This window comes from Cyanobium sp. Aljojuca 7D2 (genome assembly GCF_024346415.1).
Taxonomy (GTDB): Bacteria; Cyanobacteriota; Cyanobacteriia; order PCC-6307; family Cyanobiaceae; genus Cyanobium_A.
Window position 1 is genome coordinate 1 of sequence record NZ_JAGQCX010000016.1, and the last position, 41,804, is coordinate 41,804.

Consider the following 41,804-nt stretch of genomic DNA (forward strand, 5'->3'; position numbering starts at 1 on the left):
GGCCTGCAGGAAGGCGATCAGATCAGCACTGGCAACAGAATGGGCCAACGGACGGGAGCAGTCCCGACAAAACCGGCACCAGCATGGCCGCGCCAGCTGCCTTGTGCCTGACTTTCAGTCGGCCCTGACCCAAGCCCAACACCGCAACAGCAGAGCAGAGCCGGAATGCTGAATGGCTCAACGCATGACGGAACCTGGGGCTGTGCGCTCGAGCAGCAGCTCCAACTTGCGGTCCTGACGCTCTAACGCGGTGAGGAAGCCTGCAATGGTCATACCAAGGGCAGTCAGCCAGGCCAGTGATGTCCAAGCGATGATCCGCCACGCCCCCTTGTGCTGATCTTTGGCAGGTTTTGCAGCAGGGCTACGAATAGGGCTGGACTGATCAGCGCCAAGATCTAGAACCAGTCGCAACAGGGCTTCTGGGGTGGCCGCAACCAGTGCGCTGGAAATGTCCGATGCAGGGACCTTCTGGGATAGCAACTCACGGCAGCGCTGGAGCCCACCACCAGCCCAGAACAGCCCCCAGGCCTGCTTGTTGAGCTGCAGAGCTACCCAGCGGTGGGGCCTGGCGTCATTACGCATCAACTGAGCTGCCTTGGCCAGACTCCAGTTGCGGCCAGCAGCCACGGATGGCTGGGACTCCAGCAACAACCGACCTTGGGGATCACGGGTGTAGCCGGTTACGACCTGCAGGGAGAAAACATCAATGATCTGAACTTTGCTGCCCGGCTTGCGCTGCTGCACGTCCGGTGACCAGAAGACCATTGCCCCGCGCTCCTCAGCCAGGCAGCTCTCCATCCGGGTGTTGATGGGCATCGCCTGGTGGCCCCTCGGCTGTTGGTTGCTCAAGTCTGCTCCCATTGCTCTTGCACAAGAGCAGCATCAGACCGATCGTTGGAACTCCCAGCCACCGGCAAATGTCCCCCGACGAATCCAGCGATGATCCCTATGTGCGGGTGACCCTTGAGCTGCGCCAATCCACCCTGGTTTGGCTGGATGAGTTGCGCAAGGAGTGGGGGCTGCGCAGCCGTCGTGACCTGGTGAGCCGCCTGCTCGATGAATTGGCAATGCCCACCAGCGATGCGTAAGACCCTGTTGATCGCCGCCGGGGTGCTGGTGAGTGCCGGCGCAGTGCTGGCCCAGCAGCCGGTGCAGCCCCTCCCGAAAGTGGGAGGTTGTCCCCTCGGCTACTACAGCTCCGGCAGCTACTGCGTGCCCAGCAAGAGCAGCAACACCCGCGGTGCCATCGAGAAGACCGGCAGCTCCTGCCCCCTGGGCTTCTATGCCTCGGGCAACTACTGCCTCAGCAGCCCCAGCAACGACCGCGAAGCGATCCAGAAGACCGGCAAGTCCTGCCCGTTGGGCTGGTATTCATCAGGCAACTACTGCGTCAAGAGCCGCTGATCCCCATGCTGCTGGCCAATTGCATCGGGAGTCTCTTTAGAAATAACACTCGCTTAGGCTCGAAACTCTTTTAGCGGGACTAGGACTCGACCTCGAGCTCCAGCTGTTGACCGGGCCGTCTAGTCACCGTGATCTGCTCCACCCGCACCAGCCTGGGCTGTTCATCAGCCGCTGCTTCGTAGCTGCCCTTCACACGTATGGCGGCATTGAGCAGGCCGATGATGTCGCCGTCGTAGAGGGGCTCGTAGATGCAGCGCATGCCGCTGCTGGCCCCCCGACCCCGGATCTCAAAGCGGCGGGCATCGAGATCCACCTCCCGCACCACGCCCTCGAACTCTCCGTTGCTTTTGAGGCGCCGGCTGCTGGGTGTATTGAGGCTGCGGCCAATGATCTGGCGGCTCTGCTTGGTGAGGGGCTGAGCCGGGCCCAGATTTTCATCGGGCTGCGGGCCGCTGAGGAACAGCTCACTGATCGCCTTGTTCTGGGCTGAGGGTGCCAGGCGCCTGGCCGCCACCATCACCGTGTCGCGCACGGCGGGATCGGGGAACTGCTCGTAGATCTCATCGCTGATCTGGCCGTCCTGAATCAGGCATGGAATCGCCGGCAGGCTCTGCACCGCCGTCTGCACCGCCCGGTAGAGGTCATCGCTCACCCCGGGCAGCACCGCCTGGCCGTCGGCACCCACATCTCCAGGCCGTGGCACCCGCATGCCCACCACCAGGCTGCCGTAGGTCACTCCCGCCAGCTGGGGGTCGAGATCGGCCGGCCAGCGCACCTTCTTCTCCTCCATCCCAGCGATCACCTTGGCAACCTTCTGGATCTCCCCCCTGAGCGACTTGAACACCGTGGTCACCAGCGAGATCGGTGGCTCTCGATGGGCGACACCGGGGCCCCGGTAGCGGGCGATCAGATCAGCGTTGTCGGCCAGCAGGGCATAGGAGAAGTCCTCGCGGTAGAGCTTGGCCAGCATTTCCATGTAGGCACTGGTGATCTCCTCAGGCTCCTGACCCATGCGCCTGGCCAGTTCCCGCGCGGCCTGTAGCTCCTGGTGAATGATCCGGGCCTTGGCCTCTATCGCGTCGATCCAGCTACCCATCAGATCAACCTCAACACGCCCTTGCGGTGGCCGTGGTGCAGCCCCTTCTCGAAGGCTGTCTGGGGGCGCAGGGTCTGCAGCAGATCAACGAAGTCCTGCTTGAGACCCTTTAGGCCAGGGAGCATCTCGATCTGGTAGCAACCCAAGAGTTCGGCTTTCCGCTGAAACAGAATCTGTCCTTCCCACTGCTCTTCATCGGAGAGGCTGCTGAGCTCGAGCACCAGGTTGATGTTGTTGGGGCTGGCCTTCTTGCTGACATAACTGCCATCGAGGAGAACCGGAGGAAGCACCGTGAACCGCGGCGTCAGTTCAATAGCGATGAACTCCTGCAGCAGTGCGGTCAGCCGGCGCCGCTCGTCATTCCAGGCCAAGTCAACCTCTACTTCCTTGATGGTGCATTCGTGAATGCCACCAGGCAGCAGGCCAAACCGATCGAAGGAAGGGATCGGCATTCGTTACCGAGCCACAGACGCCTCGGTGCACAGGCCACAAACGGCTTGGGCGACGGAGGATGCAGCTTCGGTAGCCGTGCTGATGGCGTAGCCAGGCATGGGCTGCCGCAATTGCCAGGTTTATACCCAACCATTCACGCTCCGGGTAGCTGATGACAGGCTCCGATGGAAACCCGGCCGGCTAGCTGGGTTTCCGCGTCTTCGTCGTCCATGGCAGATCAAGCCACGTCCGGTGCCCTGCCCGCCATGGGGCCATCGACTTGGCTAGGGCGCGGCAGCGGAGTCGCGGCACGACCTCTTCCGGGCCGCCCGCCACGCGCTACAAAGCAGCCAGTTCGCCGGCTGTCACAATGCCTTGCTGAAGATAGGTGAGATCCCTTGTGCTGGAAGGGTTCTTAAATTCGGGTCTGACTGCAGGTTGTGGCGGTTCTCGAGATGCCCAGCCACGACACTCTCGGAGCCAGATCACAAGGGGGCGATCCTACGGCTTACCACCAAATGTGGCAAGTCGTGAAGGCGCTCGACGCTATCGGTGGTGTCCGCCTCCAAAACCCGGTGTTAGACCTTGAGGACCGCGGGGCTGGTCTTTCGGAATGAGAGAGGCCAGGGGAGTTAGTGCCCTCTACTTCTACCCATGCGGGCCCTTGTTCATGACTCTGCAGTCAGCCCATGGCCAGTAATTCCGAGCCTTCTACGCCGCCCGACCATTTCAGTTCCTCCCGCCCTTCGCTCTACCAACAGCGATCGAGTGAAGACGCGGCGCACCGCTCTGCATCCCTAAGGGTGCGGCTGTGGTGCAGCACCAGCCCCCTCGATTGAAGAGGAGAACCAGCGATGGCGGCGCAACCAACCCGAGCTTTTCTCCACGAGGTGGTGACCAGCGCGACCAGTCCCGACGGGACGTTGTACGTCGTGGGGTATGTCTTTGATGCGGACCACGACCGGCATCTGGTCTTTGCGACCGGCGCGAGCTTTGGGGATCCCAGGGTTCTGCCGTTGATGAAGGGCCAGGAGATCAACCTGACTTGTGGGAGTCCATGCCTGGAGGTGTTGCCCCTGAATCAGCAGAGTGAGGAACTCCAGCATCAAGTGGCTGAGCAACTCTCCCAGCTTTCGATCGAGTCCCTGATCTGTGCAGCTGGCTGAACGTTGCAGTGATCAGGTGATGTGATGAGGCCCCACTCCAGCTGGAGCCTCCTGACGCGGCCATCCATCCACTGCCGGTGACTACAGCTGCTCTTCTTGTCGCACCTCTCGGTGCGACACCAGGAACGTCTCAATCCAGTCGTGGTGGCACTTCTGGTTGATCCGATCGGCGATCGTCACCGCCTCCTCTGGCACCTGGAACCGCTTGCGGAAGGCCCGGGTGAGGCTCTCCAGCTGGGGCCGGGGCAGCGCCCGCAGGGTGCTGTGGAGGTGCTGGATCGTCTCGGCATCGAGGGCCATCTGGCCCGGATGGGTCGGGGCAGGGGGATGTGAGCTCGAGGCCGTGGTCTGTGTGCGGTCTTGGCCCGGGGATGCAGTGGTGGGGGAGGGAGTGCCAGCAGCCGCCCGGCTCACGGGAGGCTGTTGCCCTCCTGGCCGGTGCGCTCCATCTCCCTGACCCGCTGCGCCGCTGACCTGCCGCTGCGCTTTGTCGTAGAGCGCCAGGCCAAACGGGTTCCCGAAGGTCATCAGCGCTCGCTTCATGGCGTCGGTTTCCGACTCCTTGAGGGCGGATTCGTGGGCCTGGCCCAGGTCGATGTCGATGCCATGGCCGGCGCCGGTGCCTTCTCGAACCAGAAGAGTCAGGTCACCGGCAGTGACAGTGACGCGCACCCGGGCGGTATTGGTGACGCAACGGGTGGCCAAGGTCTGACGCTGCCCGCCAGTCAAGGCTGACGCTTGCTGCAGCAGAGCTTCGGTCTGCGTTCACGCCATGTCCTTTGCGCATTGGACGTGGCAGCGTGTAAGGGGCCATCATCGGTAACGCTGGTGCTACAGGATTCATCCGATCACCTGTTGACGCTGGCCCCGTACCTGCTGGGTCGGGTGCGTCGTGGTGTGGTCGGCAGCAGTCGCTATGCCCAGCGCCTGCGCGAGCAGATTCGCCAGGCTGCTGCTGACTCCGCCGGGCGCGCCGTGTTGATCAGCGGCGAGCCGGGGCTGGAGAAGGACAACCTCGCGGCCCTGATTCATTTCGGCTCTGCCGCGCGCCGGCAGTGGCTGGTGCGCCTCGATGGGGCCACGCTGCGGGCGGATGGCGCCAACCTGTTTGGCCAGTCAGGCAGTGATGGCGACGGGTCTTTGCTGGAGTGCCTCGGAGATGGTGCGCTGCTGATCGACAAGCTCGACCAGGTGCAGCCGTCTCTGCAGCTGAGCTTGCTGGAGCTGGCTCGCACAGGGCAGTGGAGCTGTGCGGGGGAGGGCAGCAGACCGCGCCATTTCGGCGGCAGGGTGTTTTTCACCGCCGAGGCTGCCCTGCCTGCTTTTGATCAGGTCTGCGATCTGATTCGGGTGCCGCCTTTGCGGGTGCGGCGCCAGGACCTGGGCGAATGGTTGCGCTATGGGCTGCGCCAGCAGGCCCGTAGCGCCGGTTGGGAGGTGCTGCCGCAGGTCAGTGATGCGGTGGTGAGGCGACTCCAGAACTACGACTTTCCCAACAACTTGCGCGAGCTGGATGGCTTGATCGCTCGGGCCATGGAACAGGTGCGGCTGCAGGGCAGTGACAAAAAGAGCCCCCAGGGGGTGCTGCTGCCTGAGGACGTGTTCTGGACAGCCAATCGTCCGCAACGGTTGAGATTTGATCTCTGGCGTTGGCGCCCATCCCTGCGTCAGCTGTTGCGTCAGCCCTCGCTTTGGGCTGTCCTCAAATTTGGGGTGGTGAGCTGGTTGTTTGTGGCCGTGAACCTATGGCTGTGGCTGGGGCCTCAGTCTCGGGACCACAACGGCGCTCTCAACCTGTTCTGGGCTTGGTGGTGGCCCCTGATTCTGTTGTCGTACCCCCTGGTGGGTCGACTCTGGTGTGCGGTGTGTCCCTTCATGGTTTGGGGAGAGATCATCCAGGGGCTGGCCCGGCGGCTGGGTTGGCAGCCCAGGCCCTGGCCGCGGGGTGAATTGGACCAGTGGGGCGCGCCCGTGCTGGCTGCCGGCTTCGCTGGGATCCTTCTCTGGGAGGAGCTGGCAAATCTGGAGAACACCGCCTGGCTCAGCAGTTGCCTGCTGCTGGGCATCACCGCCGGTGCGGTGCTGGGCTCCTTGCTCTTCGAGAAGCGTTTCTGGTGCCGTTTTCTCTGCCCAGTCGGTGGCATGAATGGCCTTTTCGCCAAGCTCGCCATGACTGAATTGCGGGCCCAATCGGGCACCTGCAGTGGCAGTTGCAGCAGCTACGGCTGCTTCAAAGGAGGGCCTGCGGTGGGAGAGGGACTGGCTACCGCCGGCTGTCCACTTGGCACCCATCCAGCCCACCTCACCGACAACCGCAACTGCGTCCTCTGCTTCACCTGCGCCGCTGCCTGCCCCCATCGTTCGGTGCAGCTGCGCCTAAGGCCACCGGCTGCCGATCTCCAGCGGGAGATGGATCTGCCCGCTGGAGAAGCGGGCCTGATCCTGGTGCTGGCGGGCGGCGTCACCCTGCATCATTGGCAGCGGCTGTTGGGCTGGTTGCCGCTGGCGACCGAGAGTTTGCAGGCCGGTCCATTGCTGGCGCGCCTTGCTATCGGCCTGCTGGCGCTGGCGTTGCCGTCCCTTGGCTGGCTGGCATTGCGCCGCCTGCTGGGTCTCTCCACCAGCACCCTTTACCTGCTGCTGCCATTGCTCTGGGCTTTGCTGGTGGCCCGGCACCTGCCGCTGGGGCTCCAGGAGGCGGGACTGTTGTTGCCGGTGAGCTTCGGCTGGCCGGATTTGCCCCACTGGAGGGCCGACACTCACGTGATCGCTTTTTGCCAGAGCGCGGCCGTGCTGGTTGGAGTGGCGGGCACGGCCATGCTGATCCCCCGTTTTCAGCCAGCCGGCTGGAGCCGTTGGGGCGGATTGGCTCTGGTCCTGGCGCTGGCGGCGGCTGGACGCTGGTTGGTGACGGCTTAAACCAGGCGGGATCCAGAAGCGCGCTGTTGCTGTTGCGGGTCAAAGACCGCGGCGATGCTGCGGATCAGCCAGCGGCCCGAGGTGGTGACTGTGAGCAAGCCAAGCCGACCGCTGGTTTCCAGTCTCACTAACCCATCTTTGGCCAGCTCCTGCAATTCTTGCCACTCTCTACTGAAGCGATCAAGGTCGATGGTTGCCGCGAATTCGCACATCACCTGACGGATCAATTCGCGCCGCTCCAGGGTCTCCGCATCCTTCACCACTAGACCGCGCTCCACGGGCAGGCGACCCTCTTCGAGGGCCCGGGTGTAGGCCTTGAGGTCCCGTTCGTTCTGGGTGAATAGGTGCGGGAATTGGCTGATGGCGGTGGGCCCCACCCCCAGTAGCTCCAGCTCCCCACCGGTTGTGTACCCCTGAAAGTTGCGATGCAGCAGCCCAGCTCGGGCGGCCTCTGCCAGGCTGTCGCCGCTCAGGGCGTAGTGATCCATGCCAACAGCCTCGTAGCCAGAACTGCAGAGCAGCTGCTTGGCGTCTTCGAGCATCATCAAGCGGTCGCGCTGGTTGGGTAGATCGCTGGCGGCAATTTTGCGTTGCAATGGCAACTGCTCCGGCAGGTAGGCAAAGGAGAACAGGGAGATGCGATCAGGGCGCAACTGCAGCACCAGTGCCAGGGTCTGGCGGAAGCGCTCCGGTGTCTGGAGTGGCAGGCCGCAGATCAGATCCACATTCACGCTGTTGAAATCCGCTTCCCGTAGCCAGCCCATCACCCGGAGCAACTGCTCCGCTGGCACGATTCGATTCACAGCCTTCTGCACCTCTGGATTGGCGTCCTGAATGCCAAAGCTGATGCGATTAAATCCCAGGCCCCGCAGATGCAGCACCTCCTCGCGATTGAGGAATTCTGGATTGACTTCAATGGATGCATCGAGGTTGGACTCGAGCTCGAAGTGCTGCTCCAGTAATCCCCAGAGCCGGGCGGATTCTTGCTGATTGAGGTAGTTGGGGGTACCACCGCCCCAGTGCAGTTGGGCGACCCGACGTCGTTGTGGCATGACGGCCCTGAGGAGCTCAAGCTCGATCCCCAATGAGGCCAGGTATGGCTCCACCACCTTGGAGCCGAGTTGGGTGGTCACCCGGTTGCAGCCGCAATACCAGCAGGCATGGCGGCAGAAGGGCACATGCACATAGAGCGAAAGTGGGGCGCTGGTTGGTTGGGCAAGTTGCCGGCTGAGCTCCCCTGCTCCAATTCCGATCTCAAACGCTGCTGCGGTGGGATAGCTGGTATATCGGGGAACGGGCTTGTTGTACTTGTGCAGCAGCTCGATCGGGCTGAGCGCAGGGGCGATGGCGGGCATGGGCGTGAGGGGTTGGGTGGGTGTTGGGATGAGTTGCTGCCTTAAATCTCGGCGAGCTCGGCTAGCAGTTTCTGGGTGAGCTTGAAGGCCGCTACGGCTTCATCCAGCAACTCTTCTTCCTCTGCTTCAGATAGATCCATCTGCTCAAAACCGTCATGCAGGGCTTTTTTTAGGGCAGGGATCTCTTGCTCAAATGACCAAAACTTCAGTGCTGATAAGCCATGGCGGCTAAGGATGGCGTTGGCCTGGCCCCCCAGTTGCTGTCCGCCGGAGAGATCCCCGCCGTAGCGCACATAAACGTGCGCCATCAGCCGGTGGGGTGCCTGGCGAGCCAGCAACTTGATCTGCTCCAGCCAGCTGGCTGCTGCAGCTGATGCCGGTGTTGCTGGCAATGCGGCGAGCTGCTTCAGGTCGTGCTCTAAGGCGTGCCTGCGGGCCAGATCTGACCAGGGCATGTTCGTTGCGCCAAGGGCGGTGGCCAAATCGGGGGCCTCCTGCTCAAGCAGGGTGTAGGCCGGCAGCAGCGCCCTCAGCAGACCTGCCAGCTGCAGCGGCGTGGCTCTGCCTTCCAGCAGTGCCCTGGAAAACTCCATCCCCTCCGCTTGATGGTGGGCCTTGCCGATGTGGGCGTGCAGCTTGCGCACCCGCGGACCAAGAACTTGGCCCTGCTGGGAGGAGGTGGAGAGGGAAGGAGAGGAGAGCATCGGACCTGCCCAGGACGGGCGGAGTAAACTGAATCAATGATATGCCACTACCGTTGTTACACTGTTCCGTGATTTCCAAAACGTTGCAATGCTCCCCATGGCCATACCCTTTGAGCCCCAGCCGGGCCCGCCGCTGACGGATCTCCTCCAGCTGCAGTTGCTAGTGGCTCCGTTCCCAGCGCTCAGCGGGGATGGCCAGCTGCGCGAACTGATGCTCGAGCGACGCCGTCATCAGGGGATCGGCGAGGCGGGCCTCTGGTACTGCCCGCCGAATCTCAGCTCAATGCTGGGTGTGGTTGGCCGGCGGAGCGGGATCGATCAACCAGTCCCAGCGGAGGGGATTGTCATCCTGGATCCCAGCGTCGCTGTCTGGCTGCAGCTGCGGTTGGGTGGCGATTTACGGCCCATGCTGCTCAGCAGTGCCTGGCTGATGAGCGAAGCGATTGATCTCCCCTCCCCCGCGCCCCTCGCTGACCTGGCCTGGATCATCTAGTTGCAGCAGCAGCCAGGCCTCTGGTAACGATGCGTCTGGCTGCTGTTTGATCAAAGCCGCTGGCTTTCAGGGCTTGAAGAAATAGCTCGCTGAAATTTGCGAGCACCTCGTGCGGGTCCATGCCGATCGCCTTCAGGTCCTTAGCCAGGGTCTGCAGGATGGCCAGAGTGATCGGCAGGGCTTTGCGGCTGACCGTGCCGGCGGATGCCTGCGCTGCACCAAAATGGCCTTGCAACCAGCGCTCCGCGTAGCCCAGATGCTCTCCTTCATCGCTGATCACAGCGGCTGTGATTGGCTGGGCGTAGGCGTCGGCCACCGGCAGGTAGGCGTGGTAAGCCGAAAGGGCAAAACACTCCACAATCAAGCCCTGAATCACCAGGCAGCCCGGTAGGTCGCCCTGCTGGTTGCACCTCAGGAACAGCTCGTGCAGTGGGGCGAATAGGAGACGGGCTAGGCCTAGATCGGGCTTGATTCCAAGGTTGCGACCGCAGCCCATGAAGTCGCTGGCGTGGCGCCCTTCCATGGCGGCAAGTCGCTCCAGTTCCTGCTGATCATTTGGAATGGCGCGGGCAAGCAGTCGGAAGTGACGACCGGCAAGATTTTCACCCACCACCACCATGCCGTTGATGCGGCTGTAAGCATCGCGGTAGGCGGGGTTGGTGATGTCGGGCAGGGCTGCAAAGGGCATGGAAGTCATGAGGAGGAGGCGTGAAGAGGAGCGGCCAGGCGAATTCGACGGGCCAGGCCAAGTCGGCCCAGCATCTGGATGTGCCACCAGGTGAGATCGAGCTCCCACCAGCGAAAGCCCATGCGGGCACTACTGGGGTAGGCGTGATGGTTGTTATGCCAGCCCTCACCGAAGGTGAGCAGGGCCACCCACCAGTTATTGCGGGAGCTATCACCGCTCCTGTGGCTCACGTAGCCCCACCGATGGGTGGCTGAATTGACCAGCCAAGTTGCGTGATAGACAAGCACCAGGCGGAGGGGAATGCCCCAGAGCACAAGGGCCCAACCACCGGCTCCGGTCGCCTGACCCAGCCCATAGAGAGCGGCCGCCAGGGGCAACTGCAGCAGCAGAAAGTTGCGGTTTAACCAGCGGTGGTAGGGAATCTGTTGCAGGTCGGGGGTGAGTTGGCGCACGAACTGCTTGGCTGGCACGGTGTGCAGCATCCAGGCGAAGTGGCTCCACCAGAAGCCGAGATGACTGTTGTGGTGGTCAGCTGGATCGTCGGAGTGCAGGTGGTGATGGCGATGCAAGCCCACCCAGTCGATCGGACCGTGCTGGCAGCTGAGGGCACCGCAGGTAGCGATAACCAGCTCAAGCCACCTGGGCACCTGAAAAGCTCTGTGGGCCAACAGACGGTGGTAACCCAGGGTCACCCCCACACAGGCGGTAAGCCAGTACAGCCCCAATAGGACCAGCAGTGCTGTTGGGCTCCAGAAGCGTGGCAACAGAGCAACCAACGCCAGCGCATGGATCGCCACCATGAACAACACCGTTCCGGTGCTGAACGGCAAGCGTCCAGGCACCACCTTCACCCCCTGCCTAAGGGCGGGCAGGGAAGTCGCTGCCCTCACGCGATTGCCCCAGAGGATGGCACCATCGGCTGGCTGAGCTGGCGCAAGAGCAAGCCTGCAAAGCGGGCCTTCAGGCCGAGAGACTTCAGCAACCGTGCCGGGCTAGCGGGCTCCTCCGCGCTGGATTTGATAGCCCGGAACACCTCCACCAGCTGATCGCGCAGCTCGAAATAGGCACGGCCATCCAGATCGAACACCACCGGAAAAGCACGCCGGGCTGTGCGGTTGGTGTTGCGCATCACCTCTTCATCGAAGCCACTGGGATCCATGCCCAGCAGCTTGTAAAAGTTGCCCCGCTCACACACCGTCAGGCTGTGGGTTAGAAACACACTCCACAGAAAGATGCGACTCAGTAGCCGGCCGCGCAGTCCCTGCCGCAACCCCGGCCAGCAGCGCAGAAGCATATTGAAGATGTCGCCGTGGCGGTTCTCGTCCTGACACCAGGGCTCAAAGAAATCAAACAGGGGGGCGAAGTCGTTCTCGGGGTGGGCCTTGAGGTGCCGGTCGATCAAGATGTAGCGCCAGTAGCCGATCTTTTCGGAGAGATACACCGAATAGAGCACCCAACTCAGCGGAAACCAGGTGATCGGCCGCTTGACGCTCAAAGCCGGCAAATCGATCTCAATACCCTCGGCCACCAGGGCCCGGTTGAGAAAGCCGGCATGGCGAGCCTCATCACGGGCCATCAAATTGAAGAGGCGGCTCAACTCTGGGCGGCCTGCCTTTTGAAGCTGGCGCGAGAGCTCTTTGAACAGCAGAAAGCCGGAGAATTCCGACACGCAGCTGCGCACTAAATAGCTCTCGTAGGCTACTTTCTCATCTGGATTCAGGGCCTGCAGCCGATCGAGGGGGGCCTTGCGATCGAAGTGATCGCGGTTGTAATCGGCCTCCATCTCGTTGAGCATCGCTTCGAAGGCAGCGCGCTGGCCCACGAGATCGGTCTTGGCGGCCTTCTCGATTTCGGTGGTGTAAAAGCGCGGGGTGAGCAGGTTTTCGCGCAGGTGGGGAGCAGAGGTGGTCATCAGAGGGAGGGGGTGAGGGCGGCAGCGCGGGCGTAGGCCAGGGCATCGGGCCCGTGGCGATGGCCGTGAAACCACTGCTGGAGTTCCATCAGCCAGGGCAGCCGCGCGGCTCGCAGGGTTTCGGCAACCTCCCAGCCGGCAGCAGCGGCAGCGACGGCCTCGCAGTGGGCAGCCCGGTGGCCAGGGCAAAGGCAGCCGCGCTGAGCGAGCCAGCGCTCCTCTAGCCGTAAGTGCAGGCGCAGCCCCCTCACCAGCAGGAGGCAGTCGCGGCGATCAGCGAGCAGCTCCAGAGCACTGCGCTCCTTGTCGGCTAGGCAGTGGCGATCGACCAGATCGTCAAGCAGTGCTTCGAGACGGTCGTGCTGGCGCTCCAACAGTCCCTCCCGCTGGGGCCACTGCAGCGGCCACATAGCCGGTGCGGCGGCGGGGGGCAAGGGATGGGGAGGCGCGAGGGACTCAGGCGACATGGACGCAGCAACAACAGGACAACAGCTTAACGTCATAACGGCATCATGTTACGCAATTTGCGCAGTAGCTAGATTTCGTGGTGATTCGCTAGCACAAGGATGAGTTAAAATTTGATTGGTCTTTTTGGCCACCTCCCTCCCCGAGGCCCCAATGGAAGCCCTGGCCGATTACTTCAAGGTGTTCTCCGAGCCCAACCGGCTAGCGGTGCTGGAGGCTCTGCGGGGCGGCCCCCTCAACGTGACGGCGGTGGTGGAGGCCACGGGTCTGAGTCAGGCCCTGGTGTCGAAGCACCTCAAACTGCTCACCATCGCCGGAGTGGTGCAGCGCCGGCCTGAGGGCTCTCTGGTGTTTTACGAGGTGATCGACAAAGCAGTGTTCAAGCTTCTGGGCCAAGCCGAGAAGCTGCTGCTGGCCACCCGACGCCACCAGCTCGACGCCCTCGCCGCCTTCCTCTGATGGCCGGTGGCGATGGGTCTCCGCAAACGCTGGAGGAGCTGAACAGCGCCCTGGCCGCTGGCCAGCGCCAATTTCCCGGCTTGCGGTTGCGGGATCTCGACGGGGTGGATCTGGACCTATCCAACTGCGACCTGCGCGGCAGCTGTTTCAAGGAGGCCCGTTTCGGCCGGGCGCGCTTCCACGGGGCCCTGCTGGAGGGCTGCCGCTTCCAGCAGGCCCTGCTCTGGGGCGCCGACCTTTCGGAAGCCCAGGCCCAGCGCTCCTTGTGGCATGAGGCCGACCTCTCCGGCTCACGGCTGCAGGGCATTGATTTCAATGAAGCCATCCTGCACCGCTGCTGCCTGCGCGGCGTGGTGGCCGCCGGCAGCCGCTGGCACCACGCCCGTTTGGTGGAGGCCGACTTCCGCAGCGGGCTCGATCAGCTCACCGATCTGGGCGGCGCCGATTTTCAGGGGGCCGATCTCAGCTTTGCTCTGCTGCAGGGGGCCCAGCTGCGGGGTGCCGATCTGCGTGGTGCCTGCCTCTATGGCGCCGATCTGCGCCAGGCGGATCTGCAGCAGGCCGACTTGAGGGGGTGTGATCTGCGGGACAGCAACATGGAGGGCACCCGTCTGGAGGGTGCCCAGCTGGAAAGGGCGCTGTCCAGACGCGATTCGTGCTCCTAACGGCATGGGCAGCTGCCCGGTGTCACCTACATAGGCGCTCCCAACCGAAATAGTTGCAGCTACGCAGTTGTGGATCTGCCTGGGATCCACGACCTGAGCGGAAGCAGCGAAGACGAGGCGGTAGCGACGCGATTTCTACGACTCACCCCACCCGACCTGCTCCTGGTGCTGCTGGGCCAAGCGCACCTATCGGTGCTGATTTGCCAAGCGCACCTATCGGTGCGACACCAAAAAAGTCTCGATCCAGTCATGGTGCCGCCGCTGGCAGATCCGATCGGCGATCGATGCGGCCTCCTCCGGCACCTGGAACCGCTTGCGGAATGCCTTGGTAAACCCCTCCAGAGCAGGGCGGGGCAATCCCCGAACGGTGGCGAGGATCTGCTGGACAGTGGCTGGATCGAGGGGCTCCAGTCCCACCTCGGCCGTGGGCTCGGCAGCGGCGCTGTTGCGCTGAGGCGCCGGTGCGTGGCGGGCTGACGTGGGAGCGGTTGCGCTGGTGACCTCCCGCTGCTGTTTGTCGTAGAGCGCCAGGCCAAACGGATTGCCAAAGGTCATCAGGGCCCGCTTCATGGCGTCGGTTTCGGCCTCCTTGAGGGCGGACTCGTGGGCCTGGCCCAGGTCGGCGTCGATGCCGTGGCCGGCACCGCTGCCTTCTCGGATGACATCCCCGACACGGATACGAACGCGAGCGGTGTAAGTGACACCCCAGCCGGCACGGCTGCTGCTGCCCAGGGTGCGCTCCCGCTCAGAGACGCACTGCACGGCAATGGTTTCGCGTTGCCAGCCGTCAAAGCCAAAGATGCGGTTGGCTTCTGCGATCGCTTGCCACCCCTCCAGGTAGGCCAGGGAGCGGCCGGCCTGGCTGCGGGTTTGGACCTTGGCGCGATCGAGTGGTGCGGAAAGGGCAGCGATCTGCTCGGTGGAGAAGACAGCGGTGCTCATGGGAATACTGAGATGTGAGTGGTGATTTGGGTGGAAGGGGTATGGGCCCGCTCTTGCAACAGACCCATATCGAGGGGGGGCTCTGCCCCCCTCAGTGGATTCGCCAGGAGCGGCGAGAGAGCAGCTGGGCGCCGGTGATCTGGCGGCCGGCCTTGAGGGCTTCCTTGATGGCGTTCTTGTCCGGCTTGCTGGTGGTGGAGAAAGTGAGCCACTCGGGATCGAGGGCCTCTTCGTCGTCGATCACCACCGCCTGGGATTTGCGGCTGCTGAGCTCGTGATTGGGGAAGGAGAAGCGGGTGGCCGACGGCTGCAGCTGGGTGAGGACAAAGATCAGGGACTCCTCCAGGGCATCGGCTCGGCCGGCATCAGAGCGGGCCAGATCGCTGAGGCGCTTGGCCTGCTGCTGGCGGTAGGCCGCCTGGCCGCGCAGGTGCTCGATCACCCAGCAGGTGGCATCGGCTTTGGCAGCCAGCGCTGCCTTATTGCCTTCCTCTGCCAGGAGGGCCGCTTCCAGCTCAGCGAGAGCGGACTGGCGCTGCTCCAGGTCATCGGTTTCCAGCTGCTCGGCCAGCTGGCCGATGGCGCTGGTGAGCTCCTGGGCCTCGATGCCCAGCTGCCAGAGGGAGCCGGAACGCAGGAGGGAGCAGGCAGGGCCAGCCGCTGATGGCACCGAATCGGCGACAGGAGCAGGGGTGGGGGTGGGGGTGAGAACGGGCATGGCGATGAGGGCGGATGGGATGAAAGGAGTAAACAAACGCGGACTGCCATGTGCACCTCGCGGTGCGACAGGCTTCAACGGGAAGCGACGGTGGAGAGAGCCGCAGGCAGCAGCCCTGCAGCGGGCCTGACCTCCACCACGGCGATCGGCACCGGAGAGCGCGAGGCCATGCGCCTGGCTTGCTGCACCAGCGAGGCGGTGCCGGCACCACCCGGGAAGGCCACCACCAGCACGGAGACTTGGTGGCCAGGAGATGTGTGGGCCTCGGCCCGGGCAATGGCCTGCTCCATGAGCTCGCGATTGCGGATCGGCCCAGCGGCCCGGCCGTGGCGCTGCCACTGGGCCGGCATCACCAGAGAGGACCAACCCAGCTGATGGGCCGCACGGCCGATGGCGGCATCGGCGCCACGGGCGCCGCCATGGAGAACCAGATGAACGGGCCGGCCGCCACAGCGGGCGAGCAGCTCAGCGGCGACCCGCTGATGGGGCCAGGCCAGATTGCGGCCGCCACCGGCTGCGATCACCAGAAACCGAGCCGGAGTGATCTCCGGCCTAGATGGAATAAGAAAAGCCATGGATTCAGTTGCCGTAAGTGACAACTGATCGGGGCATCACAACCGCTCAGCGATACGCAGCGGTGATGGCGAGACCAGGGGATGAGGTTGCCGCAGGCGATGGACTTAGGGCCTTTGGCGCAGCCCTTATTCTACCAGTACAAACGCACTTTTGAGCGGGCAGAAGCTTTGCAGTGCAACGGATCTACAGAAAGCAAGGCCATGCGCAGGTGGATCTGAAAGCTGATAAGCAGGCCCGCCAGATTCAGCACTGAATGCCCATCTGACCGCGCAGCCGCGCGAGGAAACTGGGGGCCTTCCCCTTCCCCATCGATGCGGGCGAGGGCCCGGCCACCGCAGCCGCGGGAGAGCCGCCCTGCCCGCTAACCCATCACCGGCCCTGGAGCGGAGGGCGGCGGCGGCTGGCCGATGCACGCCACGGCACAGCCGTGGCACGCTGAAGGACTGCCGCTGACGACCGGAGCCCTGGGGTGTCTGTAGACACTGGCGGCACAGCCTGCAACAGCAGTGGCGCCCAAGGACGGAAGGATCAGAGCGGCTCTGTGCCCTCACTGAGGATCGCCAGGTAGGCGTCGTAGGCGAACAGGCGATTGCGCCGGCCTCCGGTGATCTCTCGGGCGATGCCCAGCTCCACCAGGGTCTCGAGTGCCTTGCTGGCGGTGGGGAAGCTCAGTCCACTCAGCTGGCCTAGTTGGTTGATGCTGGTCAGAGGCCGACGGCGCAGGGCCGCATACCCCTGGCAAACGCTGGGCCCGGAGCGGCCGAGCCCAACCAGTCTTGCTTCATCGCCGCGAAACAACTCCAGCAGCCGCTGGGCCGTGGCTACGGCAGCTGAGGCTGTGCTCTCCACCCCTTCCAGGAAGAAATCGATCCAGGCCTCCCAGTCCCCGCTTTGGCGCACCCCGTCCAGCAGCTCGTAGTAGCGACTGCGGTGCTGCTTGAAGAACAGGCTGAGGTAGAGCAGCGGCTGGCTGAGCACCCTGGCGTCGATCAGCATCAGCACGATCAGCAGCCGGCCGAGACGACCGTTGCCATCCAGAAAGGGGTGGATGGTCTCGAATTGCAGGTGGGCCAGAGCGGCGCGCACCAGCACCGGCAAGGCGTGCTCACCCTCAAGGCCGCCGTGGATGAAGGTCTCCAGGGTGGCCATGCATTCGTCCACCAGTCCTGGAGGTGGGGGCACAAAGCTGGCGTTGCCTGGTCGGGTGCCGCCGATCCAGTTCTGGCTGCGGCGGAACTCACCCGGAAGTCGATCCGCACCGCGGCCCCGGGCCAGCAGCTGCCTGTGGATCTCGCGCAGCAGGCGGCAGGAGAGTGGAAAGCCTTCCTTGAGCCGGGTCAGGCCATGCTCCAGTCCCGCGACGTAGCTGGAGACCTCCACCACGTCATCGAAGGGAACGCCGGGAGCTTCCTCCAGTTCAAACAGGAGCAGATCGGAGAGCGACGACTGAGTGCCTTCGATCTGGGAGGAGAGCAGGGCTTCGCGCCGCACGTAGGCGTAAAGGAACAGCTCGGGGTCGGGGAGCAACGAGGAGACTCCATCCAGACGCCCGCAGGCCAGCAGCGCTCGCTCGTGCAGTGCCTGCAGCGGCCCCTCCAGCACCAGGGGGGGATCAGGTGGCAGCGGTGCCGGCACAAAAGCAGCTACGGATTCACCTGCGGTGCTGGTGGTTTCGGAGTGCCCGGTGGCGTCGCGCCGCATGAAGCCCCAGCCGCAAACCTTCAATACCGTCTCAGCTTATTCAAGGGAAAGGGCTTTCTTTTAAATAAGGTCAGCCTGGTGCTGGCCCTGGCGGGCACATGGGCGGCTGTCTCGCCGGTCTTAGTCGCTGTCTCGCGGTCTTCCTTTGGTCCGCTCGTCTGATGCCCCTGTCTAGTGCTGATAAGGGATTAGACGGGAAAACGTCTCACCAAACATCTCACATGCGGCTTTTTCCTTGTTGAGAAGTAAGTAGTGGCAGTGAGACTGGGTGATTTATGGCTCAGCCTTCCAAGCTGATGATGCGGGTTCGATTCCCGCCGCCCGCTTTCGTCTTCCAGAAGGGTCTCCTTCGCGGCATGGGCGCCCGCTCTTTGGTTGGTTGTGGTGCAAGCGAGGAGCCAGGCGGAAACCACCCCTAGCCTGGTCCGTTCATAACCCGTTACAATTGGGGTAACAATCTGAAACGCCCCATGGCTGACTCGTCCTCCCGCTTCGGTTTTGTTGCTTTCGCCGAAACCTGGAATGGCCGCATGGCCATGCTCGGCTTCGTGATCGGCCTCGGCACCGAGCTGCTCACCGGCCAGAGCATCCTCTCCCAGCTCGGTCTGGGTTGATCACCATGAGCACCGACTACACCGCAGCAATCGCTTCCCTCATCGCCCTGGTGGCGGTGCTGACCGGCATGACGGTCTACGTCCTCAGCCGTCCCACCGATCTGGGACAGAGAACTCGATGATCGCCGCTCTCACCATTGCTCTCTTTGGCGCCTGGGTTTTGGGTGCCCTGCTCCAGCCCGATCTCACCAACTGAGGCTGATCCCGCTTCTCGGCCGCATCACGCCCACTTCTGGTTCTAAGCCCAGCCTTCCGGCGTCAGAGAGCTGTCCCGCGGAGCAGCGGGGCGGCCACCAGCAACATCAGGCTGCGGCTTTGCAGGGGGGCTCCGCTGGGTTGCCAGGGTTCCGCCGTGGCAGGTAGGTCTTCGCCTGGTGGCAGGGCCGTATCGATCACCCGCAGCCAGCCCTCGCGGCAACTGGGTAATTCGAAATGCATGGCCTTGCTGTAGGCGTTCATGCCGCACCACACTATCGGGCCCTGTTGGCTGTCGTTGAGGCTCCAGGCCAGGGTGTGCGACCAGTTCGCCCAGTCGGGTTTGTCGCGTTCGATCCCGTGCCACTGGCGCCAGAGGTGGCCGCGATCGCCGCTGCGCCGCTGGGGTTTGTCGTCGAGGGGGAGTTCGGGGTTGAACAACCCCGCCAGGTGGGCCCGCAGCTTCAGCAGGCGTTGCAGAAACACCCGCAGGGCCAGGTCGCCGTCGTCGGGCTGCCAGTGCATCCAGCCGAGGGGGTTGTTCTGGCACCAGGTGTTGTTATTCCCCCCCTGACTGCGGCGCACCTCATCCCCCATCAGCAGCATCGGCACCCCGGGGGCCAGCAGCATGCTGGTGAGCAGGTTGCGCAGCTGGCGTTCCCGTAGGGCGGTGAGGGCGTGGTCGCTGCTGGGACCTTCGACGCCATGGTTCCAGCTGTTGTTGTGGTTGTCGCCGTCGCGGTTGTCTTCGCCGTTGGCCAGGTTGTGTTTGCCGTTGAAGCTCACCAGATCGGCCAGGGTGAAGCCGTCGTGGGCGGTCAGGAAGGTGATGCACTGGCCGGGGTGCACCGGCGTGAGGTTGAACAGATCCGGGCTGCCGGAGAGGCGTTGGGCCATGGTCCAGCAGGTTTTTTCATCACCCTTCCAGAAGCGGCGCAAGTCGTCGCGGAAGCGGCCATTCCAGGTGGCCACCCGGCGGGCGGGGAAATCAGCCAGGCGGTAGAGGCCACCGCAATCCCAGGGTTCGCTGATCAGCTTGAGGTCGCTGAGGTCGGGATCGGCTTCCATGTCTTCAAACAGGGGCGGCGTCTCCAGGGGGGCCAGGTTGTCGCCGCGGCTGAGGGCAATGCCGAGGTCGAAACGGAAGCCATCCACCCCTAATTCGGTGGCCCAGCAGCGCAGGGATTCCAGGATCAACCGGCGCACCAGGGGCCGGTTGGCGGCGATCGTGTTGCCGCAGCCGCTCACGTCCTGGTAGTCGCCCTTGGCGCTCTGCTGGTAGTAGAGACGGTCGCAAAACCCCCGCCAGCTGAGGGTGGGGCCGTCCTGGTTGCCTTCGGTGGTGTGGTTATAGACCACATCGAGCAGCACTTCGATGCCGGCGCGGTGGCAGGCCGTCACCAGTTGGCGCACCTGGTCGCGGCCGGCCAGGGGGTCGTTCCCGACCAGGTAGTCGGGATGGGGGGCCATCCAGCTCAGGGGGCTGTAGCCCCAATAGTTGTTGCGGCCGGCCGGGGCGTCGTGGGGGTCGAAGGCCATCACCGGCAGCAGCTCGATGGTGGTGATGCCCAGTTCGCGCAGGTAGGGCAGGGTGGGGATCAGGCCCAGCAGGCTGCCTTGCTGCTCCGTCGGCACCGGGCAGCCTGGACCCTGGGTGAAGCCGCCCACGTGCAGCTCGTAAATCACGCTCTTCTGCCAGCTGTGGCGCGGCCGCGGCGCGTGGTGGAAATCAAACCGGTCCCGCTCCGTCACCACCCCCTTGAGGCATTGGCTGGTGTTGGGAGCTGCCCCCACGGCGCTGCCCCGCTGGTAGGTCGTCCAGCCGGCGATGGCTCGGGCGCAGGGGTCGAGCAGCACCTTCGATGGGTTGAAGCCATGGCCGCCCGGCTGCAGCGGTCCAAACACCCGGTAGCCGTAGCAGCAGCCCAGCCCCAGGCCCTCCACCTCCACATGCCAGTGGTCGGCGGAGCGGTGCCGCTGGTCGAGCTCCACCACCCGGTGGGGTTCGCTCGCCTCTCCGCTGGCAAACAGCAGCAGTTCGATGCGGGTCGCCAGTGGGGCGACGACCGAGAAATTCACGCCCCGCGCCGTCAGGCTTGCGCCCAGCGGCCAGGGATGGCCGATGTGGATCCCCAGGTGGTGATTGGGGGCCTGGGCGAGGTCAGGACTGTTGAATTGGACCGTCAAGGCGCCAGGCCTGGTTGCCACAACGTTAAGCAGGTCCTCCGGACAGGCCTGGTGTCTGTCTCCGTTTCCCGATCCCTCGCCTCCGCCCCCGTTGACCCTGCTGTCCCAGCCCCCCGAATCCGGCCGGCCGCCCCAGCTGGTGCGCCCGGGCCTGTGGTTGTTTGCCCCCAGTCGCGACAGCCAGGGCGGCAGCAGCTGGTTGCTGGAGGCTGGGGCCTATGGCGGCACCGGCGATCTGCTGGTGGATGCGCCAGGGTTCACTGAGGCCAACCTGGCGATGCTGCGGCAGCGCACGGCGCAGGTGGGCCCCGGCACGCTTGTGCTCACCAGCCGCGAGGGCCATGGCCGCTGCCGTCGCCTGCAGGAGGCCCTGGGCTGGTCGGTGCTGGTGCAGGAGCAGGAGGCCTACCTGCTGCCGGGGGTGCAGGGGTGCACCAGCTTTGGCCATGAGCATCTTCTGGCGCCGGGGGTGCGGCTGCTCTGGACGCCGGGGCCCACGCCAGGTGCCTGCGTGCTGCATGTGCGAGCGGGGGAGCTCGATGGCCTGTTCTGTGGGCGGTTGCTGGTGCCTACAGGCCCTGGGGTATTGGCGCCGCTGCGCACGGCCCGCACCTTCCATTGGCCGCGTCAGCTCACCAGCGTGGCGCGCCTGCGGGCCTGGTTGCCGGCCGGGTCTCCCGACTGGATCGCCAGCGGTGCCGGGCTCGGCGCCCTGCGCGGCGACAAGCTCGTGCGTGGCGGTGCGGTGCTGCTGGCCCAGCTCGATCGCTGAAGCGTCAAGGCGCTTTTTTGTAGCGATCCGGCAATTTTTGCGCATTGTGTGGGGGAATTGTCACGAAAACCGTTGCGGCGGTGGACTTCTGTGTTGCAGCGCCGTCCAGAGCCCCATACCATTGGCGCGCTCTACTCAGGGCCGGTCGGGGTTTTCCGACTCGCCACTTTCATCGCGACCCCACCGTCGCAACCCGACCGTCACCCCCGAGGCTTCCTCGTCCTATGAACAAAGCAGATCTCGTCAACCTCGTTGCTGCCCGCACCGAGCTCACCAAAACCGACGTCTCCCAGGTCGTCGATGCCGCCATCGAAACCATCATTGATTCGGTGGTGGAAGGCAAGAAGGTGTCGATCCTGGGCTTTGGTTCCTTTGAGCCCCGCGAGCGCTCGGCCCGTCAGGGTCTGAACCCCAAGACCGGCCAGAAGATCAAGATCCCTGCCAAGCGCGTGCCTGCCTTCACCGCCGGCAAGATGTTCAAGGATCGGGTTCAGGGCTGATCGGGGCCCCGCCCTGCCATCCACCCCAGATTGTCTGGTTGAAGCGGTCCTGAGGGGCCGCTTTTTTTGTGGCCGGATGGGACCGCATGAAGATAGAGAGAGTGGATCCATCACCCCTGACGGCCTCGGCCCTGCCTCGCCATCTCCAAGCCCTGCTGGAGGCGGGTGTGCGCCGGCGGGAGCTGGGCTATCGCGGCCGTTTCGCCCCCTCCCCCACCGGCGCCCTGCACCGCGGCAATCTGCGCACAGCCCTGATCAGCTGGCTGCACGCTCGGCTGCGGGGCGGCCAGTGGCTGCTGCGCATCGACGATCTCGACACCCCGCGCAACCGCTCCGGCGCCGAGGCCGCAATCCTGGCCGACCTGCGCTGGCTGGGCCTGACGTGGGACGGTCCGGTGTTGCGTCAGAGCGAGCGGCGCGGGTTGTACGCCACGGCCCTGTCGGCCCTGCGGCGCCAGGGCCTGCTCTATCCCTGCCGCTGCAGTCGCCGTTTGCTGGCGGATGTCTCGGCCCCCCATGGCGCCTTGGCGGTGTATCCGGGCTTCTGCCGCGATCGAGGCGGTGGCTGGGGACCTGAGCAGGGGCGGCTGCCCAGCTGGCGGTTGCGACTGGCGGCGGGGGGGCTGTGCTGGTCCGAGGCCTACGGCCCCCCCGGAGCCCTCGATGGTGAGGCTGCCATCGGCGATGTGGTGCTGCGCCGGGCCGATGGCTTCCTCGCCTATCACCTGGCTACGGCGGTGGACGAGCTCAGCCTCGGCATCAGTGACGTGGTGCGGGGCGACGATCTGTGGAGCGCCACCGGCGCCCAGGTGGCGGTGATGGCGGCTCTGGGTGCGGCCTCGCCGCGCTACGGCCATGTGCCGCTCTGGCGCGACGGTGAGGGCCGGCGGCTCAGCAAGCGGGAGGGGGCCGAGGGCCTCGATGGTTATCGGCAGCGCGGCCGGGACGCGGCGGCGGTGGTGGGGGAGCTGGCCGCCAGTGCTGCCCTGGTGCCGCCGGGCAGTCGGTTGAGTGCCGCCGAGTTGCTCCAGGAGCTGAGCCCAGGGCGGCTGGATGGGGCCCTGCGGGCGCTTCAGCCTTAAGGAAGCTTTCGGGATCAGGCCGGGAAAAGCGAACCACACTGGCGATTAACGCCCAAGTTCCCGGATCGGGACCTCCGATGACCCTTCCCGACGCGCTCCTGCAGCGAACCAGCCAATTGCATGAATGCCGCTGCCCGCAGTGCGGCGGCAGTGGCATCCTGCGTCTGGCCGATCAGCGCTACCGCACCTGCCTCGATTGCCTCGGCCAGGGTCAGGTGATACCCGCTGAGCTACGCGGCCAGCCAGAGGTGGTGATCAGCGTTTCTGCTTCTTCTGCCGCCAGATGAAGAAGGCTGCGGTGGCCACCACAACGGCCAGAGGTGCCGCCGTCAGCAGCAGCAGAATCACGGCAGTCCAGTCGGTGTACATCGCTCAGACGCAAAACCGTGGCCATCATCCCAGCAGACCGTGCCCGATCTGTGCGATCAGGCCATGCTGAGGCCATGCCGATGATCCTTCCTTTTGCCCGGGCGGCACTGGTTCCCGCTGCGGCACTCGTCCTCGCTGCGGCCTTGCTTCCCTTGGCGCCGGTGCGGGCCGGAGTGGAGTTTGACAACTGCCAGCCCACCGCCGATGGCGGCATCAGCTGCGACACGCGTGCCACCGGCAACACCCTGATGGACGACGAGTCGGCCCGCTATGGGCTCTTCAACGACGCCAGCCCCGGCTGGAATGAGTTCGATCCCGACCAGGGCTTCGAGGACGATTTCGGTGGCAACGACACCTGAGCCCAGGCCATCCCATGGCCTGGGCGATTCGCTGATCGAGCGCCTTCACGCCGTGCAGCAGGCCCATGGCTACCTGCCACGGGAGGACCTGCAGCGCCTGGCGGTGGCGATGGCCTGGCGTTGGTGCCGCCGGTGCTGAGCGACTGCGCGCCCCTCTGGACCCAGGTGCAGGAGCTGCTGGCGGCGGGCATGCGGATCCACTGCCTGCGCGACCTCACCCGCGGCGGCCTGGCCTGTGCCCTGCAGGAGTTGGCCGACGCGGCCAGGGTTGAGCTGGCGATCGAGGAGGCGCGTCTGCCGGTGGCGGAGCCGGTGGCGCGCACCTGCGACCTGCTGGGCTTTGAGCCGTTGCATCTGGCCAATGAGGGCCGTTTTGTGGCGGTGGTGCCGCCCCAGGCCTGCGCTGCGGCCCGCGCGCTGCTGGAGGCCCATGGCGGGGCCTGGATCGGTTCGGTGCGGCCGGCCGGTGGGGCGGGGCCGCGGGTGTTGCTCAGGACGGCCCTTGGCACCGAACGGTTGCTGGTGCCCCTTAGCGGCGAGCTGCTGCCGCGCATCTGTTAAGCGGGCGTGCAGCTGGGTCACCTTTTTGAGGGAATCGGCTTGGAAGGGTCCCGTCGCTGGCTAGGTTTGTTGCACCGTCCGGTCAAGGCGTCCGCCCCCGAGAAGGGTCCATGGACCTCACCCCCTTTCTGAGCAGCCTGGAGGGCACCACGCTCGACCAGGTGCTGCTGTCGGTGGCGATCAGCGGCAAAGTGGCGATCGCCATGAAGGGCCGCTTCCTGCTGCGCTCCGTGTGTGAGAGCTTTCAGGACCGCACCCGCATCGGCTGTGCCGTTACTGACGAGGCCACCTGCTTGCGCTATCTGCTGCGGGAGCCCTACGAGCTGCTGATCTGCACCGACTACCTCGAGGACGGCAACGGCTTCGAGCTGGCCCGCAAGGCCCGCGCCGCCCAGCCCAGCCTGCGGGTGGTGGTGCTGGCCCTAGGGGATGTGATCCCGGCCCAGTACGTCGATGCCCCCTGGTTGGAGGCGGTGGTGGCGGTGATGGGGCACCACTCGTATCGCAGTCCCGCCCTGCGCACCGGCACCCTGCCCTATCTCAGTTGCCCCCGGCTCACCAAGCGGGAATACGAGGTGCTGGATCTGCTGGCCAGCGGCCTCACCGATCGGGAGATCGCCGAGCGGCTGGTGGTCAGTGAGGAAACGGCGAAGACCTACACCAAGCGCCTGCTCAAAACCCTCGACGTCAACAACCGCCTGCAGGCGGTGCTCAAGGGCATGCGCTGCGGAATGGTTCAGATCTGACGCGTTCAGATCTGAATTGTCCCCCTATGGGGGGCTCGGGGACAGGGCCCTTGGGCGCAGAGTAATCCTGTGCCCACAAGGGTTCTCCGCTGACCCGAAGGCCGCTCGTTTCATGACCACCTCCCTGCCCGCTCCGGGCCTCACCATCGGTGAGCTCGAAGCCAACTACTCCCTGTACTGCAAGGCCCTGCGCCTGCTGATCCGCGAAGGCAAGTCGATTGCCAAGGTGCGTCGCACCGTCTGCTGGCAACGCCTCGAGATCCTCCACAATTGTCTGCCCGGCCAATACCGGGAGCCCGACTATCTCTTCGCCCTGCTGCAGCGGGAGCTGAAAACCGTCGTTTAAGGCTCGGGGTCGAGCACCCAGAGGGCGAGGCCGCCACCCCGGCCCCGGGCCAGCAACCAGCCCGAATCGGCGTTGCCCGTTCGGGCGATCAGGGCGAAGAAGGGGCGCCGGCGCGGCTCCGGTTGGTGTGTGATGGCTTGCCGCCACAGGGTCTGGCCGCCGAGGTTCAGCGCGAGCTCAGTGAACCAAAACTCCAGCAGTGGCCGTGCGCCCCGCAGCTGGCCGTGGCCGCTGAAGCACAGCTGCAGAGCGCCGAGCTGCACGCTGTTGCGCACCGTGAGCGCGTCGTCAGCCGTGGCGCCTGCTTCGATGCTGAGGCTGGCTTTCAGGCTTCGCAGCAGGGTTGCCGTCGTGGGGTTGGGCTGGGCCTGGGCTTTGCTCCAGAGCTGGTGGAGTCGCCAGCGGCCCACCAGGTTGGTTGTGGTGAGTTGGGAGCCTTGCCGGCGGCTGAGCCGTTCGCGCTCCAGCACCTCCGTGCCTGTGGGGATTGGGATGTCCATGGAGCGCCCTACGCCAGACCCAGCATCCATGGTCACAGTGCAGAAAGAGATGTTGTGACCATGTCCGGCCTCCAGCCACCTGCCATGGCCCCGTCCAGCCCGATGGCCAAGGATCCGATCTGCGGGATGGTGGTGCCCACGGCCACAGCCCTCTCAGCCCAGCGGGCCAGCCGCACCTATTACTTCTGCAGCCAGGGCTGCCGGCAAACGTTTCTGGCACCCGAGCAGGAGCTGCGTCGGATGCGTCGGCGCGTTGGCATTGCCCTCAGCGGCGTGCTGGCCTTGGCAATCGTGCGAGCCGGGGCCTTCCTGGCTTTGGCGGCCGGCGTGAGCCTGCTGAACATGGCGCCGGTGGCCCAGTTGCCCTGGCTCACCTGGGGTGTGTGGTTGTTCCTGCTGGCGACACCGGTGCAGGTGTTCGGGGGTTGGAGCTTCTATGTGGGGGCCTGGGCCGCCCTGCAGCGGCGCGCCCTGAACATGGACGTGCTGATCGCGCTGGGCACATCCGTGGCCTACCTCTACAGCGTGGTGGTGGTGTTTGCACCCCAGATCCTGCCGGTCGACATCGACGAGCGCGGTGTCTACTTCGAGGTGTCGGCCGTGGTGATCGCCTTCGTGTTGCTGGGCAAATACATGGAGGAGATCATCAAGCAGCGCTCCTCGGCGGCCGTGCGGCGGCTGCTGGATCTGCAGCCCGCCAGCGCCACCGTGATCCGAGGCGGCCAGGAGATGACCGTGCCCACCGAGGCCGTGCTGAAGGGCGATCTGGTGCTGGTGCGCCCCGGCGAGAAGGTGCCTGCCGATGGGGTTGTTGTGGAGGGGCAGTCGTCGCTGGATGAGGCGCTGATCACCGGCGAATCGCTGCCAGTGAGCAAGCAGGCCGGATCCGAGCTGATCGGCGGCACGATCAATGGGCGCGGGCTGCTGCGCTTTACGGCCACGCGGGTGGGGGCCGAGACGGCCCTGGCCCAGATCATCCGCATCGTCGAGGAGGCCCAGGCCAGCTCAGCGCCGGTGCAGCGGCTGGCGGATCGGGTCACGGCCTGGTTTGTGCCGGCGGTGGTGGCCGTGGCGTTTGCGGCCTTTGCCCTCTGGACCCTGGCCGGCAGCTTCAGCAGTGGCCTGCTGGCCTTCATCGCCGTGCTGGTGATCTCCTGCCCCTGCGCCCTGGGCATCGCCACGCCGGCGGCGCTGATGGTGGGGGTGGGCAAGGGCGCCGAGCTGGGCATCCTGATCCGCAGCGGTGAGGTGCTGGAGCGGGTGGAGCGGCTCACCTCCGTGGTGTTCGACAAAACCGGCACCCTCACCCAGGGCAAGCCCGCGCTCACCCAGGTGGTGCCGATGGCTGGGCAGTCGCGCGAGCAGGTGCTGCAGCTGGCGGCCTCGCTGGAACACGGCTCCGAGCACCCCCTGGCGGCGGCCCTGCTGGAGGCCGCCAGCGCTGAGGGGCTGGCGCTGCTGCCTGCCCGGGATTTCCAGGCCCAGGTGGGGGAAGGTGTGCAGGCAGTGGTGCAGGCAGTGGTGGGCGACCAGGCCCTGTGGCTGGGCAACCGGGCCCTGGCGCGGCGTGTGGTGCCCCAGCTTCCTGAACCTGTGCAACACGCTGTGCAACAACTGGAAACCGCCGGCAACACCGTGATGCTGCTGGGCCAGGGCGAGGCCGTGCTGGGCCTGCTGGCGGTGGCCGACACCGTGCGGCCGGAGGCGAGGCAGGCGGTGGAGCTGCTGCAGCGGCGGCGGATCCAGGTGGTGATGCTCAGCGGCGACAACCGCACCACGGCCGAGGCCATCGCCGCCCAGGTGGGCATCACCGAGGTGATTGCTGAGGTGCGTCCCGCCGATAAGGCCAGGTGGTGGCGATGGTGGGGGATGGTGTCAACGACGCCCCGGCCCTGGCCACCGCCGACATCGGCATCGCCATCGGCTCCGGGGCGGATGTGGCCAAGGAGGCGGGCGATCTGCTGCTGCTCGGCAACGACCTGCGCGATGTGGTGACGGCCATTGGCCTGTCGCGGGCCACGATGAACAAGATCCGCCAGAACCTGTTCTGGGCTTTCATCTACAACTCCCTGGGCGTGCCGATTGCGGCCCTGGGCTGGCTCAACCCGATGATTGCTGGTGCGGCGATGGCCCTGAGTTCGCTGTCGGTGATCGTGAATTCCTCGCTGCTGCGCCGCTACCGCCGCGCGGCTCAGGCCTGAACCAGCAGCAGCAGGCGGTTGCCCTCGGGATCCAGCAACCAGGCTTCCACCCCAAAGGATTCGTGCCGCGCCGGTTCCAGTAGTGATCCCCCCTCCGCGGTGGCCTGCTGGATCCAGGCCTGGAGCAGGGCGGCGGGGTCTCCAGCATCCACGGTCCGTTGCAGGCAAAGCGCCATCCGCCCTGGCTGCCTGGGTTGGGGCCGGCTGCGGGAGGGTGCGTAGAGCTCGAGGAAGCCACCGGCCGGCCAGGGCACGCGCCAGTGGCTCGATCCCGACCCTTGTTGGGCGGGCGCGTTCAGCAGGGCGGCATAAAAGCGAGCCAGGTTGGCCGGATCATCGGCGGCCAGCACGATCGAGCCCCTCATCGTCAGCCTGCCCCGCAACGCCTGATGCAGTGTTCCAGAGCTGGAGGCGGTTGGGCATGCTGCTGAGGCTGTGCCCTGCCTGATCCAACAGGCCCGCCAGGCGCTTTGTGATTCGAAGACACAACCGGCTGAGGGGCTGAGGTCAGAGCTCAGCCGCCGTGATCAGGACACACTGGTTGTATCGGCAACGATCAGGCCCCACTCCAGCAGTAAGGCGGTCACCATCGCAATGGCACCAACGGCCCAGGCCGAGCGCATCAAGCGGCTGAGCATCAGAAAACGAACAGGAATCATCTGACCATCCAACTCGGAGTCGGCAGGATCGCCGGCCTCAGTGCCTGACCCCTGACGGCAGCGCTGCAGCACTGCGGCGAGCGCTGGGCTGCAACCGCACCCGGTAGCTGACATGGGCTGGGCCGAGCGCGTGGATCAGGGCATCCCGGGCCTCTTCCTGCAGGCTTTCGCGCTCCATGGCGCAGACGGCCAATCCAAGGGTGGCGTTCTCGCCGATCAAGGTGCCATCGGGCCGTTGGCTAACGGTGAATAGGGCTTCTCGCATGTGTGAACCATCTGGGCTCTGCTCGCCAGAGCCATCGCTTCTTGCATCCTCACGGCAACAGCGCGATTGGCGGTGTGATCAGCCCTACCTGTTGAGGTGATGATTGCCGCCCTTTTTGCTGCCGCTGGCCACCGAGCCAATTCCCGCCGCCGCGACAGGGAAGGTTGGTGCGACGCCACTGCAGCCCTAGGCCAATGCCCCGCTGCTGCTGCACCAGAACGCGACCCCTGGTGCAACCCCTGATCGGCGAGCGGGTGTTTGGCACGCTCAAGCCGAATTGGTTGACCTGAGTCACCGTGCCGCGCCGTTTGCTCCCGCTGACAAGCGCGGCACATCGGCTTGCCCTTAGGGACAGTGCGCTCGGGCCGGTCTGCCGAGAAGAACCCTGGCCGCCCCAAATCCTTTCCATGACAACCACAAACCAGCTCCGCGCCGCTAGGCGCACCGCACGGGGCGACCAACCCGGCATGCAACCGGATCAGGACTACCGGCAGCTGGAGCAGAGCTACCGCCACTCGGCCCAATACGCCGCGATGGTGCAGCGCTACCCGGTGCTCAGACATGCCATTGAGGCCTGCCAGCAGGATGAATTGGTGAGCGATCAGCAGAGCCCGCTGCTGCCGTCGCTCCAGGGCCCCCAACTGCACTGGCAGCGCAGCCACGGAGAGCTATGAGGGCCAGGCCCTGCTGCAGATCCCGTCCATCGATGAATCCAGTCGCGGAGGCTGGCGGGGATGTCGACCTGATCGTCCGCAGAGGCTGCTGATCTGTCAGCTGCCCGTCAAGGCACCCGTCGGCAATTTGCTAGCAGCAGGTGCTGGGTGATGACAGATCTGCTCAGGCTGCGTGGGCGTGGCGGCGGCGGCCCAGGGGCTCGATCCAGTCATTGCGTACCTGGCGGTGGTGCAGCAGCTGCGGTGAGACACGGCAGCCCAACTGAATCCCGCCTTGATCCAGGAGTCGACCCAGCCTTTGCACGACTGCCTGCTCCGGCCTGGAGAAGCGGCTCTGCTCGGAGAGAACCCAGTCGATCTCGGGCTGGGTGATGACTCCAGAGCTCAGAGCCTCCAGGAACAGCTCGCCCAACGTCATGGCCCTTGTAACGAAGTTGTTACATCATGCACCGGAGCTGCGGGGAGTGCGAGCGGGGTGCTCCAGGAAGGCGCCTGAAAGCGACTGGTGCAGCTGGGCAGGGCGGCCTGCTTCCCGTGCTTCACGTTTCTTCATGCAGCCTGCCAGGATTTCATAAACGCCCTCTGGCCATGTCCACATCTCTTCTGCTGGAGCTTTTTGGTGGCTTCGCGGGGGCCTGCTTCGCGCTCTGGTTGGCAACCCAAAGCATGTCCTCGCCCCGCGGCTCCGTGCTGGCTGGCCTGGCTCCGCTGAAGCCAGCCGTGTTGACCTATCTGCAGAGTCCAGGCCTGCTGGCGTCCGCTGGCCTGCTGCTGCTGCGCCTAAGCATCGGCGTGATGATGATTCACCACGGCCAGGAGAAGCTCGCCGACCCACAGCAGTTCGCCAACACCTATGTGGCGTCTCTGCACCTGCCCTTCCCCCTTTTCTTTGCCTACGTGGCGGGATTCTCTGAGCTGATCGGCAGCTGGCTGGTGATCCTGGGCCTGCTCACGCCGCTGGGCGCCCTGGCTCTCACCGGCACGATGGCGACCGCCGCCTACCAGCACATCCTGACGGCCGGTCTGAACATCTACGTGCTCGAGCTGGTGGTGCTCTACCTGGGAGGCAGCCTGGCGCTGCTGCTGATCGGTCCGGGGCGTTTTTCCTTTGATGCCGGCATGGCGCCAGAGCTGATGGCTGGCATGGAAGCCTCCAGTGCAAGCTTCGAATCGGAGTGGATGGAGCACCCCGGCTCCCACGCCCCGATGGCCATCCCGGTGGAGACCTTCGATCGGGCTGACTGATCCAAACGGGGTCACAGGGAGCACATGACCCGCGGAATCCGCCGCAGCCCGTCACATTGCGTTACAGTTCTCGTAACAAAACGAAACAGTCATCGCTGAATCCACCCCCCCGCTTCGGTTTTGTCGCCTTCGCCGAGACCTGGAATGGCCGTTTGGCCAAGCTCGGCTTCGTGATCGGTCTGGGCTGAACCCATGCCCACTGACGTGCTCAGTCGCCCCACCGACCTATTTCCGAGCACTCGATGATCGCCACCCTCTGCGTTGTTCTTTTTGGTGCCTGGGTTTTGGGCGCCTTGCTCCAGCCCGATCTCGCGGACTGATGGTTCAGCTTCTAATTCATTCTTCAAAATCCCATGACCAACACTCCCGCTAACGACCAATGGCTCGAGCACCGCGCCGAGCAACTGATCCTTCTGGAACAGCTCAAGCGCGCTGAGCTCTTCAATGGCCGCGCCGCCATGCTTGGCATCGTGCTCGGCATCGTCACCGAGGCCATTACTGGCTCGGGCATTGCCCATCAGATCCGCCTTGGCGCGCTGGTGGACGGCTACGCCGCCTGCCGCACCCAGTTCCTGCCCTTCTGCTTCTGACGTTGACGGCCTTTGGGCCTGCCATCAGCCCCCGGCCCTGCCTGGGGTTTTGTTGTGGCTGCAGCTCGTCTCTCCACGCGGCGGCTGAACGACCAGCACCTCCCCGCGTCAGGCGTCAAGGCCAAAATGTCACAGAGGAGGTTGTCAATGATGACGTATCCGATCGCTCGCTTGTATTGATTGCCTGACAAGCATTGCGGAATTTTTAGGCCTAGTTGCAGCCTAGCTTATCACTGCTATATCGATGGATGGTCAAGACATCTTTAGAGCTCGTGCCATAAGCAGGACGATAACAGCCTTTCTCTGCGCGCTTTTTGCATATGCCGCTATTCCTTTCGTCGGTGCTGCTCACGGTCCAATGGCTACTGCTCTTTGTGCTCCTGACCATCTATGGGGCGATGTGGAACGGTGCCCAACAGAGCAGCCAAAAAGGCTGGGTCGTTGCCGTTTTGTGGTCGACTGTCATCTTGGTCGTGCTCAAGGGGTCGTACGGCATCTATCGCATCTTCTTTGATCTCCAAGCTTTTTCATGAGGTGAGCGGCTCTGGGTGGTGCAGCTCTGCCGCAAAGTGATGCAGATGCAAGGCAAAAGGTCGGTTGGCCATCTCGGGAAATGATGCGGCAATGGCTGTAATGCCTTGGGTTTGGCATTCGCCGCCACTCGACGCGCCCACTTTGGTCAACTTGGATGCAAAGCCGACATTGACGTTGATAGAGTAGCTTTATAGCATGAACTTGCTACTCAAAGCTATTCTTATGGCTGATCTCAAACATGGGCTACACGTTGAAACGCAATATCCGGTGATGATGCGCAAGTCTCAGCGCATCACCATCACCCTGTCATGGTCGATGTATCAGGCGCTTGTTGAGGAAAGCAGCCTGCAAGGGCGCTCGATCTCCAATCTGGCTTGCTTCTGGCTGGAGCGGCATTACGCAATGGCCAAATCCCGTGGGGAAGCCTGAGGAAGCTTGTTTGCTGACCAAGCCCGTAGCTGATGGCTTGCAGCAGTCCCCAAGAGGTTGCAGGGTGGCAGCCCTCCATCGCGGTTACGGCTGATCAGCAGCCTCTCACCGCACGATCCGTCTGGGCCGTCTGGCGGTGTCGATCAGCAGGTTGTGCAGTAGTTGGCAGCTGCTGATCAGTAGATGGGCCATCCAGGTCCCCGTCAGCCGCGGCTCCTGCCGATGGCCTGCTTGATCTCCGCCAGCTCCCGGCCGATGTTGCGCACCATTGTTTCTGTGGTCTCGCGCGGTATCGGCTTTGGAGGTTTGTCCATTGCTTCCCACTGTGCCGGCAGCATGATCGCCTGGGTGTTGAGTGATGCCATGCCCTGGACGCCCTACGCCGACTGGATCTTCACGGTGGTGAGCACCGGCAGCATCCTGCTGATTGCCTGGCTGGTGCTGCGGCCTCGGCCGTGATGGATGGCCGGGGCTTAGCAAAGATGTTCCCCGAAGGGGGCATCGCCTGCAGCAGGCAGGCGGCAGAGTGGGTTCGACTCCCATCAGCCCTGACCACCATGCCTCTCCGTCAGCGCGACCTTCCCTATCCACATTGGGAGTTCAGCGATCCCGACAGCGGTGATCTGCTGCGGGTGGTGCCCGAGCGCGGCGGCCTGATCAGCGGCTGGCGCTCCGGCGACCGGGAGGTGGTGTACCTCGATCTGGAGCGCTTCCTCGATCCTGCCCAGTCGGTGCGAGGCGGTTTCCCGGTGCTGTTTCCGATCACGGGCGGGCTGCCCGACAACCAGCTGCCCCTGCCCCAGGGCACCTTCACCATCGGCCAGCACGGCTTCGCGCGGCAGTTGCCCTGGCAGATGGAGCCCCTGGCGGATGGCCGCGGCGTGGCCCTGGAGTTGCGCGACACAGAGGAGACGCTCCAGGCCTACCCCTTCCAGTTCCTGCTTCGCATGGAGGTGCGGCTGGCTCCTGGTGCCCTGGAAATCGGCACCACGGTGAGCAACCGCAGTGGAGCACCGATGCCGTTCAGTTTTGGGCTTCACCCCTATTTCAATCTCTCCAGCCTGGAGGGGGTGCGCTTTGAGGGGCTGCCGGACGAATGCCTGAACCACCTCACGATGGCGCCGGCTGCCACCGCTGAGCAGATGCAACGGTTGGCCCAGGGCATCGATCTGCTGGTGCGTCCAACCGGGCCGGTGCGGCTGGTGGATGAGGCGGCCGGCGCCACGCTTGAACTGCAGCTCAGCCACCCCTTTGATCTGGCGGTGCTCTGGACGGAACCGCCCCGCCCGATGGTGTGCCTCGAACCTTGGAGTGCTCCGCGCCAGGCCCTGCTGAGCGGTGATCGCAGGATCGAGTTGGCGCCCGGTGCCAGCACCGAGCTCCACACGCGCTACGCGTTGATTCGTGCCTGATTCAGACCCTGCCTGAGAGCACCACCACGGCAAACAACACGGCCACCAGCAGAAGCTCGCTCACTGTTGTGTTCATGGTGTGCTCCAGTGGCGATCCGCGCTTCAGTGTCGAGGACTGGGCTGAATGCCGCGCCCCCCATCTGGGGGGAATGCCGCCCAAACGCCAATGAGGGGCTCAACCAAACGATCGGCTCCTGCAACACGCCGTATTCCGCAGGCGGTGCGTGATGCCACCCCAACCTCAGGGTTTTGAGACTTTTGTCGCCTCGCCTGGAAACGCCCCCTGTGTGATTCGAACACACGACCGGCTGCTTAGAAGGCAGCTGCTCTATCCAGCTGAGCTAAGGGAGCTTCGGAGTCATGATCGCGCACCTGCCATCGCCGCCACAAGCGCGTTGGGTCTGCGGCCGTTGCGTCAGAGTTGCCCCTTCCATCGCCACCGGTCATGCGTTCGTCCTTCGTGCTTGCCGCTGCTGCTCTGCTGGCCCTCTCGGCGCCCTTGGCAGCCCGCGCGGTGAGCCTGGATCAGGCCTGCGGCATGTTTGCCAGCAAGCTCGATGCCGCCCAAGCCTCCGGTGACAGCCAGAAGGCCCAGACCATCTACAAGGAAGGCAGCGATCGCATCGCCGCCAGGTTCAATGGCGCCACCTGCCCCAACGTCAAACCGCCCACGCCCTGAGCGCCGCCGTTGGCTGCCCTTGGGGAGTCGGGGCAATCCGCCTACAGTGGCGAGCTGCGCATCGCTCGATCCATGGCTGCCCCCCGGCTCTCCGACAGCCAGAAAATCGAGATCGTGGCGCGCTATCGCGCCGGTGAGGGGAGCACGGAGCTGGCGGAGGCCTATGGCTGCAGCGCCAACACGGTGAGCCGCGCGGTGAAGGCCGCGCTCGAGCCGGCCGAATACGAGCAGCTCAAGCAGCAGCGCACCCCCCGCGCCGCCAAGGCGGTGCCGCAGCCCGCCAAGCCAGATCCCCTTCCTCAGGTCAGCGCGCCAGATCTGCCAGACAGCCCGCCAAAGGGGGCCGACGATGACGAGGCTGCGGTGTTGGCGATCGACGATGCCGATGATTTCGGCGATGACGCCAGCGACGCCGCCGAAGCGGACGCCCACCTCGACTTCGACGATGACGACACGAGCGATCCGAGTGAGTCGTTCGTGGCTGTGCCGTTGCTGCTGGGAGACCACCTTGGCGAGCCGGCCCAGTGCCAGCCCCTGGCGGAGGCGCCGCTGCCCGCCAGCGTTTACATGCTGGTGGACAAAACCGTGGAGCTCCAGGCCAAGCCGCTCAAGGAGTTCCCGGAGTTGGGGCAGCTGCCCGATGGGGAAGAAGACCGGCAGGCCCTGTTGGTGTTCGCCAATCCGCGCCAAGCCAAGCGCCACTGCGGCCGCACCCAGCGGGTGATCAAGGTGCCCGACACCCGCGTGCTGGAGCGCACCGCCCCCTACCTGATCGCCCAGGGCATCAGCCGCGTGGTGATCGAGGGCAGCCTCTATTCCCTGCCGGGCAGCTGATCGCTGCGGGGAGCCAGCAGCGCCGCGCTGCAGCCGCCGCTGAGCACACCGATCACCAGGGCGATGCCCACCAGGAAGCCGGCGGGCAATGGAGCGCTGCGGCCAAACCCCAGGTTGAGGCTGGGGCGCTGATCGAGGTTTTGGGCGCCGAGGCAGAGAATCGCCAGCAGCAGGCCGCCGCCCAACAGGCTGGCCAGAAGCAGACGCAGGCGCACCACCATCAGGGGATCCGGGATCGGCCGATCCGGAGCTGGAACTGCGCTGAAGTCTGACGGGTCAGGGTTGGGGCGTCAGATGTTGGGGCCTGGCGGCGTCTGATGCAGCAGGGCGTAGAGCTCGCGCTTGCTGTGGCCGGTGCGTTCGGCCAGCAGCTTGGCAGCGGCATTGCTGCTGTGGCCCGCCTGTTGCAGGGCCTCCAGCTCGGCCGTGAGACTGGCGGCGTTCCAGCTGGGCGGCGGTGGCGGCTCGGCACCTCCCAGCACCAGGGTGCATTCCCCCTGGGGTGGCGTGCGCTGGAAATGCTCGCGGGCCGCCGCCACCGTGGGCCCCACCTGCTCCTCGTGCTTCTTGGTGAGTTCGCGGGCGACGCGCAGAGGCCGATCGCCCAGCACCGCCAGCAGATCGTCGAGCAGATCCAGCAGCCGGTGCGGTGCTTCAAACAGCACCAGGGTGCGCTGCTCGCCTGCGAGCTCCTGCAGCCGCTGGCGCCGCTGGTTGGCCTTGGGCGGCAGGAAGCCCTCAAAGCAGAAGCGCCCGCTGGGTAGGCCGCTGCTTACCAGGGCCGTGGTCACGGCGCTGGGGCCGGGAACGCAGATCACCCCATGGCCGGCGTTGCGGGCGGCCGCCACCAGCGCCTCGCCGGGATCGGAGATGCCCGGCAGACCGGCATCACTGATCACGGCCAGCGCCTCGCCTGCGGCCAGGGCGGCGAGCAGCTCGGGGATGCGGGCGGTTTGGTTGTGGGCATGGAAGCTCACCAGCCTGGGCCCCTGGTCCTTCTGGCGCAGCCCCAGCTGGTGCAGCAGTAAACCGCTGCGGCGCGTGTCCTCACAGGCGATGCGGTCGACGCCGGCCAGCACCTGCCGGGCGCGGGGCGACAGGTCGCCCAGGTTGCCGATTGGGGTGCCCACCAGGTAGAGCACGCCGGGGGCCGGTTCGGTGGCTTGCACGGCTCGGGGCTCGCTCCTGCACAATGCTGATCCCTGCCCCACCATGATGCCGGCTGCCCTGCCCTTGCCCTCGGGCATCACCTTGGAGGTGCTGCTGGGTGAGCTGCGGCGGCTGAGCTGGGGTGCCGCCGACATCCTGCTGGCCTATGGCCGCGGCGAGCAGCCCCCCTACGGTTTTCCCCGGGCACTAAGCGTGGACGAGGGGGGCGAGGGCCCGGTGAGCGCGGCGGATCTGGCGGTGAATCGCTGGCTGCTGGATGGCCTGGCGGCGGCTTTCCCCGCCGCCGACTGGACCGTGCTCAGCGAGGAGACGGCCAAGGAGCAACTCACCGACGGCCAGCCCTTGGCGGCTGAGTGGCTGTGGATCCTCGATCCCCTCGATGGCACCAAAGACTTCCTGCAGGGCACCGGCGAATACGCCGTTCATCTGGCGCTGGTGCACCGCGGCGAACCGGTGCTGGGGGTGGTGCTGCTGCCGGTGATGGAGGAGCTGTGGCTTGGCGTGATGCCCGCCCTCACTGGGGCCAGCGGCGAGGCCTGGTGTGAAAACCGCGCTGGTGTGCGCTCGCCGGTGCGCTTCAGCGGCCGCCGCGCCCTGGGCGAACTGGTGTTGGTGGCCAGCCGCAACCACCGCGATGCGCGCCTGGAGCAGCTGCTGGCGGCCCTGGCCCTGGGCGACACCAAGGCGATCGGCAGCGTGGGCGGCAAGGTGGCCACGATCCTGCGTGGCGAAACCGACCTCTACATCTCGCTGTCTGGCAAGAGTGCTCCGAAGGACTGGGACATGGCCGCCCCGGAAGCGGTGTTGCGCGCCGCGGGTGGGGCCTTCAGCCATGCCGATGGACAGCCGTTGGGCTACAACAGCGGCGATGTGCGTCAGGCCGGCTGCCTGATCGCCAGCCATGGGGCCGCCCATCGCGCGTTATGCGAGAGAGCGGCCGCGGCGATGGCCACGATTGATCCGGGCTTTGCCGTCTGAGGGAACTCAGGCCGGCACCGGCGCCTCGGATTCGGATTGGGGCACACCGCGCAGGGTGAGGTTGATGCGGCCGCGGTTGTCGATTTCGCGCACGCGCACGGTCACCTGATCGCCCACGTTGACCACGTCTTCCACCTTCTCCACCCGGGCTTCTGAGAGCTGGGAGATGTGGATCATCCCTTCCTTGCCGGGCAGGATCTCCACGAAGGCACCGATCGGGATCACCCGGGTGACGCCACCGGTGAACACCTCGCCTTCGCTGATGCGACGGGTGAGGCCTTCGATGATGCGCTGGGCTTCTTCGGCCGCGGCGCCGTCGTGGCTGGCGATCGTGACGATGCCGCCGTCCTCGATGTCGATCTTGGTGTTGGTGCGCTCGGTGATGCCCTTGATCGTGCGGCCGCCGGGGCCGATCACGGTGCCGATCAGCTCCGGATCAATGCGGAAGCTGAGCAGGCGCGGGGCATGGGGCGACATGGTGTCGCGGGGCTTGTCGATCGCCTCGAGCATCTTCTCGAGGATGTGCAGGCGGGCAGGGCGGGCCTGGTTGACGGCTTCGGCCACGGTTTTCACGTCGAGGCCCGTGATCTTCATGTCCATCTGCAGGGCGGTGATGCCCTTCTCGGTGCCGGCCACCTTGAAGTCCATGTCGCCGAGGAAGTCCTCGATGCCCTGGATGTCGGTGAGGATGCGCACCTCTTTGCCTTCCTTGATCAGGCCCATGGCGGCGCCGCTCACCGGAGCCTTGAGGGGCACGCCCGCATCCATCAGCGCCAGGGTGCTGCCGCACACCGAGCCCATCGACGTGGAGCCGTTGGAGCTGAGGCACTCCGACACCACGCGCAGCACGTAGGGGAAGGACTCCTTGCTGGGCAGCACCGGCACGATCGCCCGCTCTGCCAGGGCGCCGTGGCCGATTTCGCGGCGGCCGGGGGAGCGCATCGGCTTGGTTTCGCCGGTGGAGTAGGGCGGGAAGTTGTAGTGGTGCAGGTAGTGCTTCTCGGTGGACGGGTTGAGGTCGTCCATCTCTTGGGCGTCGCTCGGGGTGCCGAGGGTGGCGCAGGAGAGCACCTGGGTGAGGCCGCGCTGGAACAGGGCCGAGCCGTGCACGCGCTTGGGCAGCACGCCGGCGGCGGCGCTGATCGTGCGCACCTCGTCGAGGTTGCGGCCGTCGACGCGCTTGCCGTCCTTCAGGATCTGCTCGCGCATCAGCTTCTTGGTGAGGCTCTTGTAGCTGTTGCCCAGGGCCTTGCCGCTGGCCGCCGTGCGGATCGGGTCGTCCTCAGCGAGGCCGGCGATCTTCTCAGCCACCTCAGCCTTGATCGCGTCGAGTTTCTCGTCGCGCTCGGGCTTGGTTTGGGAGAACTGTTTGAGCACCTCACCGATGCCCTTGGCGCATTCCTTCTCGAGGAAGCTGGGCAGGGTGGCGTCGAGCACCTGGGCCTCGGGGATCACCTGCTCGATGCCCAGCTCCTTCAGCAGGTTCTGCTGGGCTTTGATCAGCTCGCACACCGCTTCGTAACCGAAGTCGATCGCTTCGATCACGTCCTGCTCGGGCAGCTGGTTGGCTCCGGCTTCCACCATGATCACGCCCTCGGGCGTGCCGGCCACCACCAGGTCCAGCTCGCTGCGCTCGATCTCGCGGAAGCTGGGGTTGAGCACGAAGTCGTCGCCCAGCAGGCCCACGCGCACCGCAGCCATGGGGCCGTAGAAGGGGATCTTGGCCAGCAGGGTGGCCATCGAGGCGCCGGTCACGGCCAGCACATCGGGCGGCACCCGCTCATCGAGGGAGAGGCAGGTGGCCACGATCTGGATGTCGTCGCGCATCCAGCTGGGGAACAGGGGCCGCATTGGCCGATCGATCAGCCGGCAGGTGAGGATGGCCCGCTCTGGGGGACGCGCCTCACGGCGGAAGAAGCTGCCGGGGATGCGACCGGCGGCATAGAGCCGCTCCTCGTAGTCGCAAATCAGGGGGAGAAAATCGATGCCTTCGCGGCCGCCGGAGCGGGTGGCGGTAACCAAAACGGAGGTATCACCACATTCGACCATCACCGAGCCCCCGGCCTGGGGGGCAAACCGACCGGTGGTCAGCCGGATCTCCCGACCATCGAAGGAGATCGACTGAGTTTGTCCTTGCACTTGGGCTTATGTCCTGTTGTTGTCAAGGGCCATTCTCGCATTCGGCCTCTGGCTGCTGGGGATTCCTTTGCTTTTTCTCGCGTTTGGGCCGGTGGCGGCGGCACAAAAAAAGGCGCCCGCAGGCGCCTTCGGGGATTGGATGGGGAGTGGCGGCTCGGTCTTCGATGCCCAGGCCAGCCCGCTCCGGATCACCAGGAGGACTTGACCACGCCGGGCAACTCACCCTTGTGGGCGCGCTCACGCAGCTGGTTGCGGCACAGGCCGAAATCGCGGTACACACCACGGGGCTTGCCGGTGGCCCAGCAGCGGTTGCGCACGCGGGTGGGGGCGCTGTTGCGGGGCAGCTCCTGGATCTTGCGATGGATTTCCAGGCGCTCCATCGGATCGGCAGCGGCGTCGAAGGAGGCCTTGAGGGCAGCACGCTTGGCAGCAAACTGCTGCACCATCTTCTTGCGCTTCACGTCGCGCGCAATCATCGACTTCTTCGCCATGCGGCCTGGGCTGCGAACGGGTAGGTGAACTTGAGCTTACCGTGCGGGGGTTCGGGCTCCTGGTTGGGGCGAGATCAGTGCCCCAACAGCTGCTGCACCGCCGGCAGCTGGGAGGTGTCCTTGACGATCAGCATCACACTCAGGCCCACCAGAAACACGAAGCCCGACTGCATGAAGGCCATCTGGAAGCGCTCCGGCAGGGGTTTGCCGCGCACGCCCTCGAGCAGCAGCAACACGAACTGACCGCCATCGAGCAGGGGCAGCGGCAGGGCATTGAGCACTGCCAGGTTGATCGAGATCAGGGCGGTGAAGATGAACAGGCTGCTGCCACCCTGCTTGGCCAGCGACGCCCCCATCTCCACGATTTTCACCGGGCCGCTCACCTGGCTGGCGGTTTCGCCGAAGTGGGTGGCGAGGGTGACGAAACCATCCACGGTGCGGCTGGTGAGGGCGACGAAATCGTGGTTGGCCTGGCGGAAGGGCTCGAGCGGATTGCGGGCGGGGCGGAAGGCCTCGCTGCCATTGGGTTGCAGCTGGGCGCCGATGCGGCCGATGCCGCCGAGGTCGGCGGGGGTGAGCTGCACGGCCACGGTCTGTCCGTTGCGCTCGGCGTCGAGGCGCAGGGTTTGCTCGGGGGCTGCCTTGATCCGCTCCACCAGAGCGGCCACGCCGCTCTGGCCGCCGCCAAGGGGCTGGCCATCGAGGCGCATCAGGCGGTCGCCGGGCTGAAGGCCAGCGGCGGCGGCGGCCTGGCCGGGCTGCACGCCGCTCACAAGCACGCCGGGGCTGGCGCTGAAGCCGGCGGGGATGCCGAGCACCAATCCCTGACCCAGCAGCACGGCGTAGGCGAGCAGCAGGTTGGCCATCACACCGGCGGCGATCACCAGCGCGCGCTGGGGCAGGGGCCGGTTGGAGAGCAGATCGGGATCGTTTTTGGGGATGGGGCTGTCTTCGTCGTCATCGGGGAAGGCCACGAAGCCGCCCAGGGGCAGGGCTCGCAGGGCGAATTGCACGCCGCGGCGCTGGCGCTCCAGCAGCACCGGCCCGAAGCCGATCGAGAAGCTGCTGACGCGAATCCCCTGCCAGGTGGCGGCAAAAAAGTGCCCCGCCTCGTGCACCACGATCAACCCCGCCAGGATCGCCAGTGCTGTGAGAACGCCCATTCAGGCCCTGCTGTGAAGGCCTCCATTGTGGTGGGTTTGGGGCATCAGCCGTTATGCCAGCCGTGCTGGCCCAGTTCCCTTGGGCTCCCGGGGTGGCGGGTTCTGAAAAGCATTGCGCTGCAAGACATTTTGGCCGGATCGGCGGGCAAGTGACCCCTATAATCCGCCCGCTGATGTTCACGCTGCTACATGGCTCGTCTGCCTGCTGCCCTGGCCCTAGCGGGGTTGTTGCCCGGCCTGTTGCCCGCCGCCGCGCAACCAGAAGCTCAGACAGAGGCGCTCGCGGCTGAAGCCCAGAACCCGATCGCCAACCTGATCAGCGTTCCGTTTCAGAACAACCTCACCCCGGGGATGGGGCCCAATCAGGACCAAACCCTGAATGTGCTCAACATTCAACCGGTGGTGCCCTTCGCGC

At 65.3% G+C, this 41,804-nt stretch carries 51 protein-coding genes, 1 tRNA gene and 4 pseudogenes; 29 read left to right on the top strand and 27 right to left on the bottom strand.

The features are described 5' to 3' along the window. Positions 1-177 precede the first annotated feature (177 nt). Positions 178-816, bottom strand: coding sequence for a hypothetical protein (locus tag KBY57_RS13190; RefSeq protein WP_254996349.1), 639 nt, complete (start codon positions 814-816; stop codon positions 178-180). A 101-nt stretch (positions 817-917) separates the two neighbouring features. On the opposite strand from KBY57_RS13190, the gene KBY57_RS13195 reads away from it, so the two are divergent. Then, complete coding sequence (locus KBY57_RS13195) at positions 918-1,088, top strand: hypothetical protein (protein WP_158217084.1); 171 nt, start codon at positions 918-920, stop codon at positions 1,086-1,088. Further along, complete coding sequence (locus KBY57_RS13200) at positions 1,081-1,404, top strand: hypothetical protein (RefSeq protein ID WP_094561684.1); 324 nt, start codon at positions 1,081-1,083, stop codon at positions 1,402-1,404. The genes KBY57_RS13195 and KBY57_RS13200 overlap by 8 nt, the downstream gene beginning before the upstream one ends. A gap of 79 nt (positions 1,405-1,483) precedes the next feature. On the opposite strand, the gene KBY57_RS13205 is transcribed toward KBY57_RS13200, so the two are convergent. Next, positions 1,484-2,500 (bottom strand): hypothetical protein, encoded by a 1,017-nt coding sequence (locus KBY57_RS13205; RefSeq protein WP_254996350.1) that lies wholly within the window; start codon positions 2,498-2,500, stop codon positions 1,484-1,486. Further along, a complete protein-coding gene (locus KBY57_RS13210; protein WP_254996351.1) occupies positions 2,500-2,952 on the bottom strand; it encodes a DUF6932 family protein in 453 nt (150 codons plus the stop codon). The genes KBY57_RS13205 and KBY57_RS13210 overlap by 1 nt, the downstream gene beginning before the upstream one ends. Before the next feature lie 834 nt (positions 2,953-3,786). On the opposite strand from KBY57_RS13210, the gene KBY57_RS13215 reads away from it, so the two are divergent. Next, positions 3,787-4,098, top strand: a complete 312-nt coding sequence (locus KBY57_RS13215; RefSeq protein WP_254996354.1) for a hypothetical protein — start codon at positions 3,787-3,789, stop codon at positions 4,096-4,098. Positions 4,099-4,179: 81 nt separating this feature from the next. Here the strand turns inward: KBY57_RS13215 and KBY57_RS13220 are convergent, their stop codons facing one another. Further along, a complete protein-coding gene (locus tag KBY57_RS13220) occupies positions 4,180-4,803 on the bottom strand; it encodes a Rad52/Rad22 family DNA repair protein (RefSeq protein WP_254996356.1) in 624 nt (207 codons plus the stop codon). 147 nt (positions 4,804-4,950) lie between these two features. Here KBY57_RS13220 and KBY57_RS13225 point away from each other — a divergent pair, with 147 nt between their 5' ends. Continuing rightward, positions 4,951-7,017: a 4Fe-4S binding protein gene (locus KBY57_RS13225; protein WP_254996400.1), complete on the top strand. Its 2,067-nt coding sequence runs from the start codon at positions 4,951-4,953 to the stop codon at positions 7,015-7,017. Here the strand turns inward: KBY57_RS13225 and hemN are convergent. Continuing rightward, positions 7,014-8,372, bottom strand: coding sequence for an oxygen-independent coproporphyrinogen III oxidase (gene hemN / locus KBY57_RS13230; protein ID WP_254996357.1), 1,359 nt, complete (start codon positions 8,370-8,372; stop codon positions 7,014-7,016). The two genes, KBY57_RS13225 and hemN, sit on opposite strands and share 4 nt — an antisense overlap. 41 nt (positions 8,373-8,413) lie before the next feature. Then, entirely contained in the window at positions 8,414-9,076 is a 663-nt protein-coding gene (locus tag KBY57_RS13235) for a biliverdin-producing heme oxygenase (protein WP_254996358.1), read from the bottom strand. 97 nt (positions 9,077-9,173) lie between these two features. Between KBY57_RS13235 and KBY57_RS13240 the strand changes: the two genes are divergently transcribed. Continuing rightward, entirely contained in the window at positions 9,174-9,569 is a 396-nt protein-coding gene (locus KBY57_RS13240; RefSeq protein WP_094561473.1) for a hypothetical protein, read from the top strand. On the opposite strand, the gene KBY57_RS13245 is transcribed toward KBY57_RS13240, so the two are convergent. The 4 genes from KBY57_RS13245 to KBY57_RS13260 form a co-directional block, all read right to left on the bottom strand. Continuing rightward, a complete protein-coding gene (locus KBY57_RS13245) occupies positions 9,562-10,257 on the bottom strand; it encodes a long-chain fatty aldehyde decarbonylase (RefSeq protein ID WP_254996359.1) in 696 nt (231 codons plus the stop codon). The two genes, KBY57_RS13240 and KBY57_RS13245, sit on opposite strands and share 8 nt — an antisense overlap. A gap of 5 nt (positions 10,258-10,262) precedes the next feature. Beyond that, positions 10,263-11,057 carry an acyl-CoA desaturase gene (locus tag KBY57_RS13250; protein WP_254996401.1) on the bottom strand — a complete coding sequence of 265 codons (795 nt, stop codon included), beginning with the start codon at positions 11,055-11,057 and terminating at the stop codon, positions 10,263-10,265. A gap of 86 nt (positions 11,058-11,143) precedes the next feature. After that, complete coding sequence (gene acsF / locus KBY57_RS13255; protein WP_254996360.1) at positions 11,144-12,169, bottom strand: magnesium-protoporphyrin IX monomethyl ester (oxidative) cyclase; 1,026 nt, start codon at positions 12,167-12,169, stop codon at positions 11,144-11,146. Continuing rightward, positions 12,169-12,636, bottom strand: coding sequence for a hypothetical protein (locus tag KBY57_RS13260; protein ID WP_254996361.1), 468 nt, complete (start codon positions 12,634-12,636; stop codon positions 12,169-12,171). The genes acsF and KBY57_RS13260 overlap by 1 nt, the downstream gene beginning before the upstream one ends. Before the next feature lie 124 nt (positions 12,637-12,760). On the opposite strand from KBY57_RS13260, the gene KBY57_RS13265 reads away from it, so the two are divergent. The 3 genes and pseudogenes from KBY57_RS13265 to KBY57_RS14400 all read left to right on the top strand — a co-directional run. After that, on the top strand, positions 12,761-13,093 hold the full coding sequence (locus KBY57_RS13265; RefSeq protein ID WP_409996458.1) for an ArsR/SmtB family transcription factor: 333 nt from the start codon (positions 12,761-12,763) through the stop codon (positions 13,091-13,093). Beyond that, entirely contained in the window at positions 13,093-13,758 is a 666-nt protein-coding gene (locus KBY57_RS13270) for a pentapeptide repeat-containing protein (protein WP_254996362.1), read from the top strand. Before KBY57_RS13265 ends, KBY57_RS13270 begins: the two co-directional genes overlap by 1 nt. A 69-nt stretch (positions 13,759-13,827) precedes the next feature. Further along, positions 13,828-13,887: pseudogene (locus KBY57_RS14400) on the top strand (hypothetical protein); the annotation flags it as partial. Between the two features lie 84 nt (positions 13,888-13,971). Here the strand turns inward: KBY57_RS14400 and KBY57_RS13280 are convergent. From KBY57_RS13280 to KBY57_RS13295, 4 genes are all read right to left on the bottom strand, one after another. Then, positions 13,972-14,700 (bottom strand): RAD52 family DNA repair protein, encoded by a 729-nt coding sequence (locus KBY57_RS13280; RefSeq protein ID WP_254996364.1) that lies wholly within the window; start codon positions 14,698-14,700, stop codon positions 13,972-13,974. Between the two features lie 91 nt (positions 14,701-14,791). After that, on the bottom strand, positions 14,792-15,418 hold the full coding sequence (locus KBY57_RS13285; RefSeq protein WP_254996366.1) for a siphovirus Gp157 family protein: 627 nt from the start codon (positions 15,416-15,418) through the stop codon (positions 14,792-14,794). 74 nt (positions 15,419-15,492) lie between these two features. Further along, complete coding sequence (locus KBY57_RS13290) at positions 15,493-15,993, bottom strand: DUF2493 domain-containing protein (RefSeq protein ID WP_254996367.1); 501 nt, start codon at positions 15,991-15,993, stop codon at positions 15,493-15,495. Between the two features lie 529 nt (positions 15,994-16,522). Continuing rightward, positions 16,523-17,695, bottom strand: a complete 1,173-nt coding sequence (locus KBY57_RS13295) for a Fic family protein (protein ID WP_254996369.1) — start codon at positions 17,693-17,695, stop codon at positions 16,523-16,525. A 470-nt stretch (positions 17,696-18,165) separates the two neighbouring features. Between KBY57_RS13295 and KBY57_RS13300 the strand changes: the two genes are divergently transcribed. Further along, entirely contained in the window at positions 18,166-18,309 is a 144-nt protein-coding gene (locus KBY57_RS13300) for a chlorophyll a/b-binding protein (RefSeq protein WP_094561422.1), read from the top strand. Between the two features lie 258 nt (positions 18,310-18,567). On the opposite strand, the gene KBY57_RS13305 is transcribed toward KBY57_RS13300, so the two are convergent. Further along, on the bottom strand, positions 18,568-20,634 hold the full coding sequence (locus KBY57_RS13305) for a glycogen debranching protein (RefSeq protein ID WP_254996403.1): 2,067 nt from the start codon (positions 20,632-20,634) through the stop codon (positions 18,568-18,570). 157 nt (positions 20,635-20,791) lie between these two features. Between KBY57_RS13305 and KBY57_RS13310 the strand changes: the two genes are divergently transcribed. The 8 genes from KBY57_RS13310 (at position 20,792) to KBY57_RS13345 (ending at position 25,426) form a co-directional block, all read left to right on the top strand. Next, entirely contained in the window at positions 20,792-21,463 is a 672-nt protein-coding gene (locus KBY57_RS13310; protein ID WP_254996404.1) for an MBL fold metallo-hydrolase, read from the top strand. A 224-nt stretch (positions 21,464-21,687) separates the two neighbouring features. Then, complete coding sequence (locus KBY57_RS13315) at positions 21,688-21,963, top strand: HU family DNA-binding protein (RefSeq protein WP_094561421.1); 276 nt, start codon at positions 21,688-21,690, stop codon at positions 21,961-21,963. A 101-nt stretch (positions 21,964-22,064) separates the two neighbouring features. Continuing rightward, a complete protein-coding gene (gene gluQRS, locus KBY57_RS13320) occupies positions 22,065-23,045 on the top strand; it encodes a tRNA glutamyl-Q(34) synthetase GluQRS (protein WP_254996371.1) in 981 nt (326 codons plus the stop codon). A gap of 449 nt (positions 23,046-23,494) precedes the next feature. Next, complete coding sequence (locus KBY57_RS13325; RefSeq protein ID WP_254996372.1) at positions 23,495-23,773, top strand: hypothetical protein; 279 nt, start codon at positions 23,495-23,497, stop codon at positions 23,771-23,773. Further along, complete coding sequence (locus KBY57_RS13330; RefSeq protein WP_254996373.1) at positions 23,757-23,912, top strand: NAD(P)H-dependent oxidoreductase subunit E; 156 nt, start codon at positions 23,757-23,759, stop codon at positions 23,910-23,912. The genes KBY57_RS13325 and KBY57_RS13330 overlap by 17 nt, the downstream gene beginning before the upstream one ends. Then, positions 23,897-24,334: an AIR synthase-related protein gene (locus KBY57_RS13335; RefSeq protein ID WP_254996374.1), complete on the top strand. Its 438-nt coding sequence runs from the start codon at positions 23,897-23,899 to the stop codon at positions 24,332-24,334. Before KBY57_RS13330 ends, KBY57_RS13335 begins: the two co-directional genes overlap by 16 nt. Positions 24,335-24,444: 110 nt before the next feature. Further along, entirely contained in the window at positions 24,445-25,080 is a 636-nt protein-coding gene (locus tag KBY57_RS13340; protein ID WP_254996375.1) for a helix-turn-helix transcriptional regulator, read from the top strand. Between the two features lie 112 nt (positions 25,081-25,192). After that, complete coding sequence (locus KBY57_RS13345) at positions 25,193-25,426, top strand: DUF3136 domain-containing protein (protein WP_254996376.1); 234 nt, start codon at positions 25,193-25,195, stop codon at positions 25,424-25,426. On the opposite strand, the gene KBY57_RS13350 is transcribed toward KBY57_RS13345, so the two are convergent. Further along, positions 25,423-25,926 (bottom strand): hypothetical protein, encoded by a 504-nt coding sequence (locus KBY57_RS13350; RefSeq protein WP_254996377.1) that lies wholly within the window; start codon positions 25,924-25,926, stop codon positions 25,423-25,425. The genes KBY57_RS13345 and KBY57_RS13350 overlap by 4 nt on opposite strands. Positions 25,927-26,052: 126 nt before the next feature. Here KBY57_RS13350 and KBY57_RS13355 point away from each other — a divergent pair. Then, positions 26,053-28,127: pseudogene (locus KBY57_RS13355) on the top strand (heavy metal translocating P-type ATPase). Here KBY57_RS13355 and KBY57_RS13360 read toward each other — a convergent pair. The 3 genes from KBY57_RS13360 to KBY57_RS13370 form a co-directional block, all read right to left on the bottom strand. After that, complete coding sequence (locus tag KBY57_RS13360) at positions 28,118-28,492, bottom strand: VOC family protein (protein ID WP_254996378.1); 375 nt, start codon at positions 28,490-28,492, stop codon at positions 28,118-28,120. The pseudogene KBY57_RS13355 and the gene KBY57_RS13360 overlap by 10 nt on opposite strands. A 162-nt stretch (positions 28,493-28,654) precedes the next feature. Further along, complete coding sequence (locus KBY57_RS13365; RefSeq protein ID WP_254996379.1) at positions 28,655-28,786, bottom strand: hypothetical protein; 132 nt, start codon at positions 28,784-28,786, stop codon at positions 28,655-28,657. A 37-nt stretch (positions 28,787-28,823) separates the two neighbouring features. After that, on the bottom strand, positions 28,824-29,051 hold the full coding sequence (locus KBY57_RS13370) for a hypothetical protein (protein ID WP_254996380.1): 228 nt from the start codon (positions 29,049-29,051) through the stop codon (positions 28,824-28,826). A 407-nt stretch (positions 29,052-29,458) separates the two neighbouring features. Between KBY57_RS13370 and KBY57_RS13375 the strand changes: the two genes are divergently transcribed. Next, complete coding sequence (locus tag KBY57_RS13375; RefSeq protein WP_254996381.1) at positions 29,459-29,725, top strand: hypothetical protein; 267 nt, start codon at positions 29,459-29,461, stop codon at positions 29,723-29,725. Between the two features lie 163 nt (positions 29,726-29,888). Here the strand turns inward: KBY57_RS13375 and KBY57_RS13380 are convergent, their stop codons facing one another. Further along, the gene (locus KBY57_RS13380) at positions 29,889-30,143 is read right to left on the bottom strand and encodes a hypothetical protein (RefSeq protein WP_254996382.1); all 255 of its coding nucleotides are present in this window, start codon (positions 30,141-30,143) and stop codon (positions 29,889-29,891) included. A gap of 170 nt (positions 30,144-30,313) precedes the next feature. Here KBY57_RS13380 and KBY57_RS13385 point away from each other — a divergent pair, with 170 nt between their 5' ends. The 5 genes and pseudogenes from KBY57_RS13385 (at position 30,314) to KBY57_RS13405 (ending at position 32,523) form a co-directional block, all read left to right on the top strand. Next, positions 30,314-30,970 (top strand): DoxX family protein, encoded by a 657-nt coding sequence (locus KBY57_RS13385; RefSeq protein WP_254996383.1) that lies wholly within the window; start codon positions 30,314-30,316, stop codon positions 30,968-30,970. Positions 30,971-31,065: 95 nt separating this feature from the next. Then, positions 31,066-31,155, top strand: a pseudogene (locus tag KBY57_RS13390) (high light inducible protein); the annotation flags it as partial. Positions 31,156-31,323: 168 nt separating this feature from the next. After that, the gene (locus KBY57_RS13395) at positions 31,324-31,560 is read left to right on the top strand and encodes a chlorophyll a/b-binding protein (protein ID WP_254996384.1); all 237 of its coding nucleotides are present in this window, start codon (positions 31,324-31,326) and stop codon (positions 31,558-31,560) included. Between the two features lie 320 nt (positions 31,561-31,880). Beyond that, a complete protein-coding gene (locus tag KBY57_RS13400; RefSeq protein WP_254996386.1) occupies positions 31,881-32,093 on the top strand; it encodes a hypothetical protein in 213 nt (70 codons plus the stop codon). Positions 32,094-32,289: 196 nt separating this feature from the next. Next, positions 32,290-32,523, top strand: a complete 234-nt coding sequence (locus KBY57_RS13405) for a hypothetical protein (RefSeq protein WP_254996387.1) — start codon at positions 32,290-32,292, stop codon at positions 32,521-32,523. Positions 32,524-32,726: 203 nt separating this feature from the next. Here the strand turns inward: KBY57_RS13405 and KBY57_RS13410 are convergent, their stop codons facing one another. Then, positions 32,727-32,888 carry a hypothetical protein gene (locus KBY57_RS13410; protein ID WP_254996389.1) on the bottom strand — a complete coding sequence of 54 codons (162 nt, stop codon included), beginning with the start codon at positions 32,886-32,888 and terminating at the stop codon, positions 32,727-32,729. Between the two features lie 192 nt (positions 32,889-33,080). Here KBY57_RS13410 and KBY57_RS13415 point away from each other — a divergent pair, with 192 nt between their 5' ends. Continuing rightward, positions 33,081-33,935 carry a galactose mutarotase gene (locus KBY57_RS13415; protein WP_254996391.1) on the top strand — a complete coding sequence of 285 codons (855 nt, stop codon included), beginning with the start codon at positions 33,081-33,083 and terminating at the stop codon, positions 33,933-33,935. A gap of 277 nt (positions 33,936-34,212) precedes the next feature. On the opposite strand, the gene KBY57_RS13420 is transcribed toward KBY57_RS13415, so the two are convergent. Beyond that, positions 34,213-34,286, bottom strand: a tRNA-Arg gene (locus KBY57_RS13420). Positions 34,287-34,380: 94 nt separating this feature from the next. Here KBY57_RS13420 and KBY57_RS13425 point away from each other — a divergent pair. Further along, positions 34,381-34,614 (top strand): hypothetical protein, encoded by a 234-nt coding sequence (locus KBY57_RS13425; RefSeq protein WP_254996392.1) that lies wholly within the window; start codon positions 34,381-34,383, stop codon positions 34,612-34,614. A gap of 72 nt (positions 34,615-34,686) precedes the next feature. Continuing rightward, positions 34,687-35,448 (top strand): hypothetical protein, encoded by a 762-nt coding sequence (locus KBY57_RS13430; RefSeq protein WP_254996393.1) that lies wholly within the window; start codon positions 34,687-34,689, stop codon positions 35,446-35,448. Here KBY57_RS13430 and KBY57_RS13435 read toward each other — a convergent pair. Both KBY57_RS13435 and rsmI read right to left on the bottom strand, forming a co-directional pair. Then, positions 35,427-35,669, bottom strand: coding sequence for a hypothetical protein (locus KBY57_RS13435; RefSeq protein WP_254996395.1), 243 nt, complete (start codon positions 35,667-35,669; stop codon positions 35,427-35,429). The two genes, KBY57_RS13430 and KBY57_RS13435, sit on opposite strands and share 22 nt — an antisense overlap. 69 nt (positions 35,670-35,738) lie before the next feature. Beyond that, on the bottom strand, positions 35,739-36,662 hold the full coding sequence (gene rsmI, locus KBY57_RS13440) for a 16S rRNA (cytidine(1402)-2'-O)-methyltransferase (protein ID WP_254996405.1): 924 nt from the start codon (positions 36,660-36,662) through the stop codon (positions 35,739-35,741). Here rsmI and KBY57_RS13445 point away from each other — a divergent pair. Next, a complete protein-coding gene (locus KBY57_RS13445) occupies positions 36,661-37,596 on the top strand; it encodes a 3'(2'),5'-bisphosphate nucleotidase CysQ (protein WP_254996396.1) in 936 nt (311 codons plus the stop codon). The two genes, rsmI and KBY57_RS13445, sit on opposite strands and share 2 nt — an antisense overlap. Positions 37,597-37,602: 6 nt before the next feature. Here KBY57_RS13445 and KBY57_RS13450 read toward each other — a convergent pair whose 3' ends face one another. The 3 genes from KBY57_RS13450 to rseP all read right to left on the bottom strand — a co-directional run bounded on the left by KBY57_RS13450 (position 37,603) and on the right by rseP (position 41,389). Beyond that, entirely contained in the window at positions 37,603-39,735 is a 2,133-nt protein-coding gene (locus KBY57_RS13450) for a polyribonucleotide nucleotidyltransferase (protein WP_254996397.1), read from the bottom strand. 188 nt (positions 39,736-39,923) lie between these two features. After that, entirely contained in the window at positions 39,924-40,226 is a 303-nt protein-coding gene (rpsN, locus tag KBY57_RS13455; RefSeq protein WP_254996398.1) for a 30S ribosomal protein S14, read from the bottom strand. A gap of 74 nt (positions 40,227-40,300) precedes the next feature. Continuing rightward, a complete protein-coding gene (gene rseP, locus KBY57_RS13460) occupies positions 40,301-41,389 on the bottom strand; it encodes an RIP metalloprotease RseP (protein WP_254996399.1) in 1,089 nt (362 codons plus the stop codon). A gap of 189 nt (positions 41,390-41,578) precedes the next feature. Here rseP and KBY57_RS13465 point away from each other — a divergent pair. Further along, positions 41,579-41,804 (top strand): annotated as a pseudogene (locus KBY57_RS13465) (neuromedin U); the annotation flags it as partial.

Bases quoted from the DNA above. Each gene is read 5' to 3' on its own strand.
- KBY57_RS13190 (WP_254996349.1), bottom strand. From the start codon at position 816: ATGCCCATCAACACCCGGATGGAGAGCTGCCTGGCTGAGGAGCGCGGG.
- KBY57_RS13195 (WP_158217084.1), top strand. From the start codon at position 918: ATGTCCCCCGACGAATCCAGCGATGATCCCTATGTGCGGGTGACCCTT.
- KBY57_RS13200 (WP_094561684.1), top strand. From the start codon at position 1,081: ATGCGTAAGACCCTGTTGATCGCCGCCGGGGTGCTGGTGAGTGCCGGC.
- KBY57_RS13205 (WP_254996350.1), bottom strand. From the start codon at position 2,500: ATGGGTAGCTGGATCGACGCGATAGAGGCCAAGGCCCGGATCATTCAC.
- KBY57_RS13210 (WP_254996351.1), bottom strand. From the start codon at position 2,952: ATGCCGATCCCTTCCTTCGATCGGTTTGGCCTGCTGCCTGGTGGCATT.
- KBY57_RS13215 (WP_254996354.1), top strand. From the start codon at position 3,787: ATGGCGGCGCAACCAACCCGAGCTTTTCTCCACGAGGTGGTGACCAGC.
- hemN (WP_254996357.1), bottom strand. From the start codon at position 8,372: ATGCCCGCCATCGCCCCTGCGCTCAGCCCGATCGAGCTGCTGCACAAG.
- KBY57_RS13235 (WP_254996358.1), bottom strand. From the start codon at position 9,076: ATGCTCTCCTCTCCTTCCCTCTCCACCTCCTCCCAGCAGGGCCAAGTT.
- KBY57_RS13240 (WP_094561473.1), top strand. From the start codon at position 9,174: ATGGCCATACCCTTTGAGCCCCAGCCGGGCCCGCCGCTGACGGATCTC.
- KBY57_RS13245 (WP_254996359.1), bottom strand. From the start codon at position 10,257: ATGCCCTTTGCAGCCCTGCCCGACATCACCAACCCCGCCTACCGCGAT.
- KBY57_RS13250 (WP_254996401.1), bottom strand. From the start codon at position 11,057: ATGGTGGCGATCCATGCGCTGGCGTTGGTTGCTCTGTTGCCACGCTTC.
- acsF (WP_254996360.1), bottom strand. From the start codon at position 12,169: ATGACCACCTCTGCTCCCCACCTGCGCGAAAACCTGCTCACCCCGCGC.
- KBY57_RS13260 (WP_254996361.1), bottom strand. From the start codon at position 12,636: ATGTCGCCTGAGTCCCTCGCGCCTCCCCATCCCTTGCCCCCCGCCGCC.
- KBY57_RS13270 (WP_254996362.1), top strand. From the start codon at position 13,093: ATGGCCGGTGGCGATGGGTCTCCGCAAACGCTGGAGGAGCTGAACAGC.
- KBY57_RS13280 (WP_254996364.1), bottom strand. From the start codon at position 14,700: ATGAGCACCGCTGTCTTCTCCACCGAGCAGATCGCTGCCCTTTCCGCA.
- KBY57_RS13285 (WP_254996366.1), bottom strand. From the start codon at position 15,418: ATGCCCGTTCTCACCCCCACCCCCACCCCTGCTCCTGTCGCCGATTCG.
- KBY57_RS13290 (WP_254996367.1), bottom strand. From the start codon at position 15,993: ATGGCTTTTCTTATTCCATCTAGGCCGGAGATCACTCCGGCTCGGTTT.
- KBY57_RS13295 (WP_254996369.1), bottom strand. From the start codon at position 17,695: ATGCGGCGCGACGCCACCGGGCACTCCGAAACCACCAGCACCGCAGGT.
- KBY57_RS13300 (WP_094561422.1), top strand. From the start codon at position 18,166: ATGGCTGACTCGTCCTCCCGCTTCGGTTTTGTTGCTTTCGCCGAAACC.
- KBY57_RS13315 (WP_094561421.1), top strand. From the start codon at position 21,688: ATGAACAAAGCAGATCTCGTCAACCTCGTTGCTGCCCGCACCGAGCTC.
- KBY57_RS13325 (WP_254996372.1), top strand. From the start codon at position 23,495: ATGATCCTTCCTTTTGCCCGGGCGGCACTGGTTCCCGCTGCGGCACTC.
- KBY57_RS13340 (WP_254996375.1), top strand. From the start codon at position 24,445: ATGGACCTCACCCCCTTTCTGAGCAGCCTGGAGGGCACCACGCTCGAC.
- KBY57_RS13345 (WP_254996376.1), top strand. From the start codon at position 25,193: ATGACCACCTCCCTGCCCGCTCCGGGCCTCACCATCGGTGAGCTCGAA.
- KBY57_RS13350 (WP_254996377.1), bottom strand. From the start codon at position 25,926: ATGGACATCCCAATCCCCACAGGCACGGAGGTGCTGGAGCGCGAACGG.
- KBY57_RS13360 (WP_254996378.1), bottom strand. From the start codon at position 28,492: ATGAGGGGCTCGATCGTGCTGGCCGCCGATGATCCGGCCAACCTGGCT.
- KBY57_RS13365 (WP_254996379.1), bottom strand. From the start codon at position 28,786: ATGATTCCTGTTCGTTTTCTGATGCTCAGCCGCTTGATGCGCTCGGCC.
- KBY57_RS13370 (WP_254996380.1), bottom strand. From the start codon at position 29,051: ATGCGAGAAGCCCTATTCACCGTTAGCCAACGGCCCGATGGCACCTTG.
- KBY57_RS13375 (WP_254996381.1), top strand. From the start codon at position 29,459: ATGACAACCACAAACCAGCTCCGCGCCGCTAGGCGCACCGCACGGGGC.
- KBY57_RS13380 (WP_254996382.1), bottom strand. From the start codon at position 30,143: ATGACGTTGGGCGAGCTGTTCCTGGAGGCTCTGAGCTCTGGAGTCATC.
- KBY57_RS13385 (WP_254996383.1), top strand. From the start codon at position 30,314: ATGTCCACATCTCTTCTGCTGGAGCTTTTTGGTGGCTTCGCGGGGGCC.
- KBY57_RS13395 (WP_254996384.1), top strand. From the start codon at position 31,324: ATGACCAACACTCCCGCTAACGACCAATGGCTCGAGCACCGCGCCGAG.
- KBY57_RS13400 (WP_254996386.1), top strand. From the start codon at position 31,881: ATGCCGCTATTCCTTTCGTCGGTGCTGCTCACGGTCCAATGGCTACTG.
- KBY57_RS13405 (WP_254996387.1), top strand. From the start codon at position 32,290: ATGAACTTGCTACTCAAAGCTATTCTTATGGCTGATCTCAAACATGGG.
- KBY57_RS13410 (WP_254996389.1), bottom strand. From the start codon at position 32,888: ATGGCATCACTCAACACCCAGGCGATCATGCTGCCGGCACAGTGGGAA.
- KBY57_RS13415 (WP_254996391.1), top strand. From the start codon at position 33,081: ATGCCTCTCCGTCAGCGCGACCTTCCCTATCCACATTGGGAGTTCAGC.
- KBY57_RS13425 (WP_254996392.1), top strand. From the start codon at position 34,381: ATGCGTTCGTCCTTCGTGCTTGCCGCTGCTGCTCTGCTGGCCCTCTCG.
- KBY57_RS13430 (WP_254996393.1), top strand. From the start codon at position 34,687: ATGGCTGCCCCCCGGCTCTCCGACAGCCAGAAAATCGAGATCGTGGCG.
- KBY57_RS13435 (WP_254996395.1), bottom strand. From the start codon at position 35,669: ATGGTGGTGCGCCTGCGTCTGCTTCTGGCCAGCCTGTTGGGCGGCGGC.
- KBY57_RS13445 (WP_254996396.1), top strand. From the start codon at position 36,661: ATGATGCCGGCTGCCCTGCCCTTGCCCTCGGGCATCACCTTGGAGGTG.
- rsmI (WP_254996405.1), bottom strand. From the start codon at position 36,662: ATGGTGGGGCAGGGATCAGCATTGTGCAGGAGCGAGCCCCGAGCCGTG.
- rpsN (WP_254996398.1), bottom strand. From the start codon at position 40,226: ATGGCGAAGAAGTCGATGATTGCGCGCGACGTGAAGCGCAAGAAGATG.
- rseP (WP_254996399.1), bottom strand. From the start codon at position 41,389: ATGGGCGTTCTCACAGCACTGGCGATCCTGGCGGGGTTGATCGTGGTG.